46 protein-coding genes and 1 tRNA gene are annotated in these 56179 nt (G+C 37.2%); 18 read left to right on the forward strand and 29 right to left on the reverse strand.

Annotation, left to right across the window (positions count from 1 at the left end):
* A partial coding sequence (locus DD829_RS18760) for an alpha-L-fucosidase (protein WP_185140325.1) occupies positions 1–955 on the forward strand: 955 nt, incomplete at its 5' end.
* Positions 956–1009: 54 nt separating this feature from the next.
* On the opposite strand, the gene DD829_RS18765 is transcribed toward DD829_RS18760, so the two are convergent.
* The 8 genes from DD829_RS18765 to DD829_RS23815 form a co-directional block, all read right to left on the reverse strand.
* On the reverse strand, positions 1010–1426 hold the full coding sequence (locus DD829_RS18765; RefSeq protein ID WP_108411109.1) for a nucleoside-diphosphate kinase: 417 nt from the start codon (positions 1424–1426) through the stop codon (positions 1010–1012).
* A gap of 811 nt (positions 1427–2237) precedes the next feature.
* Positions 2238–3164 carry a ribosome small subunit-dependent GTPase A gene (rsgA, locus tag DD829_RS18770; RefSeq protein WP_076390426.1) on the reverse strand — a complete coding sequence of 309 codons (927 nt, stop codon included), beginning with the start codon at positions 3162–3164 and terminating at the stop codon, positions 2238–2240.
* Between the two features lie 149 nt (positions 3165–3313).
* Positions 3314–4393 (reverse strand): chorismate mutase, encoded by a 1080-nt coding sequence (locus tag DD829_RS18775; RefSeq protein WP_076390562.1) that lies wholly within the window; start codon positions 4391–4393, stop codon positions 3314–3316.
* 489 nt (positions 4394–4882) lie between these two features.
* Positions 4883–5470: a hypothetical protein gene (locus tag DD829_RS18780; RefSeq protein ID WP_116548047.1), complete on the reverse strand. Its 588-nt coding sequence runs from the start codon at positions 5468–5470 to the stop codon at positions 4883–4885.
* A gap of 32 nt (positions 5471–5502) precedes the next feature.
* Positions 5503–6588, reverse strand: coding sequence for a DNA polymerase III subunit gamma/tau (gene dnaX / locus DD829_RS18785; RefSeq protein WP_108410702.1), 1086 nt, complete (start codon positions 6586–6588; stop codon positions 5503–5505).
* Positions 6589–6686: 98 nt separating this feature from the next.
* Positions 6687–7316, reverse strand: a complete 630-nt coding sequence (locus tag DD829_RS18790) for a TetR/AcrR family transcriptional regulator (protein WP_076390429.1) — start codon at positions 7314–7316, stop codon at positions 6687–6689.
* A 7-nt stretch (positions 7317–7323) separates the two neighbouring features.
* The gene (locus tag DD829_RS18795; protein WP_108410703.1) at positions 7324–8583 is read right to left on the reverse strand and encodes an aminotransferase class I/II-fold pyridoxal phosphate-dependent enzyme; all 1260 of its coding nucleotides are present in this window, start codon (positions 8581–8583) and stop codon (positions 7324–7326) included.
* A 689-nt stretch (positions 8584–9272) separates the two neighbouring features.
* Positions 9273–9431: a hypothetical protein gene (locus DD829_RS23815; protein WP_165796612.1), complete on the reverse strand. Its 159-nt coding sequence runs from the start codon at positions 9429–9431 to the stop codon at positions 9273–9275.
* On the opposite strand from DD829_RS23815, the gene DD829_RS18800 reads away from it, so the two are divergent.
* Entirely contained in the window at positions 9430–9762 is a 333-nt protein-coding gene (locus DD829_RS18800) for a hypothetical protein (RefSeq protein ID WP_076390431.1), read from the forward strand. The genes DD829_RS23815 and DD829_RS18800 overlap by 2 nt on opposite strands.
* On the opposite strand, the gene DD829_RS18805 is transcribed toward DD829_RS18800, so the two are convergent.
* Positions 9748–11331 (reverse strand): Na+/H+ antiporter, encoded by a 1584-nt coding sequence (locus tag DD829_RS18805; RefSeq protein WP_108409735.1) that lies wholly within the window; start codon positions 11329–11331, stop codon positions 9748–9750. The genes DD829_RS18800 and DD829_RS18805 overlap by 15 nt on opposite strands.
* Positions 11332–11674: 343 nt before the next feature.
* Between DD829_RS18805 and DD829_RS18810 the strand changes: the two genes are divergently transcribed.
* Together DD829_RS18810 and DD829_RS18815 are read left to right on the forward strand one after the other, a co-directional pair.
* Positions 11675–12868 carry an MFS transporter gene (locus DD829_RS18810; protein ID WP_108409366.1) on the forward strand — a complete coding sequence of 398 codons (1194 nt, stop codon included), beginning with the start codon at positions 11675–11677 and terminating at the stop codon, positions 12866–12868.
* 242 nt (positions 12869–13110) lie between these two features.
* Entirely contained in the window at positions 13111–13527 is a 417-nt protein-coding gene (locus DD829_RS18815) for a hypothetical protein (RefSeq protein WP_076390434.1), read from the forward strand.
* Positions 13528–13579: 52 nt separating this feature from the next.
* Here DD829_RS18815 and DD829_RS18820 read toward each other — a convergent pair whose 3' ends face one another.
* The 6 genes from DD829_RS18820 to DD829_RS18845 form a co-directional block, all read right to left on the reverse strand.
* Entirely contained in the window at positions 13580–15304 is a 1725-nt protein-coding gene (locus DD829_RS18820) for a DUF4041 domain-containing protein (RefSeq protein WP_108411564.1), read from the reverse strand.
* A gap of 142 nt (positions 15305–15446) precedes the next feature.
* Positions 15447–15863, reverse strand: coding sequence for a hypothetical protein (locus tag DD829_RS18825; protein ID WP_108410156.1), 417 nt, complete (start codon positions 15861–15863; stop codon positions 15447–15449).
* Positions 15864–15875: 12 nt separating this feature from the next.
* Entirely contained in the window at positions 15876–16586 is a 711-nt protein-coding gene (locus tag DD829_RS18830; protein ID WP_108410157.1) for a glycohydrolase toxin TNT-related protein, read from the reverse strand.
* 103 nt (positions 16587–16689) lie between these two features.
* A complete protein-coding gene (gene lodB / locus DD829_RS18835; RefSeq protein ID WP_108410158.1) occupies positions 16690–17793 on the reverse strand; it encodes a lysine-epsilon-oxidase maturase LodB in 1104 nt (367 codons plus the stop codon).
* 1 nt (position 17794) lies between these two features.
* Positions 17795–19837, reverse strand: a complete 2043-nt coding sequence (gene lodA, locus DD829_RS18840; RefSeq protein WP_108410159.1) for a CTQ-dependent lysine 6-oxidase LodA — start codon at positions 19835–19837, stop codon at positions 17795–17797.
* Between the two features lie 285 nt (positions 19838–20122).
* Positions 20123–20923, reverse strand: a complete 801-nt coding sequence (locus tag DD829_RS18845; RefSeq protein ID WP_116548048.1) for a Cof-type HAD-IIB family hydrolase — start codon at positions 20921–20923, stop codon at positions 20123–20125.
* 299 nt (positions 20924–21222) lie between these two features.
* Between DD829_RS18845 and DD829_RS18850 the strand changes: the two genes are divergently transcribed.
* The 5 genes from DD829_RS18850 (at position 21223) to DD829_RS18870 (ending at position 27172) form a co-directional block, all read left to right on the forward strand.
* Positions 21223–21666, forward strand: a complete 444-nt coding sequence (locus DD829_RS18850) for a hypothetical protein (protein ID WP_059137296.1) — start codon at positions 21223–21225, stop codon at positions 21664–21666.
* Entirely contained in the window at positions 21663–23726 is a 2064-nt protein-coding gene (locus tag DD829_RS18855; RefSeq protein WP_108410503.1) for a GMC oxidoreductase, read from the forward strand. The genes DD829_RS18850 and DD829_RS18855 overlap by 4 nt, the downstream gene beginning before the upstream one ends.
* Positions 23727–23731: 5 nt before the next feature.
* The gene (locus tag DD829_RS18860) at positions 23732–25222 is read left to right on the forward strand and encodes a ferritin-like domain-containing protein (protein WP_108410502.1); all 1491 of its coding nucleotides are present in this window, start codon (positions 23732–23734) and stop codon (positions 25220–25222) included.
* A 68-nt stretch (positions 25223–25290) separates the two neighbouring features.
* Positions 25291–26097: a hypothetical protein gene (locus tag DD829_RS18865; RefSeq protein WP_108410501.1), complete on the forward strand. Its 807-nt coding sequence runs from the start codon at positions 25291–25293 to the stop codon at positions 26095–26097.
* 37 nt (positions 26098–26134) lie between these two features.
* Positions 26135–27172, forward strand: coding sequence for a heme-binding protein (locus tag DD829_RS18870; protein ID WP_108410500.1), 1038 nt, complete (start codon positions 26135–26137; stop codon positions 27170–27172).
* A 71-nt stretch (positions 27173–27243) separates the two neighbouring features.
* On the opposite strand, the gene DD829_RS18875 is transcribed toward DD829_RS18870, so the two are convergent.
* Positions 27244–27705, reverse strand: coding sequence for an Lrp/AsnC family transcriptional regulator (locus tag DD829_RS18875; RefSeq protein ID WP_108410499.1), 462 nt, complete (start codon positions 27703–27705; stop codon positions 27244–27246).
* A 785-nt stretch (positions 27706–28490) separates the two neighbouring features.
* Between DD829_RS18875 and DD829_RS18880 the strand changes: the two genes are divergently transcribed.
* Positions 28491–30476 carry a lectin-like domain-containing protein gene (locus tag DD829_RS18880; protein ID WP_108411669.1) on the forward strand — a complete coding sequence of 662 codons (1986 nt, stop codon included), beginning with the start codon at positions 28491–28493 and terminating at the stop codon, positions 30474–30476.
* Positions 30477–30514: 38 nt separating this feature from the next.
* Positions 30515–33100 carry a fibronectin type III domain-containing protein gene (locus DD829_RS18885; protein ID WP_116548049.1) on the forward strand — a complete coding sequence of 862 codons (2586 nt, stop codon included), beginning with the start codon at positions 30515–30517 and terminating at the stop codon, positions 33098–33100.
* A 383-nt stretch (positions 33101–33483) separates the two neighbouring features.
* Here DD829_RS18885 and DD829_RS18890 read toward each other — a convergent pair whose 3' ends face one another.
* Both DD829_RS18890 and DD829_RS18895 read right to left on the reverse strand, forming a co-directional pair.
* Positions 33484–33705, reverse strand: a complete 222-nt coding sequence (locus DD829_RS18890; RefSeq protein WP_116548050.1) for a hypothetical protein — start codon at positions 33703–33705, stop codon at positions 33484–33486.
* A gap of 212 nt (positions 33706–33917) precedes the next feature.
* Positions 33918–35084, reverse strand: coding sequence for a cytochrome-c peroxidase (locus DD829_RS18895; RefSeq protein ID WP_228408245.1), 1167 nt, complete (start codon positions 35082–35084; stop codon positions 33918–33920).
* A gap of 528 nt (positions 35085–35612) precedes the next feature.
* Between DD829_RS18895 and DD829_RS18900 the strand changes: the two genes are divergently transcribed.
* From DD829_RS18900 to DD829_RS18910, 3 genes are all read left to right on the forward strand, one after another.
* Positions 35613–37955: a TonB-dependent receptor gene (locus DD829_RS18900; RefSeq protein WP_108410553.1), complete on the forward strand. Its 2343-nt coding sequence runs from the start codon at positions 35613–35615 to the stop codon at positions 37953–37955.
* A gap of 3 nt (positions 37956–37958) precedes the next feature.
* Positions 37959–38765 (forward strand): DUF4249 domain-containing protein, encoded by an 807-nt coding sequence (locus DD829_RS18905; RefSeq protein ID WP_108410554.1) that lies wholly within the window; start codon positions 37959–37961, stop codon positions 38763–38765.
* A gap of 160 nt (positions 38766–38925) precedes the next feature.
* Positions 38926–41109, forward strand: a complete 2184-nt coding sequence (locus tag DD829_RS18910; RefSeq protein WP_108410555.1) for an outer membrane beta-barrel protein — start codon at positions 38926–38928, stop codon at positions 41107–41109.
* A 325-nt stretch (positions 41110–41434) separates the two neighbouring features.
* On the opposite strand, the gene DD829_RS23395 is transcribed toward DD829_RS18910, so the two are convergent.
* Positions 41435–41737 (reverse strand): hypothetical protein, encoded by a 303-nt coding sequence (locus tag DD829_RS23395; RefSeq protein ID WP_123906932.1) that lies wholly within the window; start codon positions 41735–41737, stop codon positions 41435–41437.
* Positions 41738–42213: 476 nt separating this feature from the next.
* Complete coding sequence (locus DD829_RS18915; RefSeq protein WP_116548051.1) at positions 42214–43443, reverse strand: PQQ-dependent sugar dehydrogenase; 1230 nt, start codon at positions 43441–43443, stop codon at positions 42214–42216.
* 212 nt (positions 43444–43655) lie between these two features.
* Here DD829_RS18915 and DD829_RS18920 point away from each other — a divergent pair, with 212 nt between their 5' ends.
* Entirely contained in the window at positions 43656–43958 is a 303-nt protein-coding gene (locus DD829_RS18920) for a hypothetical protein (protein WP_123906934.1), read from the forward strand.
* Positions 43959–44029: 71 nt separating this feature from the next.
* Here DD829_RS18920 and DD829_RS18925 read toward each other — a convergent pair whose 3' ends face one another.
* The 6 genes from DD829_RS18925 to DD829_RS18950 are packed head-to-tail and all read right to left on the reverse strand — an operon-like array spanning position 44030 to position 51310.
* The gene (locus DD829_RS18925) at positions 44030–44392 is read right to left on the reverse strand and encodes a response regulator (RefSeq protein ID WP_108409457.1); all 363 of its coding nucleotides are present in this window, start codon (positions 44390–44392) and stop codon (positions 44030–44032) included.
* Between the two features lie 31 nt (positions 44393–44423).
* The gene (locus DD829_RS18930) at positions 44424–44996 is read right to left on the reverse strand and encodes a chemotaxis protein CheB (protein ID WP_108409458.1); all 573 of its coding nucleotides are present in this window, start codon (positions 44994–44996) and stop codon (positions 44424–44426) included.
* Between the two features lie 11 nt (positions 44997–45007).
* Positions 45008–45838: a CheR family methyltransferase gene (locus DD829_RS18935; RefSeq protein WP_108409459.1), complete on the reverse strand. Its 831-nt coding sequence runs from the start codon at positions 45836–45838 to the stop codon at positions 45008–45010.
* A complete protein-coding gene (locus DD829_RS18940) occupies positions 45839–46204 on the reverse strand; it encodes a response regulator (protein WP_076390456.1) in 366 nt (121 codons plus the stop codon).
* A gap of 15 nt (positions 46205–46219) precedes the next feature.
* Positions 46220–49831, reverse strand: coding sequence for a response regulator (locus DD829_RS18945; protein WP_108409460.1), 3612 nt, complete (start codon positions 49829–49831; stop codon positions 46220–46222).
* A 6-nt stretch (positions 49832–49837) separates the two neighbouring features.
* The gene (locus tag DD829_RS18950; protein ID WP_108409461.1) at positions 49838–51310 is read right to left on the reverse strand and encodes an ATP-binding protein; all 1473 of its coding nucleotides are present in this window, start codon (positions 51308–51310) and stop codon (positions 49838–49840) included.
* A 573-nt stretch (positions 51311–51883) separates the two neighbouring features.
* Here DD829_RS18950 and DD829_RS18955 point away from each other — a divergent pair.
* Positions 51884–52315, forward strand: coding sequence for a hypothetical protein (locus DD829_RS18955; protein WP_123906936.1), 432 nt, complete (start codon positions 51884–51886; stop codon positions 52313–52315).
* 111 nt (positions 52316–52426) lie between these two features.
* Here DD829_RS18955 and DD829_RS18960 read toward each other — a convergent pair whose 3' ends face one another.
* Complete coding sequence (locus tag DD829_RS18960; RefSeq protein WP_108408608.1) at positions 52427–53299, reverse strand: AraC family transcriptional regulator; 873 nt, start codon at positions 53297–53299, stop codon at positions 52427–52429.
* A 161-nt stretch (positions 53300–53460) separates the two neighbouring features.
* On the opposite strand from DD829_RS18960, the gene DD829_RS18965 reads away from it, so the two are divergent.
* A complete protein-coding gene (locus DD829_RS18965) occupies positions 53461–54057 on the forward strand; it encodes a hypothetical protein (protein WP_108408607.1) in 597 nt (198 codons plus the stop codon).
* Positions 54058–54296: 239 nt separating this feature from the next.
* A tRNA-Ser gene (locus DD829_RS18970) sits at positions 54297–54381 on the forward strand.
* 40 nt (positions 54382–54421) lie between these two features.
* Here the strand turns inward: DD829_RS18970 and DD829_RS18975 are convergent.
* Together DD829_RS18975 and DD829_RS23400 are read right to left on the reverse strand one after the other, a co-directional pair.
* The gene (locus DD829_RS18975) at positions 54422–55420 is read right to left on the reverse strand and encodes an SDR family oxidoreductase (protein WP_108408606.1); all 999 of its coding nucleotides are present in this window, start codon (positions 55418–55420) and stop codon (positions 54422–54424) included.
* A gap of 385 nt (positions 55421–55805) precedes the next feature.
* On the reverse strand, positions 55806–56021 hold the full coding sequence (locus DD829_RS23400; RefSeq protein ID WP_076390494.1) for a hypothetical protein: 216 nt from the start codon (positions 56019–56021) through the stop codon (positions 55806–55808).
* Between the last annotated feature and the right edge of the window lie 158 nt (positions 56022–56179).

The raw sequence follows: 56179 nt of genomic DNA on the forward strand, positions 1-56179 counted from the left end.
GGGCGGAAATCTACTGTTGGATATCGCTCCGAAAGAAGACGGAACCATTCCGGAACAGCAGGTTGAAATTTTAAAGAACTTAGCAAGATGGACAACAAAAAATCCCGAAGCCATTTATGGAACAACACGAGGTTTGCCATTCGACAATTATAAAGGAAAATCTGCATTTTCAAAAGACCGGAAAAAATTATTTCTCTATCTTGAAGAAGCCAAAGACTTTGTAAAAATATACGGTTTAATGACCAATACTATTTCTGCCAGAATTCTTGGAGACGATAAAGCGAAGATTGATATTAAAAGTAAAGGTAATGGAGATTTCACTTTCAATTTTTCCCATGTAAAATTTGATCAGGACGTAACTGTTGTTGAAATATCGATTGACGAACCTATGATTAGAGTACAAAATGATAAGCCCAATTTATCTCTTCCTGAAGCTTTAGAAAATAAAAATACGAAACCGGCAGTCTATGAAATTGCAGAACAGCTTCATTCGGGAAACAACATCTTCAAAAATTCGGGTTTAACAGAGGACGGAATGGAAATGAAACTTCCCAAAACCGATAAAACCAATCCCGAAATTCTAAACTGGATCAGCAAACACGCAGAAGCACTCTATAAAACCGAAAAAGGGCTTCCAGAAGGTCATTTTTCAGGAAACTCTGTACTTTCCAAAGACAAACAAACCCTTTATCTTTTTGTGGAAGGAATTCCGACCGGACCAATTTCTCTGAAAGGTATTAAAAACGAAATTGCACGAATCCGGATTGTGGGTGAAGGAACTTTATTAAGCCATGAAATATACAATAAGCTTTACTGGAGTGAGGTTCCGGGAATTATTTATATTGATGTACCCAAAGAAAAACTGGATAAAAACCTAACAGTTATTACGGTTCTGCTAGATAAACCGCTCGAATTATACCGTGAAAAAGTTGGCGCAATTGAAAGCAATCTGTAAAAAACAAAATCCGAAGAAAGCTTCTCCGGATTTTTTATTTTGAAATGATTTTTCTTAGAAAATTTCTCTTCCTGAAAAATGGAATTTTGCTTCGATAAGAGCGTTTTCGTCAGAGTCAGAACCGTGAACAGCGTTTTCTCCGATGCTTCTTGCAAACATTTTTCTGATTGTTCCTTCTGCAGCTTCAGCAGGATTAGTAGAACCGATTAAAGTTCTGAAATCTTCTACCGCATTGTCTTTTTCAAGAATAGCAGCAACGATAGGTCCAGAGCTCATGAAATCTACCAATTCTCCGTAGAATGGTCTTTCAGCGTGAACTTCATAGAATTTTTTTGCATCAGCAACAGTAAGTTGAGTCAATTTCATTGCTTTAATTTTGAAACCACCTTCTGCGATCTTTCCTAATATAGCACCGATATGTCCGTCTGCAACTGCATCAGGCTTAATCATAGTGAATGTAATGTTAGACATAAATGTATATTTTTTTAATGGCGCAAAAATACAAAAAATTCTTTTGATTTTAATTTTAAAATATTTTTAACATAAAAATAACATTTGTTAAGGTTTTATGAACGAAACTTTGGCACAGTAATTGTTGATTTTATTGTGATTCTCATGTTTAATTTGAGTTTTCATGGTTATTAGTTTTTACCCAGCTTCGGCTGGGTTTTTTATTGCCCGTAATTCCCCAAAAACTAAGCCTAACTTCGCCATTGTATAAGAATTAAACGGCAATTTAAATTTTTTCATTCCAAATATTAAACTTTGTTCATCCGGAATTTGGAATTTAATGCAGGGTTAAAATAGTTGGATACTTATTCTGTGAGCAAAAAATTTTCGCATACGAGAAATTCAAATTCATTATTAAAACTCCTGCTCATCCTTCATTAATCATAATGCTTAATTTTACGTATAGGTTCGCAAAGGTTCAGTAAAGATGACATGGCTGCTTTTTCATTCTGACACAGCCTGAAGGGATTCAAACGAAGTTCAAAGAATCTAATTTTTTTTAATGATGATAAGCCGCGGACAACCATTTTAAAACTAAGTTTGTTTAAAGTAGTTTTAAATTTAACCGCAAAAGAGACAAAGGACTTTATTGGATTTATTTAAAGTATTTCAAAAGTCTGCAAAGAGAAAAAATCTTTGATTTTTTTAACTTATGTGCCCTTTCTTTCCATTTAAATAGTAAGCATAAACAACTTAAGTGTTAAAATCTTTGTGGTAAAAAAGTTTAGACAAGTTTACTTTAATAACGAAGAAATTTCCAGAAAAATAGAAATTATTTTTGAGAAGCTTCTTCCGCCTCTTCCATTAATTTAATATAGGTAGAATATCTTGAATGCTGAATTTCTCCGGTTTCCAGACCATCAATTACCGCGCATTTCGGTTCATTGATATGAAGACAGTTGTGGTATTTGCATTCTTCTCTTTTTTTGAAAATCTCCGGAAAATAATGCTGAACTTCTTCTTTTTCGATGTCGATCATGGCAAATTCACGAACTCCGGGTGTATCGATTACGTTACCGCCAAAATCCCAGAAATGCATCTGTGCAAAAGTTGTGGTATGTTTACCTTTTAAATGCGTATCGGAAATTTCAGAAGTTTTTAAATTAAGTCCCGGCTGCAAAGCATTCACCAAAGTAGACTTTCCACAACCTGAATGTCCGAAAAAAACTGACGTTTTATCTTTCAGCAATTCCTGAAGCTGTTCCAGATTTAATTTTGAATAGGACGAAATTTCCAAAGCATCATAGCCGATTTCATTGTAAAGAAACTCAATATCTTTTACGATCTCAATTTCTTCTTCATGAAGAACATCAATTTTATTGAATAAAATTAAGGGAGTAATATTGTATGCTTCGCAACATGCCAGAAAACGGTCTAGAAATCCAAGGGAAGTTTCAGGATGCTTTAATGTGAAAATAAAGCAGGCTAGATCGATATTTGAAGCGATGATGTGTGCTTCTTTCGAAAGGTTTACAGATTTTCGGATGAGATAATTCCTGCGGGATTCGATCTTTGTAATCCATGCTATATCATCCTGTTCCAGTTGAAATTCTACAAAATCTCCAACAGCAAGCGGATTGGTAAGCCTTGTTTTAATCAATTTAAATTTTCCGCGAATTCTTGCTTCGAAGATTTTCCCGGTTTCCATTTCCAAAACCTGATACCAGCTTCCTGTAGATTTAATGATTTTTCCTTTCATACTGTAAGATGCTGCAAATATAGGAAATTTAGTTTGAGTGTTTTTAAAGTTTTAGAGCAGGAGAGCTTTTATAAAAGTCATCCAATTACTTTTTCACTCTCCAACTCTAATACTCTCCCACTCTAAAACTCTCTGACTCTAAAACCAGATTACCTGTTAATCATAATGCTGTTCTGAACCTCGATAGACTCTTCGTGGATCGCTTTGAATACTTTTTCTATGAATTCTTTCGTCATTCCGGTCTCAACAGCTTTTTGAGTTGCGTATTCCGTAATTTCTTTCCAACGTTCCGGCTGGAAGATGGCAATATCATTTTCTTTTTTAAGCTTTCCGATTTTTTCAGAAATTTTCATTCTCTGCGCAAGCATTTCAATCAGTTGAAAATCTATATCAGAAATTAACGTTCTGTGTCTTCCCATTTCTCCTTCAAATCCTGCCAATCCGGAATTTCTCACCTTTAAGTTCCCGATTAATTCTGCCAGAACTTCCGGTGTAATCTGCTGTGCAGCATCACTCCAAGCTTCATCCGGATTGCTGTGTGTTTCTATAATGGCTCCTTGGTAACCTACGTTTAAAGCTTCCTGCGTAATGTCCGCCAAACCTGTTCTGTTTCCGCAGATGTGTGAAGGATCGATCAGCATCGGGATATTCGGGAACTGACTTTTAAAATCTAAGGCAATTTGCCAGTTCGGATTGTTTCTGTACTTTGTTTTCTGGTATGTAGAAAACCCTCTGTGAATAACTCCCAAGTTGGTAATTCCCTGACCTAAAAGTCTTTCCAAAGCTCCGATCCACAAAGCAAGATCCGGATTTACCGGATTTTTTACCAACACGGTTTTGTCTGTTCCTCTCAATGCCTGTGCAATTTCCTGAACGGTAAAAGGATTTACCGTAGAACGCGCCCCGATCCAAAGAATGTCTACATCTGCTTCCAAAGCTGCAAAAACGTGGTGTGCATTGGCAACTTCTGTCGCTGTTTTGAAACCGTATTCTTCCTTCACTTTTTTCAGCCAGTTCAGACCGATTACTCCTACTCCTTCAAATCCGTTCGGTTTTGTACGCGGCTTCCAGATTCCTGCACGGAAAACCGGAACATTGGCATTGGTTTCCCTGATTCTTTTTGCAATTTCCAGCATCTGTGCTTCACTTTCTGCACTGCATGGTCCCGCAATCATCATGGGCTGCTGGAATTCATTAATCCATTCGTTTTTTAAGTCTTTTAAATTCATATTTTTAATTTTACTATTATCGTTATTGTTCATATTCAAACACAAAAAAGCATTATAAAATTACTTTATAATTCTTTCTAAAAAATGCCGTTAAAATTTTTTAAAGGAATCAGGAAATAAGAAGAAATCTATAATTCCTGTAGATTTTTTTGAAAGAAATTTATACTAGCAGTACCAATAATAAAATCGATAATACGTTCTGAAATTTCTAAAATACGGAAAAGAAAAGCCAAATTGCCCGCTAAAGAATTCAGCAGGAGCAAATACAGATTGATATGACTTTATTAATTTTTCCAAAATAGATGGTCTATTTCTAGATTTTCTGTTTACATTTTAACTGAAAAAGCTGCGTTTTGTTTTTCAATTATCTGACAAATATATAAATTTTATTTAAAAAAGAGTTTCATGTACCCTATTTTTTTTAAATAAAAATTGTGGAACTTTTTCTTAAAGATTTTTCTGCAGGAAAAAATTATTAAGGAACAATAATTATGTTAAATCGAATTTCATCAGATCATCAAGATCTTTCAGCAAAGGATTTAATTTAACAAACTTTTCAAACTTCTTTCTTGGAGTCATTACTTCTACTTTCAGATTTTCAGCATCTCTTTTATATGCAACCTGAATGGAATGATTGTGAACTTTCGTTTTAAAATGATTAAAAAACTCGCGGCTTACTTTATCAAACTCAGCTTTTGCAGAATCCGAAGGAAACAAAACGGTAATTTCATTTTCTCCCGATTTTATCATTTTGAAAGATTTAATGGCATTGAAAATAATGGCATCTTTTCTCTGAAGCTGCTTGAGAAGTAAATTCCACTCTGCCTGAAGATCTGTTTCGGTAAAGTGATTTTGGGGAAGCTGTTCTGTTTTGGGTACAACTTTTTCTTCTACAACAGTTGTTTCTTCTTTGTTTAAAAAAGAACTGATGCTGAAACCTGAAGAAATTCCGGGTCTCGACAAAGGTTTCGAGGTTTTTTTGATCTCTGTGACAACGGGAAGTTCCGGACTTTCAGAGGGTTGCTCCTGTTTAGGCTTCTGTTCCTGAGTTTCCGTAGGTTTTACGGGGATTTTCACTTCCTGCTTCTCACTGAGAAACGGAGCCAGAATTATAAACTTTTTTTTTTAGCAACGTCTGAATTAGCCGTCAAAGAAGCCAATTGCATTAAAGCAATTTCTACCGTAAGTCTTGGATTTTTGGAATTTTTATAATTGATGTCTGCATGATTGCAAATCTCAATAGCATCGATGAGCTGTTGAGGATTCCATTTCTGGGCCTGTTCAACAAACTTTGTCTTGGTCTGTTCTCCTACTTCTATCAGATCAATGGTTGAAGTATTCTGCGCCATCATAAGATCTCTGAAATGACTTCCCAATCCTGCAATAAAAATATGAGGATCAAATCCTTTTTTCACAATTTCATTGAAAGCAGAAAGAACTTCGGGAATTTTATTTTCTTTGGCTAAATCTACAATTTTTAAGTACTGGTCGTAATCCAGAATATTTAAGACTTCTGCGGCTTTTGCGAGTGTAATATTCTTTTGGGAAAACGTGGAAAGCCTGTCGAAGATGGAAAGTGCATCTCTTAAAGCGCCGTCTGCTTTTTGGGCAATAAGGTATAAAGCATCATCTTCATACTGAATATTCTCTTTCTGAGCGATATTTCTAAGATGTCCCTGAATGTCTTCAATTACGATTCTTTTGAAATCATAGATCTGACAGCGGGATAAAATGGTAGGAATAATTTTATGCTTTTCGGTAGTCGCTAAGATAAAAATCGCATGAGCAGGCGGTTCCTCAAGTGTTTTAAGGAAAGCATTGAAGGCTGCAGAAGACAACATATGAACCTCGTCGATAATATACACTTTATATTTACCAACCTGAGGCGCAAAACGTACCTGATCGATCAATTCTCTGATATCGTCCACAGAATTATTCGATGCAGCATCCAGCTCATAAATATTGTAGGCAAAACCGTCTTCCGACACAGATCCGTCATTTTCATTGATCTTCCTCGCCAGAATTCTGGCACAGGTAGTTTTCCCTACTCCTCGAGGACCACAGAACAACAGAGCCTGAGCCAATTGATTTTCTTCAATAGCGTGTTCTAAAGTATCCGTAATATGAGACTGCCCAACAACAGTATCAAACTGCTGCGGGCGATATTTTCGTGCAGATACGATAAAATTTTCCATTGGTCAAAAATAAGAAATATTGTTGTAATTTAAAAATGAAATCCTTTTAAATTACTTTTAAAATAACTCTATTCTGGCAACAGTAAATTTTTCCCATATTACCTTTCTTCGTAAGCAAAATCGATGATTTCGGTAATCGCCTTTTCTATTTCCTTTCTTCCTTCATCACTTTTCAGGTCTATTCCGCAGAATACACTTGCATTGTGTGCTGTATAAAGGTTAAGGTAATAAGCTCCGGAAACCAGAAGTGCTGCGATGGCACGATATCTTGTAGCTTTATCTTTAAAATGCGGATCTACAATATTCGTGAAAAGCATTTCTCCCATTTCTTCTCTCTCATCGGCTACTTTTTTCAGGATCGGTTTGCTTTCAGATAATCCCCAAAGAATAATCTTCTGAAGTTCTTTGTTTTTCTTGATGTGCTCAAACTGGTTAAGAATGGCAACTTTAGAAAGTTCTTTACCTCCGTCTGAAAAATCCACATGGATATTATCCTGGTTCATTTTGCTCCAGTAATCCTGAGATCTGATGTATTCGTCGATAAGCTTTTCGGTGCTTCCGAAGTATTCGTAAATTAATTTTTTATCAAAGCCTGCCACTGCTGCTATTTTACTCACTTTCAATCCTGAATACCCTTTGGTTCTCAGAATTTTTCCAACAGCAGCAAGCAATTTTTGTTTTGTTTTTTCTTTGTCCCGTATAGGGCCCTGTACAACTTTTCTTGGCATTTGTTATTTATTTTTTTGCAATATGCAACTTTTTATTGATATCCTCAAAGGCATTGAGGGTTTTATCAAGATGTTCTTTATCATGTGTTGCCGTTACACTCATCCTGATACGGGCATCTTTTCTGGCTACAGCCGGATAAATAATAGGATTTGTATATACTCCGTGTTCGAGAAGCATTCGTCCTACGTCGCCCGTGACATGCGGATCTCCGATTTTCACCGGAACAACTGCAGAACACGTAGTCCCGGTATCCAGTCCCAGATCATTAAGTCCTTTTTTAAAGTAATTGATGTTTTCCCAGAGTTTTTCTCTCCAGTGTGGCTCTTCATCAATCAGCTCAATGGCTTTTATAATTCCTGTAGCCGTGGAAGGAGGTGTGGTAGCTGAAAATATCTGCTGTCTGGACTGGAATCTTATAAAATTGGTAAGACTTTTATTCGCGATAACATATCCTCCAAGATTACCGAATGTTTTGCTGAATGTTCCGGTAATAATATCTACTTTGTCCAGAAGTCCCGTATCTTCAATGGTTCCTCTTCCTGTTTTTCCTAAAATGCCTACCCCGTGAACATCATCAATCATCAGGTAGGCGTTATATTTTTTTACTAATTTATAAATTTCTTCAATTGGAGCCGTATCACCATCCTGAGAATAGACACCGTCTATTACAACGAGCTTTGTACGAAACTGCTTTTCCGATGTTTTCAAAATCTGTTCCAAAGCCTCCAGATTGTTATGCGGGAATGTTTTTCTGTTGGTAAGAATACATCCTTCATATACACTTGCATGAACTGCCATGTCTACAATCGCAATATCTTCTTTCTGCAGCAGGATTTGTAAAGTCGCACTATTTGTAGTGTATCCTGTTGTAAAAATTACGGCTTCGTCCTGAGAACGTCCAAAAAAAGACGCAATTTTAGCCTCCAAATCGTTGTGGTAAGAATAATACCCTCCGATAAGTGGTGTTGCCGCCGTTCCGGTTCCGTATTTTTCCACTCCTTCAATAGCTGCCTGCTTTACTTTCGGGTGCTGTGTAAACCCTAAATAATCACTTGTAACGAAGCTTACAAATTCTCTGGTTACATTGTGAGTCCCTACATTCATCACAGAACTGCATCCTGTGTTATTCTGCAATCTGTAGTGATGCCGTCCGTTTGATTTCATGTATTCCAGAAAGTCGTAGTAAATGTCTGCTCGCTCCATCATATCGAAGCCCGGAATATTTTCGAAATCCTTGAAAGTTGCTGTTGAAAAGTTAATGTCCATCCTTAATTTTGTTAGCTGTTTAATGTTAAAACAAATATAGTATTATTTTAAAAAAGTATAAATTTATTTTCTATTAAAATTTATTATGCATAAAATATTTGTATTAAATAATCTTAAAAAACATTCATATCTATAAAATAATTGAAATATTAACAAAAAAAGAATAAAACAAAAAATTCCACAATCACTTAAAAACTAAGCAATTAATAATTATGTGTGTTTGGTAATGATTTGGTAAAGAAAATTTACAACTTTTACAGCAAATTGTCATTGAAAATCAGAAATAAAAAAAGGCTGAGATCTATTTTTTTGGGAACATTAGAGTCAGCCTTTCTTAACATTTGTCCTTTTAGAATGTACCGTCCACTTATTTTAAAGCTAAATCATTTAATTTAATCTTTAAAAAATTCCATTAAAAGAAAAATTTCAATCTTTCAGTCGAATTCACCCTTAATGGAATTATAACAAATATAAATATTTTTTTAACATAAATTAAGATTTTTAAATATTATTTTAAGAAAAATAATTTGAACATACCACAATATTATCAACGATAAACAATAAACTCAACAAAATATTACACATATTCAGTGTTTTATTACAAATTTTCAATACATTTAACAAAGCGATAAAAATTGGTTAGATATTTGAATGGTAAAAATTAACAGCCAACGCTATTCTTCACCTATTCACTTAAAGTAATTATTATGATTATTCAGTACTCTTTTCTTACAGACTACATCATCGGTATGATGAGAAAGTCTTTTACCATACCCGTCAATTGATCTGCAATTATCATCATCAGGTGTTCCGAAACTCTTTTCAATTAAAAAAACTTCCACTATCATGATTTTTGAAGAAAACCATTCTGTATTGCAGGATAACCACAATCTTTCCTATGTAAAAAATGTGATCAATTTTCACGGAGATAAATCTTTTATTCTTAATTCTTTGCAGAAGATTAAAAACAATACGATCTGTAAAATAAAAAGAAAAACCATCAATAAACTGATTAAAGAATACACTCATCACCTTAATCAATATATTGAAAATGAAGATATTAATTCAAAACCGGAGAATTATGAGCTTTCGCCTGTGTACGCAAGACAGTCGTATGAAAAAGTGTTAAAAGAGGATGAATATTTGCAGAAAGTTTTAACTTTTTTAGTGAATCAGTGAGAGTCTTTCTTCCTCCAGATCAATTTTCACGAGATGTCTCCGGATAAGATCTTCATCAAAATGCTGCTTTTTGTCGTAGTTTTGCTCAATCAGCCATGCTCTTTGCGCATTGAGAATATCCAGATAAGCGTCTTTGATTTCGGAGGATAGTTTAATATCGGACTCTTTTTCCACTTTTCCTCTCCATTTTTCATGAATCTGCTGCAAAAACATACTCTTTTCCAGTAATTCGCTATGATTTTTTCTGAGATGCTCTAAAGTCATTTTCGCCATTTCACGACGGATCAGCTCTTCCGCTTCGTCTTCAGGAAGGTGATCGTTGTAGGAAGGTATTTCCATTTTTCTGATGAGATAAGGAAGCGTAAGTCCCTGAACCAGCAATGTCGTTAAAATAACAATAAAAGTAATGAACAAAATTAAATTCCGCTGAGGAAAATCCGGACCATCGGGATAGAGTTTTACGGGAATTGAAAGTGCTGCTGCCAAAGACACTACTCCCCTCATTCCGGTCCAGCCCAACAGAATCGGAGCTTTAAATCCGGGACTTCTGTTGTCTGCAACGGTAATGAAGTTTCTGGCAATTAAAGTGACCACTACTGCTCCGTAAGCCGACAGAATTCTTACCACGATCAAAACCGCAGTTACAAGCAATCCGTATCCTACCGCAGCGTAAATACTTACTTCTCCCAAACCTGAAGTAATTTCCGGAAGATCCAGACCAATAAGAATAAAAACCAGACCGTTGAGTACGAAAGACAGACTTTCCCAGACATTCAGCCCCCGTAAACGCGACGATGTACTGAGAAAGCTATGACGGTTATTGGAAAGCAGCAAACCTCCGCTTACAACTGCTAAAACGCCTGAGCTGTGCGCTTCTTCCGCTGCAATATACATTAAATAAGGTGCAACAATGGTAAGAATTGTATCCATATTGGCATCTGTAGGAAGCAGTTTATGTCCTTTCATGAACAGCCAGCCGATGATTAACCCGATTCCTATTCCGCCAATCAGCATCCATGAAAAGCTGAAAACCGCATCCTGCCAAATGAACTGTCCGGTTGCAACCGCAATCATCGCAAAACGGAAAATGATTAAGGAAGAGGCATCATTCAGAAGACTTTCTCCTTCCAGAATAGAGGACAGCCTTTTCTGGACTTTTACAAATTTCAGAATCGCTCCTGCGCTTACCGCATCGGGCGGGGACACAATTCCTCCGAGTAAAAATCCTAAAGCCAGTGAAAATCCGGGAATAAAATGATTGGCTACAAAAGCAACCGTCGTTGCGGTAAGAAATACAACAACAAAGGCAAAACTTCCTATAATCCGCCTCCATTTCCAGAGCTCTTTCCATGAAATTGCCCACGCTGCTTCATACAGCAAGGGTGGAAGAAAGATAATAAAGATAAGTTCGGGATCTATTCTGATGACCGGAACGTTGGGAATAAAACTGATTAACAATCCTGCCACAACCAGCAATACAGGATAGGCTACCCTGATTTTGTTGGCAATCATAATGATAAAAACAATGGCAATGATTAAGGAGAGATAATAAGGAAAGTTTTCAAGCATTCTAAATTTTTTCAATACTAAAGGTACGTATTAAAGTGAAAATTTTAAATGAAAAAATGGTAATTTAATTTAAAATTCAAACAAAATCAATTAAAAATTGAATATCCTTTATCAGTCATCATGCTTGATTTTAATGTAAAGCAGCACGTTTTTTTTTTAATGCTAAAAGCTTTTTAAGTTCGCAAATGCGTTTGACTCAGTAAAGAAACCTATTTTTTTACATTTCTGATAATTTGCGCTCAATCTCATTAAAAAACGAACGTTTTAAAGATTTAAAAAATTTCATCAAATTAGCAGATGAAAATAACTTCATAATTTTTTTGCTTGATTTTTTAAGCCCATCATGAATATTTCAGGAAAAGCAGACAGGAAAAGCAGACGGTTTTACTACATCAAACTGTGTATATTTTTATCGGGACTTTCGGTATTTGCACAGCTTTATCTTTTTCAGCCGTTATTACCAATGGTTGCGGAACATTTCCATACGACGGTTGGAGACAGCTCTCTGTTGGTTTCTTCTTCAACGATCGGAATGGCTTTGGGGCTTTTCTTTTTTGCATTCCGCGCAGACAGTTTTTCGCGAAAGAAACTGATGGTTTTTTCTCTGATTGTATCGGCAATTTTAACCATCATTTCAACATGGATTCCGAGTCTACCACTCCTTATCATTATTGGAATGGTAAAAGGTTTTGTAATTTCCGGTGTTTCTTCGGTGGCTCTGGCTTATCTTACGGAGGAAGTTGAAATCTCTGTGGTGGCTTTGGCAATCAGTATGTACCTCAGCGGAAACACCATCGGAGGCATGAGCGGAAGGATTTTGGCAACTCTTCTCGCCGGAGAATTCGGATGGAGAAATGCTGTTTTAATGATCGGGATTCAAAGTCTGATTTTGGGACTGGTGTTTTGGAAGCTTTTTCCGGATTCAATTTTTTTTAAGCCTCAGAAAACAGATTATCACCTGAAAATGAAGCAGATGAAAAGACTGATCCGTGATTCTTATATGTTGCGTTTGTATTTCATTGCCGCTTTATTAATGGGAACTTTTGTGAGTGTCTATAATTATATGACGTTCCGTTTAGAATCTGAACCGTTTTCTTTAAGTCATGTTTTTATTGCTTTTATTTTCCTGATGTATACTTTCGGAGTTTTGGGAACCATGATAACCAGCAGACTGTCTGCAAGATTTGAAAAGAAATACATTCTGAAGGGTTCGATTTTCTTTTTATTAGCCGGACTTGTTCTTCTTCTTTCTGAAAACATTTATATCGTTGTTTTCGGACTGGGATTGTTTACTTTATGCTTTTTTGCTGCCCATACCATGGCAAGCCAGATGACGGCGCTGCACGCGAAAGAAGGTAAATCTTCCGCAACTTCCATCTACTGGCTTTTCTATTATTTCGGGTCGAGTTTTCTGGGAAGCGGAACAGGATATCTGCTCCACTCTACCTCATGGAATGTTTTTATTGGTGTATTAATTTCAGTCATAATGATTGCTTTCGCATTAACTATTGAACATAAATCTCTGAAAACTGAATAATTAAATTTTTCGATTTAACATAATATACCACACAAATACCACAAATTTAACTTTCTGAAATATTGTTTAAAATTTTTAATTTAATTTAAAAAATTGATTATCAATTATTTACAATAAAAATGAAAATTATTCTTAACAATAGTTTAATTATTACTCCAAACATAAGGCATAGTATTTGCAAAACTTCTTACACAAGGCATTCACTAACCTTAGAATAATAACATAAACACCCACAAAATATTATGAACGTTGCAGATTTAAAAATTAAAAATCTAGTGGAATATAAAAATCAGATCTATACGATTACTGAAATATTCCAGAATGATGAAAAAGATTATTTTGTACAGATTGAAAATGATTTTCACAGTTTTTCTGTTCCGGCAAAATCAATCAAACCCATTCAGATTACTGAAGAATGGCTGGAAAAATTCGGATTTTCAAGAACTTACAGCTCTGAGCAGCGTATTCGTTACGAAAGACCGGAAACCTTCATTAAATATGATTTTGATCTGAGTTCCAGAAAAATTGTAGAAGGACTAAAAATCTACGGAAATTCTATCAAATGTAAGTACATCCATGAATTTCAGAATATTTTCTCTTGTCTTTTCGGCAAAGAACCCACTTCCATAAGTTATGGACTGATGCACACCGAATCTTAATAATATATACTTTCATTAAAAACCACAACTTTCGGGTTGTGGTTTTGTCTTTTTATTCCTCTTCCAGTACTTCTTCCAAAGCTACAGGATCTGCTTCTTCCTGATATTGCTCCCACTCTTTTTCGAGCTGCTTATTGGTTTTCATTTCCTCTTCAAGCTTCAGTGTTTCGCGATATTGTCTGGCTTCTGCGGTAAGAGTCCATTTGCAGATAATTCCGGTATCTTCCAGATAATTTTTAATGTCGTTAATTCCAAGTCTGAAAAATTCTTTCCGCGGATTGATTTTATTAAGCTGATTCTTTAAAAACTTTTTGTGAAGCTGTCTTTCCAAAGCCGGAGCATCATCGGAATAAATCATCGCATGAACATCAAATTCAAATGGCACACTTGCATCGCCAAGCTCACGAACACGATCCAGCGGTTCCAGACGTCTTGTCATCCCGATTTTATAAAGATCTTCTCCAAATGATCCTACATTTGAAATAATATAAACATTTCCGGAACGCGTTTGCTGTGCCATCGAAATTGCTCTTTGATTTTTTTCTTCCGCAACTATTAATTTACCCTGAAGTTCTTCGAGTTTCTGCTGGAAGATCAGTCTTTGCTCTTCATTAGCTTTTGCAACCTGAGATTCGGCTTTTTCAATCAGTCTTTTCAACGTTAATTCTTCTTTTTCGGCATCTTTTATGGCTTTTTCGTACTCTCTTCTTGCTTTTTCTTCCTCCCTCATCTGTTCCCTGATCTGTCTTTGCTCTTCCTGTTCCTGCCATTTCAGCTCCTGAGCAATAACTGCCCATTTCAGTTCTTCAAGACGGGCTTCGTGGTATTCTACCGAAATTCTGGCTTTTCTGAACGCTTCTCCGTTAAAATTAACCAACTGAAAAGCATCATCTATTTTCTGTTTAAGAATTCCGTAATTGTCTTTTTTTACTGAATTTAAAATGGTTTCAACTTTTCCGTTGTAAGCATCGATTACAAAGTCTATGGCGATATTTCTTCTGAATTCATCCATATATTCGCAGATTCCGGCTTGTCGGCTTGTAATCATCAGTCGATTATTCTGTCGAAGTTTTTTAAGATTTTCTCCGGCTTCTTTGTGGCTGAATTCTTCGGCAAGATTATCCAGCAAAGTGTAAGAAGGTACGATATATTCGTTTCCGTAGCCTTTTATTACATTTTTCATTGCTTTTATTCTGTCGGCAATTTCATTCGCTTCGCGCAAACTTCTGTAAGCATCTCCTCCGATGGCAAGTGCTTTGTCTTCAGCAGTATCAATAATTCTTTTGGATTCTCTTACTGCATTTTCATACAGCAGTTCAACTTCTCTGGTTCTTTTTTCTACAAGTTCCTTTGCCATTCTTTTCGACTCTTTCGCCTGAAGCTGCGCGTTATCCAGTTCCGCCTGTGCTCTTTCTTTTAATTTTAAACTGTCCCTTTCTGCTCTTTTCAGAAGATATTCACATTCTACCTGAACGTTAATAATATCCTGATATTTGCTTAAAGCATCGTTTTGATTCTTTAATTGAATATTCTTTTCATCCACCGAACGTTTTTCAATCTGCAGATTAGAAAAATCGGCTCTTATTCTCTGGATTTTGTCCTGCAAAGATTTTTTGTCTGAATTGAGGTTTGAAATCTCATTTCTGAGCTGATTGATTTCTTTCTTAAGATTTACAATTTGAGCTTCTTTCTCGGAAGCCTGTTTTTTATTTTTAACCGATTTACTGAATGCAACAATCAGCAGAAGCGCTAAAATAATGATGATTAAAATTTCCATATAATTAAATCAATTTTTGATTATCAGATGGAGCAATAATACATCTTTAGAATGGCTGTTGCTTACGGTTTTCCATAAGTTCATAAAAGTTCGGCTTCAAATCTTCGATTTGAAGCCGAAACACACCATCTAAAAAAAAATATTATGCCTCCGCATATTCCCATATTCCGGAAACAGAAAGTATTTCCAGTCCCGGTTGTTTTTCGCCATAACTGAAAATTACGATATATTTTATACCGCAGGAGCCGCAGTCTGTCCCGAAGTACAACGTCGGTAAATCATTAAATGTAAATTCTCCGGCATGAAGCATATTCTTTTGTGTCTCTTTTATCATTGAATTCTTAAGTAAATCATTGATAGATAGAATTTTATTTTCATGATAGAGTTGAAAAACCGGAAACCCTGATTCGTAAGGAGTAATGTTCACCAGATTTTCATGAGTACAGTTGCAGCAGATGAATTTCAGCTCCGCAGACGGACTAATTTCATCATTGATAAACGTATCTTTCGAAACAGTTGCTTTCTTTACGATCTGTATTTTCTTCGTTATTGCGTACATTTTCAGTTAAATTTATTGAATCACCATTCCAACCGCTGAAGGATAATTTCCGCTCGGACTTTTCTTTATCGTTATCTTAATATAACCTTCCTGAGCAAGCTTATTCCATGTTTTTGTATATCCGGTTGAAGGATCCAGAGGGATTTTCCACATCGTCTGTTTCCCTTTTCCAACCTGCCCGAACCACGGAATAATGTCTGCCGATTGTCCCTTGAAAGGTAGCAAATTATTCAAAACTTCTATTTCGTAATAAAAATCGTAGGTATTTTCCGGTTTATTAAGTGCGCGTTGAGAGAATGTGTAAACGTAGCCATTGATGATCGGGCTTGTAAAATTTCCTCCCAAAGTCGGCGCTCCGGTTCCGCTGTATGTACCGATTGCCCCGCTATAACGGTCGTATTTTTGTCCGGCTGTAAAATCTGTATTATCTACAATATTATAGCCTCCGTTTGCAGGCGGCCAACCTCCGTTCAGATTATTAACTTTAAAAACAGATTCCAGTTCACTCCATTTTCCCTGCCTGTATAAATCGTAAATCTGATTTCTTAAGATCTGGTTTACCGTATTCGAAGGATCGTAAGTGGCGGCGAGTTCATCTGCATTTTTATAAAACACCGTGGTTACTTCACTGGGTGCATTTTCATCTTCAATAGTTGAAGAACTGCACGCTACGGAAAACAGGACAACCGACAGAAACGAAATGTAATTGAGTAGTTTTTTCATATATTTCAATAATTATTAATTTTAAAAATGTAAAAGCAAAAAACAGCCTCACAGATCTTTATGAGGCTATCCATTACTAATTTAATTTCATATCCCGACCTCTTTAAATTCTTTTTTTCCAAAACACAGAATCGCTCCAGCGCTGTTCTTTCTGATAAAAAAATGTCTTTGTTTTGAGATAGTTATGATAAATGCTATTAATGTTTTCCTGATAACTTAAAAAAGTATTGTCGTGTCCGGAATCTGCATCAATAATCGCTTTTGCGGCATGACAGGCAGAACTTATGGCAAACCCGATCCCCATTGATGAAATAGGATCAAATGAAGCCACTGCATCTCCCACCGCCAGAAAATTTTTGCTTGAACTGATGTCTGCAATCTGCGAAAATGCATTTTTCACCCAGGGTTTTCCTTCGGAAGCAGCCTTCGAGATTTTATGCTGAATATGTTTTGTCTTTGATAATAACCGGCTCCAGTTTTCGGTATTTTCGAGCTTTTTCTCTTTAATAATCTGTGCGTCGGAAAAGAAAGTAAGCGTCATTTTATGATTCGGCAGAGAAGCACAGTACCACCAACCATCTTCAATAGATTCTATAATGATATTCTGTTCAATCGTCTGAGATTCTTCAAAATAAAAAAATCTTCCGATCGCAGCAAGTTCGTCATACCGTTGTGACTGAACTCCTATTTTCCGGCATACACTTCCCATTCTTCCGGTTGCATCAATCAGATAATCTGCTTTTATGGTGAAATTTCCTTTGGTTTCATGTTTTACATCCACCGTCCAGTGATGGTTTTCATCCTGATCAAAAGACAGACATTTCGTTCTCGGAAAAATAATTCCTCCTTTTTCAGAAACATTTTTCAGAAGCAGATAATCGAATTCCTCCCGGTTCAGCTGAAAACTTTCGGTTTCGGTATTAAAGATAGAATCACGAACCATCAGTCTTTCGCTTCCCCAAGCTGCCGTACTGCTGTGTCCCTGAATAAAATTATTCTGATCGAAAGCTGTTTTTTCGATTCCCATATAGCTGAGAAGATCAAAAATGCTTGAGTTCACCTGTTCCCCGATTTTTACAGATTCCAGATTGGTTTCTTCTACAATAACTATTTTCAGGTCAGAATATTTAAGCAGACTTAAAGCGGCGGAAGTCCCAGCTGGACCTCCACCGACAATTAATACATTAGTTTCTAACAAGTTTTGCATTTTATCTTCTGTTTCGCGTTCCTGAGCGAGGCAACGGCATACGGTCTGCTGCAACAGCAATTTCTTTAAATCCAACTTCTTCCAGATGCTCCATCATCAGTCTGCCTTTCTCGCTTCTTTCGGTAACCACCTGCGGTTTCTTTTCGATGTAGAAAACAGGAATTGTAGTCTCATCATCTTCTTCATTTCCGCTGATCTGGCTTACAGGAACATTTTCGTATGTAAATATTTCGTTATTTCTTTCAGTTTCCACAAAGAATGGGAACCCTGCGCTGTGAGAATTTTTATCTCTGATAAATCCTAGCGCATACCAGTACTGAACCATCTGTGTAAAACTGTTGATTCCACGCGCGTAGTTCATCTGTTGTCCTGCAGGAACATTGGTCGCCGACTGACCTTCAGCCGTAAATTCGCCAACCAGAACATCCCACGGACTTTGAGGCGGCCACCAGTAAGAATAATACGTCGGAGGAAGCGGCGCTGCCGGAGAACCCGCTTTATTCACAGACGGATCTGTAAAGTTGATTAGCTGAATCGTACACTGGAAGAAATCTGCCTGCCAAGGACAAGCCATTCTTTTCGTTAGATCTCCCGGTTCGCAGCCTCCACCTTCACACTCATCACGAGAAGGCGTTAAACCCTGCGCTGCATATTGCTGTTCGTTTCCGTACTGTAAAATTCTATAAGGATTTGAATAAATAATAGGATTCTGCAAATTCCATGTTACTTCAATTCCCGGACACATCGGAAGTCCTACACAATTTCCTACACTTGCTGCATCCATAGCATTTACAGGATATTGTTCGTAATTCGGATCACTTACAAAATTTCCGTCTGCCCACTGCTGCATCAGGAAAAGCTGTGTTTCATCCAGTGCCATGAATTTCATAATATTGATATTGCTCACCGAGTTGCTCCCCGAATTTAAAGGCATCATCGGGAAAATATCGGTTCCGTTTTCTTTCAGAAGCTGTTCCTGAGGTAAATTAGGAGGAACCGGCGGCTGAGCATCATTTTGTCTGAAATATGAAAAATAATTCTGCCTGTTTTGGCGGTTTGCCTCAGAATTGTCTGTAAAATCAAAAATATTACTGGTAAAAGCCATCATCGACTGTACATTGGCAACCCATTGATATTTGCTGATTCTGTTGATAATTGGTAAAATATCTCTCTGGAAATTTGCCTGAAAGTTTGGATTATAATTTCCGTTGCTGTACATATCAGGAACCAGATTGAAATTTCTTACCCCGACATCGAACATAGTGTCGCTTAAATTTGAAATATTCACAATTTCCGGTGCGAAATCCGGTGATCCGATCACAACCCATGCTGTAAGTGAAACCGAAGGCGTTCCGTCATTAAAGTTTACCGTACAGTAAACAGGTCCGTCCGAAATATCGTCGTGCCAAGTACTGGAACCACCATAACTTGTTAGGGGTAAATTTCCACCCGCATGACCAAAACCACCCAAAACAACCAGTCTTCCCGAATTATCCGTGAGAAGATCTCCCAACGTAACCACCGGAACTCCGTATAAAACTTTCTGTGGAGGATATTGCGCAGGATAACCTGCAGGAACATTGTTCTGATCGAATCCTATCGAACTTTGTTTACCGGAAATGGTTCTGGGTCCCGGATCTACGATTAAAGTTTGTCTGTCATTCTGCGGCACATCAGGATTTCTGAAAGGAATTTTCTGATTTTCGTAGCTGTTTTCCTGACCGTACAACAGATTTCCCTGAAGCTCGCTGTACTGATACCACGCTGCTTTTTTGTTTGCCAAATGCACCGTCCATTCGATAGAAGCTACATTCGGAGTGTCTAAAGTGATTTCTTCTCCTGTGTCTGAAAGGATTTTAAAAGGCTGTCCCTGTCTTTTGATAAGACCTGCAGCGTCTTTAAAGGAAGTAATCGGACCTAAGGAATTCCCGTTGTTATCGGCATCAAACGGCAGACCACCGATGGTGTCCGGAGACAGGCAGATTTCAGTTGTGCTATTCCCTAATCGGGCAACACCTACTGATGGGTGAATTGATAGATTCATGGTTTAATTATTTAGTTTTCCCTACTCTGTTATTGGCTTTTCGGTTCCGCCTTTTATAAATGGTTGTTCAGTTTTATTTAAAATATCACTCCTAAAACGAGCAATTATTTCGATGATAAATTTAAAATATTTTTCTCATATATTGGTGAAATTATTATAAATAAATTGAAAACTTTAAATTAACTACAACCATAAACGGTTTAATATTATTAATTAAACGTTTAATAAGCAAAAAAACCTTCGAATATAAAATCTGAAGGTTTAAATTATTATAAATGAAAGTTTTTAATTGATATTTAAATAGTCTTTAATTACTTTCAGGACTCCAAAATGATCATTAGATCCGGCTTCAAAACTTGCCGCTTTTTTTACCAGAGGATGCGCATTCTGCATCGCATAAGAATATTTTGAATTTTCAAGCATCTGAATATCATTCATATAATCTCCAAAAGCCATGGTTTCCTGTGGAGTAATATTCAAAGCTTTCTGCAGTTTTTCCAGTGCCATTCCTTTGTTGATATTCTTGTTCATGATATCCAGCCAATACTGACCGGAAACCACCACTTCCAAATCATATTTTTCAAAATCTTTTAATACAGGATAAACGTTTAATTCCGAGCCGCCGGAATGATACACCGCAACTTTAAAAATACTGTCATCAATTTCCTGCGTAAGATCTTCTCTCCGTTCGTTATCTGTATAAAACTGGGAAACATAATCAATAAAATCCTGATTCTCGGTTTCAAAATATGCTTTTTTCTTCCCCGACAAAACTGCCGTTGCTCCGGGAATTGTTCTGATCTCCGCGATGATTTCCGTAATGTATTTTGGATCAAGTTTATCTGCAAAAAGCTCCTCGTTCTTATAAATGACGTACCCTCCATTTTCTGCTATGAAAGCCATTTCATTTTCGATTTCCCCAAAATATTTGGTAATTCCCAACATCTGTCTTCCACTCGCAGGAACAAATAAAATATTTCTTTTCTTCAGCTCTTCATATATTTTCGGAAATTCCGGACTTACTTCATGGGAAGAATTCAGGAACGTTCCGTCCATATCTGTCACAATCATTCTAATATCATTCATAAAAATATTTTACTGTAATTCTAAATTATAATACAAAGATATTGCTATTGTTTTAAATTACAGGTTCTCAATTTTACGAAATGGTTAACAGAAAATCATATTGATAAATTTCGATTGATAAAATCGTTTATTTTAAAATAATCATCAAAACAAAACATTTACTTTTGAAAGATTCTAAATAAATATCATTTATTCTAACTAATGTGAAAAATATATAACTTTATCATCAGAAATTAGATAAACCAATTTACCGGAAAAAAATTATCTAAAACTAAAACTTTAACCATAAATTCAACGAGATGATTATCAACAAAATCTTCAACGTCGACGATTACTATTACGACGTGTTCATGGCGATTTCAGAATCCCTCACCGGATTTTCCGTGAACGAGCTCCAATCTACAGGCTTAGCCGAGATTTATTACAAGTACATTCTCAACCAGATTGAAACTGCCACTTTTATTGAATTTCTGAATATTTCTAAAAATGTTCTGGAAAATTCGGCAAGTCAGGATCAACTAAAAATTGCGATCACCGCAGAAATTATTGCCAATCCCGCAACTCAGGAAATTGCCCAGAGTGTAATTACCCTTTGGTACATGGGAACCTGGGAAGGCGCTTACGTAAACGACAGATCTTACAAAGAAGGTCTTGTATGGACGGTAATGCATGCGCATCCGCCGGGAGCAAAACAGCCGGGCTTTAAATCTTGGGAAACAAAACCTGTAAACAGCAACTCATGAATCAGACAGAAAAACCTCAGCAAAAGAAAGATGTAATCATCGTAGGAACAGGAATCGCCGGATCTTTGATTGCCAAACTTTTAACAGATCACGTTTTTGATACCGATGTAAAAAAAATGATCCACCGTTCCGAAACGGACGACTCAAAAACGTATAAAGAACTATCGATTCTAATGTATGAAGCGGGGCTTGAAGCCGGAATAGAACTCGATTCCGCCACTTCAATGGTTACTTACAACGATTACATCCGTAAGTTTTACATAGAAGAAGCCAAAGTTCCGAATTCACCCTATCCGAATCTGAAACAGGCTCCCTCTCCGAATGTTCTGGATATAGAACCGATTGTTCCGCCGTTTCCGGATAAAAAAGGTTATCTGGTACAGTTCGGTCCGATGCCTTTTGCAAGTGATGCCATTCGTGTAGGAGGCGGAACTACACTTCACTGGCTCGGAACTACCCCAAGAATGCTTCCGAACGATTTCAGACTGAAGGAACAATATGGCAGAGCGATGGACTGGCCAATTGATTATGAGATATTAAAGCCTTATTATGAAATGGCGGAATTTGAGATCGGTGTTTCCGGAAACGTTGCAGCGCAGGAATATCCTATTAAGGAAAGCATGGAAGAATATTACGGTAAAAATTATGTTTTTCCGATGGAAGAAATTCCGCAGAGTTATATGGATCATCAGATTATTAACGGATTGGCAGGAACTTCGGTTCAGCTTAACTTTGAAGAATATCCGATAATGCTTGTTCCGTCTCCGCAGGGAAGAAATTCTACCCCGAATATTGCTTATGGAACATCCAAAATAGTGAAAGCTGAAGCATCAGAATCCGGATATACTTTAACTTTAAAAAATATTGAAAGCGAAGAATACAAAGCTTTAGGAGCAGTATGGAATCCTTATATGGGAGAACGTTGTGAAGGAAATGCATCCTGTGTTCCGATCTGTCCGGTTCAGGCAAAATACAACGCTCTGAAAACGCTGAAAAAAGCTTTATATAAAGTTAATAAAAACCAGAATCTTCAGAGAAATCATAATATTCAGGTTCAGGCACAAAGCGTGGTGTACAAACTGAGTGTAGATGTGGCAGATCAAGAAAAAATCTCTAAAGTTCACATCAGAAGATATATTTCAAGAGAGAAAACAGAGTTTGTAGAAGAGGTTATTGATACAAACGAAACGATCGTTATTCTTGCTGCCAATGCTTTCGAAAATCCGAAAATTCTTTTAAATTCAAAATACACTGTTTTTGAAAACGGACAAAATGTTGAAAAAACCGTTGCCAACAGAAGCGATCAGGTAGGAAGAAACCTGATGGATCACATGGTAATGCTTACTTGGGGATTATTCCCGGATCCTGTTTATTCTTACAGAGGTCCCGGTTCCACAACCAATATTTCGTCTTTCCGTGACGGAAATTTCAGAAGCGAATTTTCTGCCTGGATCTCTCCTCTTGACAACTGGGGATGGAGCTGGCCGGCTTCTTCTCCTGGATCAGACCTTTCAGAGTTTTTAAATGACGGTCTTTTTGGAGAAGAACTGAAAGATGCCTTAACACACAGACTTTCCAGACAGGTGCTTTTCCATTTTGAGATCGAGCAGCTTCCGAATCCGGATAACAGAGTAACTATTAACGACCAGTATCTGGATGTATTGGGAATTCCGCGTCCTGTTATCAATTACGGGCTTACAGAATACGAAATGAGAGCAATGGAGCAGGCAAAATTAGCTTCAGATCAAATGTTTGCAAGACTGGGTATTGAAGATTTTACCAAATACAATGCGACAGACAATAATACTTTTGTATATAATAATGTAAGATATTCTTATAACGGAGCCGGACATATTGTAGGAACCCACAGAATGGGCGACAATCCGGACGATTCTGTAACAAACAGCTATTGCAAATCGTGGGATCATCCGAATTTATACATTGTAGGAGCCGGAAATATGACAACTTTGGGAACTTCCAACCCTACTCTTACCTTATCCGCATTTACCATCCGTTCCGTAGAATCTATTCTGAAAGATCTGGAAAACATATTAAAATAGAAAACATGAGACAAAGACTAATCAATAAAACAGAACCTCAGGAAAACAGCAGCTTTCAAAGAAGTTCTTTAGATAAAAATACCATCGTAGACGAAGCCATTTCTTTACAGTCGTTATTATTCGACAACACAAACAGCAAAGAAAACTGGATTGAAGGAATAAAATACCACAGTAAAAACGTAACCAATCTTTTGCTTAACAACCAGATTGATGCGTTTAACGAATATCTTAGATCACAATTTGGCGGTGAAGTTCCGGAAATTAATCCGACCGCAGATTTCTCCGGAGAAAAGGCGTTTCAGGTAAAAAAAGGATTAGAGAATCTGGATTATCGCCCGATTTTACAGGATTTGCTTCAGACTGCGATTTTAATCGAGCATTCCACAATTCCTCCGTATTTAACGGCTTTATATTCTATTAAAGATGGAACGAATATTCTTCCTTCACAGATCATCCGAAGTGTAGCGGTTGAAGAAATGCTTCACATGATCATGGTTTGCAACGTGATGAATGCAGTAAGCATTCAGCCTTCAGTCAACAGACCGCAGAATTACCCTAATTACCCGATGAAACTGCCATTGAATGTGGATTTCTACGTAGGTCTGGAAACGTTCTCATCCAACAGTATTGCAACCTTTATTGCCATCGAAAGTCCGAGTAATCCTTTGGTAAAAGCACCGAAATACGATTATGACGCACAACCGGAAGCCATGCTTTCAAGAGGTGCCGTTCAGGAAAATAATTTATGGACCTTGGAAAACATGAAGGATTTCATCATGAAAAATGTTCATACGATTGGAGAATATTATGATGTGGTGTTCTTTTACATTGTTGTATTCCAGATTATTGCCTATTATAAAGCAAACGGAAAACTACCGCAGACTTTTGAAGAATTAAATAAAGGCGGAATTTTTACAGGAGATCCCGCGAAACAGATCCGTCCGGAACAATACTACGGAAGCGGCGGAAAACTGTATCCTGTTGATGCATTAGAAGGTGTTATTCTTGTTTTTCAGGAAATTAAAGGACAAGGAGAAGGCGCGGATGATTCTATTTTCGATGTAGATCCTTCACAGTTTGAGGAAGGTGCGGAACTGGCTCATTATTTCAGATTTAAGGAAATTTTCCATGAACATTTTTATTTAGGGGGAGATTACAGACCGTTCACCGACGAAAACGGAATGATGCCTGTAACCACTCCACCGGTTGGAAAACCGCTTCCTGTTGACTGGAACGCAGCGTATCCGATGAAACCGAATCCTAAAATGTCAGATTACCAGTCGAATCCGCAGTTATTTGAACAGGGAAAACAATTTAATGTTACATATAAAAAGTTATTGGATGCGATTCAGGCTGCCGTAGAAGGACATTCTGAAGAACTGGCAAAATCCATCATGTATATGTATGCATTGAAAGAGCAGGCAATCGGATTGATGAGTCAGCCATTGACTTCCCAATACAATGCAGGACCAACTTTTGAGTATCCTGCGAACTAAAAAATGAAAACAAAAAGCCCGTTTTTTATAAATGGGCTTTTCAATAAAATTTTAATAACCAATTTACCATGAGCAATCAATTACCTCCAATTCCGAAAGGATTCGGACTTCCCTTCTATTACGCAACACTTTATAATTTCGAAGTTGCCTTTCTTGTAGATCGCGAAAAAGTTTTAAAATACCTTGAAAACACAGGGCTTACCGCTTCGAATTTTGACGGAAAAGCTATCGTGAGTTTTAATTTTCAAAACTATACAGGACAATTTCCTAACGGAGCAAGCACAACTCAGGAAATAGAATTGAATATTGTCTGCTATCCTGAATCTCAAAAAGATACCGTTGCTTTTGTTACCGCAGAAGAATATCTTAGAGGGGAAGAACAAACGAAATTAATGGGACATAAACGCGTTCATGTTCCCTGCGATGCAGATATGGCGATACAGGCCGGAATAGAACTGTTCGGAGAGCCGAAATTCAAAACAACCTTTACCATTAATATTCCTTCCCTTAACGTTCCGGGACAAAATACATGGACAGTAACCTGCAACGATCCTGAAAACAGTAAAGAAACCATTTTCACCTGTAAAGCAGATGTCGCAGATCTTATTCCTGAAATGTCAGCTTTTTCGCCCATCACAGAATACGGACAGAATGAAGGAAAACTGATTGGCTGCCGTTGGAATATTCTGCAGCCTACCAATTTATATTTCTTAAATGCCGAAGAAAGCAGCAAACGTGTAAGCATGGAATACGGAAACTCCGAACATCCGATGAAAAAAGATATGGAAATCCTTATCGGAAAAGCTCCCGCTTTTGCAGTAAGAACAAGCATGTCTGCTCCGGCAGCCATTCAGACAAGAGCATATTATATTTAATGAAAACAAAAAACTTTAACCATAAAAACCCATCATTATGAATTTAGAAAGTAAAGTAAGAGGCTTAACTTTGGGAGCACAGGTTCTTCCGTTACACAAAGTCGCATCATCAGATTTGGGAGCTTTGGCTCCTCTTGTCGGTGTCTGGGAAAACATTCAGATTCCGGGAAGTGAGGCTCCTTCGGGCTGGAACACCATTTCCGTACCGGGACAGGACACGGGTTTTGTTTTCGAGGTCATCCCATATACAGAAACCTTAACCTTTAATCCGGTTGTGGTACAGGCAGGAAACAGAGGTCCTGTTGTAAAAGGACAGCAGGTTGAGCAGTTAATTTTCGGATTATTGTACGAACAGCAGATCGTAAGTGCGTGCGAAACAAGCTTCTGTAACGACAGAGGCTTTCCGAAAGGTTCAACCATACACGTAGAAACAGGTTTGTTTTTAAACATTGGGCAACCGAACGGAGGTTATACGATTGCAAGAATGTCGACAATTCCTCACGGAAATTCTTTATTGGCTCTGGGAAGTTCTTTCGATACAGAAAACCCGGGAACAAGTTTTTTTGATCCCGCTTCATCCATTCCTACGATGCTGAACGGAGGACCAATTACTCAACTGGGATATTCGGATCCCATCATCGGAAATCCTCAGTTTGCGGAATTTAATCAGGTAAATCCAAACGCTTTTCTTCAGTCTACTCTGGAAAGTCTGGTAGGCTCTACAGGAGGAGTCAACAACATGACGGTAATCGAGATGTCCACAAGCACTCCGGACGCGAATGGCGGAATTTTAAACATCCCTTTCATCCAGACGAATGTAAATGCGACCAAAATGGATGCTACCTTCTGGATTGAAGATATTACGGACAGTAATGGAAATGCAGATCAGATTCTTCAGTATTCCCAGACCATCAATCTTGTATTTCCGGCGACAGGTTCTGCACAGCCTATTAACTGGCCTCACGTAACGGTTAATACGATGAGAAAAAGACCGGAAACAGAGATGCAGTTCAGAAGCATGGACGAGAATGAAGCATTTGATCCTACAGCAGGACTTACCCCAAGCGAAATTTAAATTTTGTCATTTCATAAAAAAACCTCCGGAGAAATCTGGAGGTTTTATTTTACGGTGAAACAGCTTAAGAATTAAATGGTTAATCCATGTGTATTTTTTACCTGAGCCATCACAAAAGTACTGTGCGTACTTCCGATGGACGGAACGGCTCCGAGAATATTAAAAACAAAGTTCTGGTATTGTTTCATATCTTTTACATAGACTTTTAGCAGAAAATCAAAATCTCCGGAAATACTGTAACATTCTGCCACTTCTTCGATTTCCATAATTTCTCTTTCAAATTCTACCGCCAGATAAATGTCGTTGCTTTTTAATTTTAACTGGCAGTATACGGTAAATCCTAAATTAAGCTTTTCAGCATCCAGAATGGCGGCATATTTCTTTACATATCCTTCCTGTTCCAATCGTTTTACCCGTTCAAAAACAGGAGAAGGAGAAAGGTTAACTTCTTTTGCCAGTTCTTTCACGGTTAATTTTGCATCACTTTGGAGTAATCTGAGTAACTGTAAGTCTTTACTATCGAGATGTTCCATAGAATATTATTCTTTTAGAGGTTATTATTTCTCCAAATATAAAGAATTATATTCTACACAATTGCAATTTTAAAGTTTATTTTACTTAATTATACGATTTTGATTGTTATTTTATTCTTAATATCTATTTTTACTCAAACCAAACACCAAGAATGAAGATACTGTTACAAAATATAATGACAACGACATACAAGTAAAAGGGAATATTTTATAGCGAGATCACTCTGATTAGGGAGTGGTCTCGTTTTGTAACCCTCGCTTTTTACTCTTTCAATCAATAAATATACATTTATCTGCTAATATTATAAAAAATATTTCAATTAAAAATATACGTTTTTAGTTAAAATAATCTTAGGGACTACAGTTGTACAAATCGTGCAACTGTTTTTTATTTCGCTAATTCTAATAAAATTTCCGACTTATAAAGCTTCTCAGTAGAGCTTTAAGGGAATTATCAAAATCATTAAGATACTTCACATACACTGAACGTTCGGCATTAAAAAGAATATTATTCTATGAATAATTAAATTTCATTAACATGAAAGAAATTTTCACTTTTTATAATTAAAAATTAAGATTAATTTACTTATTTATCACAAAATCACCACAAACACATCTATTGTCCATAAATTTATAAGAAAAATATAATATATATTTCTTTTTTATATTTTAAATATTCCATTTCCTGTTTAGAATTAAAAAAATGATATCCGGGAACTGTACACAAAATGAAAGTAAAGTTATCTCTGTAATTATTATTCACAGATTATATAAACTTTTAGCGCATGAAAAAAAGCTACTCATTTTTGTTATTTACTATTTTATCTTCATTTTCCAATCTCCTTTTTTCACAGACCTATCAGCTTACAGGAAATCCTGTTAATACCACCGGATGGACAATGGTAGCGCCTACTTCTGTGAATACAGATTTTATCCAGTTAACTCCGGATACCAATAACCAGTCAGGTTCCATCCGTCTGAATCAGCCCATTAACCTGAAATACTGCGATAAATGGAGGATAGAATTCGATTTCAGAATGGATTCTAACCAGACCGCAAATGGAGATGGCATTGCTTTCTGGTATCTTGCCAATCCTCCGGTAGCAAGTGTACTGGGTTCCGGTCTTGGCGTTTCTCAGAATGCAGTAGGATTTGTGGTAGGATTTGATACCTATAACAATACCACCACTGCCGTAATGAGCAAAGTTCACGTCGGTTACGGACAGATCGTCAACACAACAGATACCAACAATGTTGAATTTTTTAATGTTCCGGGAAGCTCTTTTCATTCTCCGGATATGAATACCACCCTTCCGTTTCAGGGAACGTCTTACAAACACGTAGAAGTGACCGCACAGGTAGATCCGGCAGCTCCGGCAAACTGGATTGTGAAAATTACCATCAACGGAAACCTCATCTGTAATCAGTCTTTTGCTCCTTCCGGAACTGCTGCTGCAATGACGGTCGGATATTTTGGTTTTTCGGCTTCCACAGGAGGAAACAGATCCAGACATTCCATTAAAAATGTAAAGGTTTATGTAGACAAAATCCCTTTATTACAGGGAGCCATTACAAAAAATATATGTCCGGATGTTACCGGAATGGCAACCGTGGATTTAACTTCTTTAAATTCTCAGCTTACTACCAATCCGAATAACTATACTTTTGCCTATTATACAGGTGGCTCTCCTATCACCAATCCTACCAATTTTCAATACAGTGCAGATACCAATGTATCGGTGGTAATTAAAGATCCTTCACAGGTTCTTTGCGATAACAACGATGCTACGATTGCTTTAAAAGTTGCTCCTACCGTTACCACCAACGATGCATCTTTAAGAACCTGTTTTCTGGAAAACAATCCGGCAACAGGGTTATTCAATTTAACAACTGCTTCAGTCATCAACACATCAGGTGTTATTAAAAATTACTATCCGTCTTTAACCGACGCTGAAAATCAGACCAATGAAATTTCAGATCCTGTAAATTATATTGCGCCAAACGGAGTTGTATTCATCAGAGTAAGCAATTCTTTCGGCTGTTATGACATCGCAAAGGTGACTCTTGAAGTCATTCCGCCTGTATTTTCCAATGTTCTGGAAGATAAAATTATTTGTATGGAAGATAAAACAAACTTGGATGCAGGTCCCGGATTCACAGGCTATTTATGGAGTACAGGAGCAACCACCCAGTCCATCAGTAATGTGGGCGTAGGAACATATTGGGTAAAACTTAAAACAGGACAGTGCGTGGCATTGCAGGAAGTAAAAGTATATGCATCGGAACAGCCCGTGATTTCCAGTATTGATATTAATAATAATGAAGTTACGGTTCATGCAATCGGCGGTACGGTTCCTTATCAGTATTCATTGGACGGGGTCAAATGGCAGGATTCTAACGAGTTTAAAAATATACCGAGAGGCGACATTAAAATTTTTGTAAAAGATGCTTATGACTGCGATCCTGTTACCGTAAGTGTATTGGTTCCTAATCTGATTAATGTTATTACACCTAACGGAGACGGAATAAATGATTTTATTGATTATTCTGCACTCGCCGGAAAACAAAATCTTGTTTTCAATATTTTCGACAGATACGGTGCGCAGATTCATAAAGTCGACAAATCCAATAAATACAAATGGGACGGAACCGCAAACGGAAGAAAAATATCTACCGGAAACTACTGGTACTCCGTATCATGGAATGAAAATGACAAGAAAAACACTCGTGTTAAATATTCGGGCTGGATTCTTGTAAAAAACCGTGACTAAATAATTTAAAACAAACATTACCTTATAATTTTTTTAGCATGAATTTAAAATTACTTTCAAGAGCAATGTATGCGGGTGCTGTCTTGGCAGCTTCTACGGCAGCAGCTCAAAATTTCCAGCCAATGCTCATTTCATCCGGACTTAATTCCGATGTTATTGCAAACGGAGTCGGATCTTCCGCAGTAACTACCTCCACCGATGTAGACGGCGTTTCATTCGCTTTTGTATCGAGAGATTTTCAACTGACTTCTTCCGGTACTCCCCTTACTTACGGTTTACCGAATGACGGCATCGTAAACAGTGTGGTTTCCACAACTCCGGGATTATCTTATAAATTAGCCAGTTACAGTGCAAACAATTCCCTGAAGCTGGCTAACCAGAATGACTCCGGCACAATAACTTTCTCAACGCCGATGGCAGCATTTAAATTATATATGCTTGCAACCAGCGGAAGCGGTGCTTCTACTGTTACGGTAACCGTTAATTTTACAGATAATACTTCACAAACCTTTACAGGAGTTGCGGTTTCAGACTGGTATAACGGAACAGGATTTGCAATACAGGGATTCGGAAGAATCAACAGAACAAACGACACTTTGGAATCAGGGAGCGGAACCAATCCGAGATTATACCAAACATTGCTGACGTTAGATGCTGCCAATCAGACAAAGCCCATCCAAAGCATTACAATTACCAAAACATCAACCGCACAGGGTTATACCAATATTTTTGCATTTTCAGCAGATGCTTATTCCACTTGTGCACCTCCTACATTGAATGCGGTAGGAACTCTTACGGCAAATTCCGCAGCGGTTTCATGGACACCTGCAACGGGAACGACGGCTACCACGTATGATATTTATTACAGCACAACCAATACACCTCCGGCTGCGGCAGCAACGCCTAATCTTCCGGGAGTTTCGGGAACCTCAACTACAATTCCGGGTTTAAATCCTAATACCACCTATTATTATTGGGTAAGAGCAAACTGCAGCGGTGCAACAAGTCAGAGCGCGTGGTCTTTTTCAGGTACATTCAAGACTTTATGCGGAGCCATGACTTCTATGTTTGAGGATTTTGAATCTTATGCCACAGGAAACATTGTACCGGATTGCTGGGCAAGAATTATTGACACCAACGGAACCCAGACCATTACAACCACAACGCCGGCTTCAGGTGTAAGAAACATTTATCAGTACAGTACAACAACGCAAAATCCAACAACGGTTGTTCTGCCTCAGTTCAGCAATATTAATGCAGGAACACATTGGTTAAGATTAAAAGCAAGAGTAAGTACAGCGACAGGAACGCTGAATGTAGGATACGTTACGGATCCGGCAAACAGCTCAACATTTGTATTGTTACAGGCTTTAAGCATCAGCAACACCACCTACGGTTCAACAAGCGAATATTCAGTGATCGTTCCTTCTTCTGTTCCTTCCAATGCAAGACTGGCGATCAGAAATACAGCAGACGGAAAATCTTACTATTACGATGATGTCTACTGGGAACCTCTTCCGTCATGTTTTGCTCCTTCTGCATTAACTTCGTCTAATGTTTTGGCAAACAGCGCAGGAATTTCATGGACGGCTCCGGCTTCGGCTCCGGCGGGCGGATATGAATATTATTACTCTACAAACAGCACTGCACCAACGGCAGCAACCTCTGCATCTGGAACCAGTATAGCTACTTCAACAACCATCAACGGGCTTGCTCCGGCTACAACTTACAACATCTGGATAAGATCTGCATGCAGCAGCTCAAATAAAAGCACCTGGTGGGGACCTATCTCTGTTACAACGGCATGTGCCACATTATCTGCGCCATTTACACAGACTTTTGACAATGCAACCGTACCGAACTGCTGGACGAATACCAATCCGGGAAGTACCACAGCGAATCTTTTATGGAAATTTTCAGGAAGTGCCGATTATGGAGCCAATCTTGCCAATAACGGAAGAGCAGCAGGAACTTACGCATGGGTAGATGCAAGTTCTCCGTACAGCGGAGCGGGAGCCAATACAGTACAACTGGTTACTCCTTCTATAAATTTAGCAGGATTAACGTCTCCTTATATTTCATTTGAATGGTTTAAAAATCATTCTACCTCTACAAGTACTACAGTGAGTCCTTCAACCTATGATAACAACAAACTTACAGTAGAAGTAAACAGCGGAAGCGGATGGGTTTCTCTATGGAGCGATACCTCCAATTCCAACCAATGGAGACCTGTAGGAATTCCTTTGCCTTCATCTTACATCGGGACAACCATTCAGGTGAGATTTACGGTAGATAAAAATGTAAATGGCAACGGTTATTTTTATGACGATGTATTGCTGGACAATGTTGAGGTAAAACAGAACCCTGTTTTGGCTACAGGCGAAGTTTCAGCGGCTAAAAATACAGTTAAAGTATATCCGAATCCTTTCAAAGATACCGTAAGCATTTCAGATATTGAAAAAGTAAAATCCGTGAGCATCAGCGATGTTTCGGGAAGAATTATTAAAACTGTTGAAAATCCTTCAAAAGAAATTAATGTAAGCACATTAAATTCAGGATTATACTTGTTGATTATCCGAATGAAAGACGGTTCTCAATATACCGTAAAAGCAATAAAAAATTAGGCAACTATACGCTACCTTACACAAACCTAAAAATAAGTTGTTTAAACTCATTTTAAATTTAACCGCAAAAGAGACAAAAGACTTTATAGGATTTATTTAAATTATTTCAAAAGTCTGCAAAGAGAAAAAATCTTTGATTTTTTTAACTTATGTGCTCTTTTTTCCATTTAAGTATTAAAAGCTTAACAACTAAAGTATTAAAATCTTATGCATCTTTTGCGGTAAAAAAGTTTAGACAAGTTTAATATAAATACCAACGATGACAGTTGGTATTTATATTAATTTAAAATTTTACAAAATGAAAAATCAAAACAGAACTATTTTTAAAGAGAAGTTCGATAAAGATGTTGAACAAATTATAAATATTTTAAAAGGAAGAGGATTTAAAACTTCAGAGATCCTACTTGAGGTTCAGAAGTCTCATCATCGGTTAACAATTTATGAAAGTCTTCAATTTTCATTTCAACGGATATTGTAGAACCATCTGTAAGTTTTACAGTAATATAGTTTGTTCTGCCACGAGATTCTTCGTGTACTGATGAAACACTGGCTGTATTAATGATAGCTTTTCCATTAAAGCCATCAAGCTCGATAAATTTAGTCATAATTTTATGTTTTTTTAGTTATCAAATATACAAATAAACCATTTACATTTTGTATATCTAGAGAAATATTTATCGACCAAAAGGAAGCGTTAGTTTTAAATATGTTCATATAAAGTAACTTATAATTACCAAAAATTAATTATTAATATTTACTTTCGCAGAGGTATGTAAAAATGCATCTGCTTCCAGAACCTTCGGAATTTCCAGAGGTTTTATTTTGGTAATTCAGGCAGATCTAAATTTTCCGTTTTGGAGGATAACGTTCTTAAAAATGCTTCCAACTGTGAAATTTCTTCATCCGATAGTTCAAGAATTCTTACCATACCCGATTTTTGAGAATGCAAAGTAATTCCTTCATAAATGGTAGATCTTTTCTGGGAATATTCGGGATTTCCTTTGCTGTAAAATTCAATCACTTCTTTTAAACTTGTCATAGAACCGTTGTGCAAATAAGGTGCAGTTTTGGAAACCTCTCTTAAGCCCGGAACCCTGAATTTTCCTGCATCATCCGCAACTTTTGTCACTGCATACCTTCCAAGATCCTCTCCTTTTTCGCCCAGTAAAGAAGTTCCCACATTTTCAAACCTGTTATTCGAAAAATATCCCGAATTGTGGCAGTTGATACACTGCGCTTTTGTTCTGAAAAGATGAAGCCCCATTAATTCGTCATTAGTATAGACTTCCGATTTTCCGTCGATAAACGCATCAAACTTACTTGGAGAACTTTTTACCGTTCTTTCAAACGTGGCAATGGCTTTGGAAATGCGGTCTTTGGTAACAGTTTTATCGCCAAAAGCTTTTTCAAATAAAATCTCATAGCCTTTTATTTTTGCAATTTTTCCTGCCGCAATATCAATATGTTCACTCATTTCTCTCTGATCCTGAATCGGCATCTGCGACTGTTCTTCCAGAGATTTTGCTCTTCCGTCCCAAAATAGAGATCTTGCAAAGGCGGCATTCAGAATGGTCATTGCATTTCGGGTTCCGAGCTGTCTGTCGTGCCCGAAAGAAACCGTTCTGCTGTCTCCCCATCCCAATTCCGGATCATGACAGGAAGCACACGCAATCTGATTGGATTTTGAAAGTCTGGGATCAAAAAAAAGCGTTTTTCCCAAGAGTTCTTTTTCGGAAGAATAGGGATTATCTTTCGGAAACTCCACCTCCGGTAAATGTCCGATTTCCACAAAAGTCGGGGCAGATTCGGGATCAAGAACAGGTTTTGGCCATTGCGAAGAATCGCCTGAAGAATACAGTTTTCTCAGGCTATCCAAGAACGTATTTTTCTGATTGATTTCTTTTTGAACCTTACTGTTTAAGCAGTTGTTTAAAAGCGAAACCACAAGAAATAAGATCAAAATCCAACTTAAACTATTCTTCACGATTATCCGGAGTTTTAGCAAAAATAGGATATTTAATTGTTTTTTAGAATACTTTAAATTCATCTACAAAACAAACTTGTTTACCTTAATAGAAATAATCATAGCAACGACGAAAAATATTCATTAAATACAGTATTGTCTTAAGGTACAAAGATTTTATCTTAAGCATCAATTCTTATTGAAAATCTTTGATTTTCTTGCGCCTTAAAGATTGAGACTAATAAAAATCCTGCGCGTTTGCGTTTTCCAATAAGACTATTTTTATTTTAAAAAGTTTAAACAAACTCAACATTTAAAATTTTTACTTTAAACAACTTAAAAGTCTAAACCATTTTATTTAAATTTCAAAAAAATCATGTTTTCTTAAAAATTTTAAGCCAATAAAAATCTTTAAAATCCGTTTTTCATATGAAGTTTTCCCGAACGTTGCCAAAGTTCAGATTAAAGCATTAATTTTATACTCTCTTCACATACAGGAGATGTAATAATTTATATTTAACGAATTATTCAAATAATAAACAAACTTACATGCAGACATTATCATTTAAAATTGCCACTACCGCAGCAGCAATTTGTTTCAGTACGGCAGTTTTTGCCCAGCAGAAATATTCTGTGAGCGGTACTGTGAAAGATAAGAAAAACGGAGAGCTTCTGATTGGCGTTACGGTGAAAGTTGCTGAAGATCCTGCGATTGCTGTGGTAGCCAATGATTATGGTTTCTACTCGCTTTCTCTTCCCAAAGGAAATTATACTTTGATGATCTCTAATCCCGGTTTTAAAGATTTTACGAAAAGTATTACCGTAGAAGATAATATCAAACAGGATCTGGAACTGAGTTCCGGAGAAAACGAAGCGGAAGAAAGAACCGGAAAAATAGATGAGGTGGTAATTTCAGGGGTAAAAAAAGATAAAAATCTTACTTCTGCACAGATGGGAACCGAAACCTTAAGCATTAAAAATATTGAAAAACTTCCCGTTTTGTTTGGAGAAAAAGATGTTCTGAAAACCATACAGCTTCTTCCCGGAATCAAAAGCAACGGCGAAGGAAACAGCGGGTTTAGTGTAAGAGGCGGTGCAACGGATCAGAATCTGATCTTACTGGATGAAGCAGCCGTTTATAATGCATCCCATTTGCTCGGCTTTTTCAGTACGTTCAACAGCGATGCGCTGAAAGATGCAAGCATCATCAAAGGAAACAGTCCTGCCCAATACGGAGGAAGACTTTCTTCGGTTCTGGATGTGAAAATGAAGGACGGAAACAACAAAGAATACAATGTAAACGGAGGATTGGGATTAATCAGCAGCCGACTGAGCGTGGAAGGTCCTATTCAGAAGGAAAGATCTTCTTTCATTGTTTCGGGAAGAAGAACGTATGCCGATGTTTTTCTAAAAGCAACAGACGATTTCAAAGACAGCAAATTATATTTTTATGATCTTAACTTAAAAGCCAACTATCAGATCAATGAAAACAACCGTTTGTATTTATCCGGCTATTTTGGGCGTGATGTTTTGGGATTAGGCGATACTTTTTCAAGCGACTGGGGAAATACGACGGCTACCCTGCGATGGAACAGCATCATCAGCAGCAAATTATTCTCCAATACTTCATTAATTTACAGCAACTACAATTATAACGTAAGCTTAAGCAGCAATAACAATACCTTCGGACTGAGTTCCAAGATTGAGGACTGGAACCTGAAACAGGATTTTTCATGGTTTGCGGGAAATAAACATTCGGTAAAGTTTGGGTTGCAGTCTATTTATCATACCATTACGCCAAGCAGCGCTTCCGGAACGAGTGTGAGCAGTTATCCGAGAAACCCGAGATATTCCTGGGAAAATGCTTTCTATATTAATGATGATTATAAAGCTACCGAAAAACTGACGATCAACTACGGAGCCAGACTTTCCCTGTTCAGCGTTTTGGGAGGAGATGTGTTTAACACCTATGAAAACGGAGTTCTTACAGATTCTGAATTTGTTGAAAAAGGAAAATTCGGGAAAACATACGTTAATGTAGAACCTAGAATTACGGCAAACTATAGGATTAACGAAGTAAGCAGCATTAAAGGAGGCTATTCCAGAAATACTCAGAATTTACACCTTTTAAGCAACAGCGGAAGCGGAAATCCTACGGATCAGTGGATTGGAAGCAGCTTTACGGTAAAGCCTGAAATTGCAGATCAGGTAAGTTTGGGCTACAGCCGAAATTTCAGCAACAACAATTATGAAATCAATACCGAAATCTATTATAAGTCTCTTCAGAACCAGATCGATTATAAAAACGGAGCCCAGATTACTTTTGATACAGCAGCAGATGTGGAAAGCGAACTGCTGTTTGGAAAAGGAAGAGCCTACGGATTTGAAATCATCGCCAAAAAGAAAAGCGGAAGATTAACCGGATGGATTTCCTATACCTTATCCAAAACGGAGAGAAAAATCGACGGAATTAATAATAATGAATGGTACAACGCGAGACAAGACAAAACGCACGATCTTTCAGTTGTTGCCACTTATCAGCTGAATCCGAAATGGACTTTTTCGGGACTTTTTGTATACAGCACCGGAAATGCAGTTACGTTCCCGACCGGAAAGTATGAACTGAACGGACAGACGGTTTTCCAGTACAGCAGTAGAAATGCAGACAGAATGCCTGCTTACCACAGACTGGATTTTAATGCAACATACGAACCTGTAAACAACAAACGCTTTAAAGGATCATGGTCTTTCGGAATTTATAATATTTACGGCAGAGAAAATGCTTACACCATCACTTTTGAAGACAATCCGGATAAGCCGGGAACAACGCGCGCAATGCAGACTGCCCTGTTCAGATGGATTCCAAACATTACGTATAATTTCAAATTTTAATGCATGAAAAATATATTTTTAATCATACTGTCTTTATTTTTATTCACTTCCTGCGAAAAAGAAATAGATCTTGATCTCGAAGATCAGAGCGGACAGATTGTTATTGAGGGAAACATCACCGATCAGGCGGGACCTTATTTTGTGAAGATTACAAAATCCGTAGCCTTTACACAGGCGAACCAATATCCCGCAGTAACGAATGCGCAGGTGGTTTTGAGTGACAATACCGGACAGACGGAAACGCTTCAGTATGCCGGAAACGGAAATTACAAAACGTCCACCTTTGTGGGACAGCCCGGAAGACTTTATACGTTAACCATTAACGCAGAAGGAAAACAGTACACCGCGCAAAGTACAATGCCACAAGCTGTTTCTTTCGACGGTCTGGAGCAGGATTCTTTCCTTGTGGCAGGACAGACGAGCTATACGCTTCTGCCGCTTTTCACAGATCCGGCAACTCTAGGAAACCGTTATCTGTTTGTGTATACCGTAAACAGCAATCCGAAAAAATTCTTCTCCGAATTTTCAGATAATGTGAACAACGGATTACCGAACCAAAGACCTCTTCTGCTTCCCAACGACGACAGCAATGCGAATGATATTAAAGTAGTTGCAGGAGATGTGATCCATGTAGAAATGCAGTGTATTGATGATAAAGTGTATACCTATTATTCTGCCCTTCTACAGCTTTCAGGAAGCGGTCCCGGCGGAGGAATTACTCCCGCCAATCCTCCAAGCAACATCAGCAACGGAGCTTTGGGCTATTTTTCAGCACATACTGTAAGAATAAGAACCGCTGTTATTCAGTAAAAAATTAAATAAAAGCTATCTGTACTTTCCGGATAGCTTTTTTTGGCTTCTGTAAACAACTGACCTTTCAGTTCTTAAAAATTTATTATAGAATTAATACGATGTGATGTAACAAATATTCTCTTTTCGGTGTCTTATGTAAGAAACATAGTTTTTTTACATGAAAAATATTTTGATACCGATTGCCTTTTTAGCAGGCATATTTACATTTGCACAGGCTGAAAAGGATACTCTAAAATCTAAGGAGAAGGCTATTGAAGGAGTTACCGTAACGGTAAGAAAACCAACCATTGAATCCAAAGTAGACAGAACCGTTTTTAATGTTTCCAACAGCTCTATTCTCGCAGGAAACACGACTTGGGACGTCTTGAGAATGACTCCGCTGGTAAGTATTGATAACAATGATGCCATAAAAGCTGAAGGAGAAACCGTAACCGTTTACATCAACGACAGGAAGTCTGTTTTTACAGGAAAGGAACTGAAAGAATACCTGAAAACGATTCCTGCAGACAATCTGATGAAAATTGAGGTGATTACAAGTCCGTCTTCCCGCTATGAAGCAACAGGATCTGTCATCAATATTGTATTGAAAAAGCGTGATGATGAAGGAATTAAAGGGAGCGTTACCTTAAACAACAGGCAGAACACCAAAAACTCTCAGTATACCAACCTGAATTTAAATTATCACCGTAAAAGCTTTACACAGACCTTCATCGGAAGCTACAGCGACAATACCAACGTACAGAGCAATTCCAGTCTTTATAAAGTGGATGCTGAAAATTCTGAAACTTACAGAAATTCTAAAACCATAGGAAGATACAAAAGTCCTTCCCTTTCCTCCACTTCAGAATTTGAACTGAACAATAAAAATACAGTAGGTGTAATTCTTGAATATTACCAAAGCAACTCTTCTTCCAATACCGATGCAGACGGATTGAGAAATGTTAACGGACTCTTCGAAAATTCTTATCTTCAGAACCAAAATTCTACGGGACTTAACAGAAACTTCGGCTCCAATATTTTTTATAAATGGTATGATAAGGAAAAGAATAAAATCCTTGACATTAATTTAGGTTCCAATTATTACGGACAGTCGAGCGACGATTATTTTGTAAAAAATATGGTGTACAAATCCAAACCGGATGAAAAACAGGAAATAGGAGTTCTTACGGATACCGAAAACAGAAATTATTACCTGAAAGTAGATTACACGCAGCCTATCGGAAAAGAAGGCGGAAATTTTGAAGTCGGCGGAAAGATCGATTTCAATAATAATGTGATCCCAAACAGCTTATACGGCAATATGCTTACGGGGCTCAGTTCCGGAGATATTTTCCACTATGAGGACAACATCAGTTCCCTGTACGCCAACTACAGCAAAACATTCTTTAAAAAACTGGAAACCAGAATCGGACTCCGTTATGAATACATCGACTATAAAATACGTCAGGATAATGCAGGAACTTCGAGAAGAGATTCTTACGGAAAACTGCTGCCCAATATTTTATTGAAATATTCTTTTTCAGACAATTATGATTTAAGCTTAACGTATAATAAAAATATATGGCGACCGTGGTATGCGGAATTCAATCCGTTCATGATCCCGAACAGCGACGGATTCTACAGCCGTGGAAGCATCGATCTGGAACCCAACCCAAGCGACAGGGTTTATATGAAGTTAGGCATTCATAAAAAATACTTTATCTCTGCGAGATATATGTTTACCGATCAGGATTACTGGACCAATTATGTAACGGGAACGATTAATGATATCAACGGAAATCCTCAAAACATCACCATTACGCAGCCCTCCAACTTTTTCGGGAAAGTGCATAAGTATTACGTTTTTGCCAATACGAACCAGACTTTCTTCAAAAATAAATTTACGGTGAATCTTGGTCTAGGATGGTATTATATTGACAACAGCGATTTTAACAGGAAAAACGGTTTGGAAAATGCCAATAACTACATCAGCTATCTGAGTGCTTCCACCAACCTTACCTATACGAATCTGTTTAATAAAAATATCAATCTGAGCGCATGGGTAGAAGTGTCTAACCAGAATAACGGAAATTCCACGACGAACAAAGCAAACGTCTTTCATAATATTTCTGCCACGAAGATATTCCCGAAAACCCAGATGGAAGTCAGCCTTCAGCTCATGAATATTTTCCAGAGACCGAATTATGATGCCACCACTTTTGTGCAGGGAGGAACTTTCCGAAATGCTTCAAAATGGGACTGGTACGGAGCATCTATTTCATTTGTAAAACGTTTCGGAAACCAGAAAGTAAAAGAAAATACCAAAACCGATGTTGAGAAAAACGGCGGCGGCGGAAAATAATTTTAATGTTAAATTTTAGTACGGACGATGGATTAATTTTCATTGTCCGTTTTTTTTATTGAGTTTATTTCAACTTTTTTTAAATAAAATATTCTTTTTGGAAAACGCAAAGACGCAGGATTTTTATTCGTCTCAAATCTTTAAGGCGCAAGAAAATCGAAGATTTTCAATAAGAATTGATGCTTAATTTTATCGCAGATAAAATCTTTGTACCTTAAGCCAAGACCATATTTAATGAATATTTTACGTCATTGCGATGGTTGCTATTAAACTTCTAATTTACTCTAATTTTCACGTTCCCAACGTCAAATTGTATGTTCTGAACCTATCGGGATACGTTTTGTATGGTTTCGGATACGTTCTGTACTCTTTCGAAGACGTTAAATAATGGTTTGGATACGTTATTCAAACTGTCCGTTGAGGTTTTTGATGCGTCCGTTGAGGTCTTGAAGATCTCGTGATACGTCATGTAAATCTCGCGACACGTTTTACATCGATACGAAGAGGTGAAAGACCATTCCGGAATAATAAAACACATCTCCGAACCTGTCCGGAACCTATACAGATAATTGAATAACGTATCGGGATCGATGGATAACCTCATTGGAATATTAAAAGACGTGTTCATTGAGGTTTAATAGATGTTGAGCAGAGATTGTTATGGTGTCTTTTTTAAACGCTAAGCTCGCTGAGGTTGCTTTGAAATTTATGAGAATATTTTTCGAGCGCAACGGCGTGAAACTCAGCTAATGATAATCATGGTTTATAAATTCCTAAAATTTTTCTTTCACTTTAAGCTTTGGCTAAAGCCATTATGTTTCGCAAAACTATTTAAATGGGCTAAAGCCCATTCCTACTGATAATTTGTATTGTTCTTGAATTGAACTCACGTTAATTTTAGTCATCATATTTAAAAAGTTTTGAAAAAGACAAGTCTGTTAAAGTCTTTTATATTATCATTTTTTTCGATTTAAGTATTAAACTTAAAGTTAAAATCTTTTGCTTCTTTTGCGGTAAAAAAGTTTAGACAAGTTTTATAATAAAAAAGCCGGAAAAAGATGAAATATCTTTTTCCGGCGTTGATTCTTAAAAAATCTTTTGAAATTATTGTTTACGGATACGGTAGAGTTTGCCTCCGTCCGTTACTGCATATAAATTGCTATCTGTTCCCTGTGTAATATCTCTGAAACGCTGGTTTTCGGATGAAAGAAGCCTTTCTTCGCCTATTACTTTGTTGTTTTCCAGAACCAGTCTCGCGATGTGCATTCCGCTTAGGGAAGCTACGAAAAGATTATTCTGCCACTCCGGAATGGTGTTTCCTTTATAAAAAGTGATTCCGCTTGGCGAAATAACAGGATCCCAATAGTAAACCGGCTGTTCCATTCCTGCCTGCTGCTGAATTCCGGCGCCGATGGTGGCTCCGCTGTATTCAATTCCGTAAGTGATGGTAGGCCAGCCATAATTTTTGCCGCCTAAAACCCTATTGATCTCATCCCCTCCTCTCGGTCCGTGCTCACTCTGCCATAATTCTCCCGTTACAGGATGGATGGCAATTCCCTGCGGATTTCTGTGTCCGATGCTGTATAATTCCGGCAATGCCCCCGATTGTGAAAACGAAGGATTCCCGGGTGCGGGCAGACCACTGGTTGTAATTCTCAGGATTTTGCCTAAAGCTGCCGTTGCAGACTGTGCAAGAGGTCTTGTAGAAAGATCTGAACGTTCACCTGTACTTACCAATAAATTGCCTGTATTATCAAAAACAATTCTTCCTCCGTAATGAAGATTTCCGACATTGGCAGAAGGATTTGCCCTGTAAATTACGGTCGGATTTTCTATTGTTGTCTCTGAATTGGAGAGTCTTCCTTTTGCTACAGAAGTTATATTTCCGCCTGAAACATTTTCAGAGAATACCCAGTAAACCATTCTGTTGGAAGTAAACTGCGGATCTACACAAAGTCCAAGCAATCCTCCCTGTCCTTCTGAATTTACGGAAGGAAGCCCGGTAATGGCATTGCTTAAGGTTCCGGTACTGCTTACGATTCTCATGGTTCCCGCTTTTTCGGTGATAAGCAGTCTGCCATCCGGCAAAGCTGTAATTCCCCAAGGGGAAGCCAGAACTGAAGTTACCACTTCACTTACATACGGCGTGGAAGTTTTTGCACCATTCGCTCTCGTCTGTCCTGCAAAAGCCGGCTGATAATTCGTATTGGCAGCATTGGATTCTACCGGAGGAAGCGAGGGACCGTTATTTCCTCCATTTTCATCGATGGTATCCGAACAGCTTGCCATTACCAGCGAAGCAGCAACCAGTACATGATAGGTTCTTATTTTCATATTTCAAAATATTGGTGTTTCTGTGTGAGTTTTGTTTTGTGCAACAAATTACTTGCCGTAAATCCCGAATTGGTGGCAATTTATCAATACGATTCAATCGGTTGCACTGTTTCAGGGGATTTCTTACATTTTAATTAATGATTAAGAAAATTTTAAGTTTAAAAAATAAAGTATGGCATGAATATTATTGCATTATAGTAAACACGTTGAAGATGGAAAACCTGTTAGCCAATAAAGATTTAATAAACAAGTATTTAAAATTAGTCATTAAACAGCAATTCAATACAGAAATTGATTTGAGAGGAGAATATACATTTACCGAAAATCTGGTTTCTAAAAAACCGATTATTGCCACTACTTTCTCGGAAAAAATTCTTTCGCAGCCCGATATAAAAATGGTTTTGACATCTGTAATCACAGAAATAAATATCGGAGTCTGTACAACAGAACAGATGCAGAAAGCAGTTGAAATTTATCCTGAAACCGATTCGAGGGAAATGCAGGAAATTGTTTAAATAAAACTCCCTGTACAGCTTTGTACAGGGAGTTTTATTTTTTGAGAGAATTACTTTAAATTTTTCGAATATTACTGCAGATACTGTGCAACTTTATCTTCTAAATCTTCAAGATTGAAAGGTTTGGCAACATAATCATCCGCCTGAGCTTCCTGCGCAAGAGCTACAATGTCGTTATTTGCCGTTACATAAATCACGGGAATGCTTTTAAATTCCTGATGATTTTTCAGAAGCCTTGTTGCTTCCACTCCACCAATTTTGGGAATCCAGTTGTCCATAAGGATGACATCCGGCTGAAACTGTTCTACTTTCTCCAAAATATCATGTGAAGTTTCCGAAATTTCGACCTGATAACCATTTTCTTCAAAAATGATGGTGATGACTTCCAAAATAGTTTTATCATCATCAAAAATCAAAATTTTCTTCTTGCTCATATCTATTTAACTTTAGTTAGGGGTTATATTTTTATAACTGATTGATGTACTCTGCCAGATTATCGGGCTTTATAATCAGATCAAAATTAATTTCTTCCACAGCGTGTTTCGGCATATAATCTACTTCTGCGGTTTCGGGATCCTGAATCCAGACTTTTCCGTTGTTTTTTTTGATGTATGCCAAACCTTCCACACCATCTGCATTGGCTCCGGAAAGCAGCACACCGATCATCCGGTCGCCGTAAATCTCCGCCGCAGATTTAAAGGTTACATCTATGGAAGGACGGGAATAGTTCATCTTTTCCGAGCTGTCCAGAGACATGATGTTTTTATTTTCAAATAATAAATGGTAATCTGCCGGAGCAATATAGATTGTATTATTCTGAATTTCTGTTTTATCTTCGATATCAATAACCGGCATAGGCGAAAACTGCTGCAGCAAAGTCTGCAGGATATTGTTGGAATGTGCTTTTCTGTGAACCACCAGCAGAATGGCAAAATCCAGCTTTTCGTTTATTTTTTTAATCATTTCCAGAATGACCTGCAAACTTCCTGCGGATCCTCCGATAACGATCAGGTCGATATTTGTATTATTCGTTCTCATGATAAAACAGCTTACTGATGATCTACTTTTTTCCAGATCTTCTGATCATCCACCTGATTATAATTTTTGTCTAATTTAGAAAATCTAAGGGTTTCTTTTGCGCCCAACGCCAAAAAACCTAAATTTTCCAGACTGTTATCAAAAAGACGGAAGACTCTTTCCTGAAGACCGCGATCGAAATAGATAAGAACATTTCGGCAGATAATAAGCTGAAAACTGTTGAAAGAGCTGTCGGAAACGAGATTATGGGTAGAAAGAATTAGCTTTTCCTGAAGGCTTTTATCAAATTTCACACTGTCGTAATTGGCTGTATAATAATCTGAAAAATTCTTTTTCCCGCCCGATAAAATATAGTTTTCAGAATACAGCTTCATCTGCTGCAAAGGAAAAACTCCGGCTCTTGCTGTTTCCAGAACGGAAGGATTAAGATCTGTCCCGTAAATTAAAGATTTATGGTAAAGATTTGCCTCTTTAAGCAAAATAGCCATTGAGTAGGCTTCTTCTCCGGTAGAACATCCCGCCACCCAGATTCTGATGAGCGGATAGGTTCCCAACTGCGGAAGAATTTTCTCCCGTAATGCTTTAAAAAACTGAGGATCGCGGAACATTTCCGTTACGTTTACGGTAATTTCTTCGATGAATCTTTTCAGGTATTCAGGATCATTAAGTATTGTATATCTTAACTCTGCAAAGCTTGTAAATCTGTCGATCAGGCATATACGGTTCACCCTGCGCTTGAAGGAAGCGCGGCTGTACTCGGAGAAATCGTAGCCGTACATATCGTAGACATCTTTAATAAGATATTCTACTTCTTCATCTTTTACAATACTTGGTTCCAGCATTTACGATAATTTTTCTATAGCATTCATTAAAAGGTCTACATCTATCGGCTTTGAAACATAGTCTGCAGCTCCTGCATCCAGACATTTCTGGCGGTCTTCAGGCATTGCCTGCGCGGTAACTGCAATTACGGGAATATTGCTGATAGAAGGTGTATTTTTTATCATCTTTATGGCTTCATACCCATCCATTTCCGGCATCATCATGTCCATTAAAACTACATCAAAATGGTTGTCTTTATTTAAAACTTCAATGGCTTCCTGAGCCATTGTACTGCTTTCAATGTGATATCCTCTGGCTTTCAGGGTGAGCTTTAAAGCAAATATATTGCGCGGATCATCGTCCACGATAAGAATTTTTTTATTCATCAGAATTTTAGCTGTTTAACTTTCATATAACCAAACACGAAGTAAGGATAGTAACTGATCGATATCCACCGGTTTGGAGATATAATCTGACGCTCCTGCCGTGATGCATTTTTCACGCTCTCCGATCATGGATTTTGCGGTAATGGCAATAATCGGCAGTCTTTTGAACTTAGGCATTTTTCTGATTTCCTTGATCGCCTCGTAACCGTCGAGTTCGGGCATCATCATATCCATCAGGATAACGTCTATATCAGGATTTTCTTTAATCTGCTGGATCGCATGGTTCCCGTCCATAGCAACCACAACTTCTACTTTGTATTTTTCAAGCGCTTTGGTAAGGGAGAAAATATTTCGGACATCATCATCGGTAATCAGTATTTTTTTACCGCTTAAAACTTCCGTAAGCGATCCCATTGTTTTGCTTCTTACATTTTCAATGGAATTATTTTTCTCTTCCACCAGATGCAGGAACAATCCCACTTCATCCAGAATTCTCTGGTAAGAATGTGCTGTTTTTACAACGATGGAGTCTGCATACTGCTTTATTTTCAGTTCTTCGGATTTGGATAGATTTCTTTCGGTAAAGATGATGATCGGAAGATTCTCCAGTCCTTCATAACTTTTTATGGATTCTATAATTTCATATTCGTTTCCTCTTGAAGCTCCAATGTCCAGAATGACGCAGTCTACATGATTTGCCGTTAAGGCTTTTACGCTGTCCTGCACGTTATTTTCTACCGACAACGAAATATTGAAATTGCTGAGGAAATAAGACAGTGCACTTGCGTGTTTTGCGTTTTCTTCTACAATTAATACTTTCTGCGGACCTTTTTTAAGGGCTTCTTCAATCTTTCTGAAAACATCGGTCATCTGATCGAGCGCAACAGGTTTGCTGATGAAATCAATTGCACCTTTCATGAGGCTTTCATTCTTTACATGAAGCGCAGACATCATGTGTACCGGAATGTGTTTTGTTTCGGGATTGGATTTTAAATCATCCATTACCTGCCATCCGTCTTTTACAGGGAGCTGAACATCCAGCAGAATTGCCTGCGGACGATATTCGAGTGCTGCGGCAAGACCGCGGTCTCCTCTTACTTCAATCACAGCTTTGTAGTTCTGTAAATGAGCATATTTCAGCAATGCTTTGGCGAAATTGGTATCATCTTCGATAATGAGAATGGTTTTATCGCCTACCTGAATGGTATTTCTGTCGTCGTCCACATTTTCAGGGATTTGAAGGGTATTTACGACTTCCTTTTCTTGTGTTTGTTTTTCATCAAGAATATTCTGAATTTCTTCAACATCTTCACGGATGATTTCCACAAGATTCTGATCGTTCTCAACCTGAGGAACTTCCGGAACTGCTTTTACAGGAATACTTAAGCTGAATTCGCTTCCTTCATCCACTTTACTTTTTAAGGTAAGCTCTCCGCCTAATAATCTCGCAATTTCACGGCTGATCGATAGTCCAAGACCTGTTCCCCCGAATTTTCTTCTTGTGGAACCGTCTGCCTGCTGAAATGCTTCAAAAATGATTTTCTGTTTGTCTTCAGCGATCCCGATTCCCGTATCTTTTACGGAAAAGATGATAAAATCTGCTTTTTTAGGATCTTTTTTAATGTTTAAATCGATGCTTCCTTTTGTGGTAAATTTCAATGCATTCGATAATAGGTTTCTCAGAACCTGATCTACTCTTAAACGGTCGGTTTCAATATTTTTCTCAAGAGATTCATCGATATTGATGTTAAACTGAAGATTTTTCTCCTGAAATACAGGATTGAAAAGGTCTTTTAAGTCTTTTACCACATCATTGATAACAACATCCTGATATTCCAGAGTCATCTTTCCGGATTCAATTTTAGCGAGATCCAGAATTTCATCAATTAGGGTTAATAAACTGCTTCCTGAGCTTTGAATTACTTTAGCGGATTCGATCTGATCTTCATTAAGATTTTCATCCGGATTTTCCGTCATCAGTCTTGAAAGAAGAAGGATTGAATTTAACGGTGTACGCAATTCGTGGGACATATTTGCGAGGAATTCCGACTTGTATTTTGTACTCAAAGCCAGTTCTTCTACTTTTTTCTGAATTTCATTGTTGCGCTCTGCAATCAAATGATTTTTTTCTTCCAACAGTCTTGAACGTTCTTCCAGCTCTGCATTTGCCTGCATCAGTTCTTCCTGCTGAACTTTCAGTTCTTCTTCTGAAGCCTGAAGTTTCTGGGTTTGCGCTTCGAGTTCGGTATTCAGATTTTCAAGCTCGGAATGCTGTACCTGCAGTTCTTCCGACTGCGCCTGTGTTTCTTCCAGCAACTGCTGTTCTTTTTCACGGCCTTTTGCCGCACTTAAGGCAATTCCTATGTTTCTGCTACATTCCAGGAAATAATCGACTCTGTCTTTTTCAAAATTGGTTGTTGAACCTAATTCTAAAACTCCAATGATGAAACCGTCGGCAAAGATCGGGATCAGCATAATTCCGTAAATCTGGATCGTGCTGCTTGCAAAGGTTACCACAAAATCATCTTCATGAAGATTATTGTATACCTGAGGTTTTTCGCTGACGAAAGTCTGTCCTACCATTCCTTCTCCGGGTTCGAAAACTTTTTTCATGTTGTTTTCCAGACCAAAAGCTACGTTCAGCTTAAGTAATCCTTCATCATAAAGGTAGATTGAACCATTGATGCAGTTTCCATATTCAATAAGCTGATGAAGAGATGCTTTGGCAACGTCCTTTACCGATTTGTTTCCTACCAAAGATTCGTTAAGTATGGCAAGACCTTTCTGTCTCCAGTCGCTTTTATTAATGGTATCGAAAGATAATTTCAGAGATTCCGTCATATTATTTAAAGACTCCACCAAGTCGCCGAGATCATCTTCAGCCGTATCTACGACTCTCTGGTTATAATCTCCGTTGGCAATTCTGTTGGCAATCTGTTTGATTGCGATTACTCTTCTGGACATTTCCTCGTCTTTTGCTTTCAGCATTTTTTCAAGTTTATCTCTTCGGATAAGATCTGCTCTCAGTTTTACATAGAAAAATGCAGTAACCACGACCGCTGCAATTGAAGAAAATATAATGAAGAAAACGGTAGTTCGGGAAGATTTATTAAGATCTCTGGTTTTTACAGCAAGCTGATTTTCTTCATATTGAGAGAAATCTTTTACAATCTGTCTGCACCGGTCCATATACAGCTTACTTTCTTCAATCTGCTCCTGCGTCATCATGATGCCTCTTCTGCGGTTTTCTACAAAGAGCTTCATATTGGCAAGATTGGTCTCTACATTTTTTTCCAGAAGGTCCAAAAGTCTTTTTTGGTGCGGATCTGTAATTTCCAGACTTCTTGCATATTCAAAGGTTTTAGAATATTCAGAAATACTTCTTTTAAAGGGTTCCAGAAAAACTTCCTGACCGGTAAGCTGATATCCTCTGTTTCCGGTTTCCGCATCAAGAACCGCAACCAGAATATCTTTTACCGCCGTTACAACGCGTCTGCTTTTTCCAACGCTTTCACGATGGTTCATCTGGTTCTGAATGCTGAAGTAGGAAGCCAGTGAACTTGCAATCAGGATCAGGATAGAAAATCCTATCCCAAACTGAAGATTTCTTATAATTTTTTTCGGCATGGAAAATTAATTTAAAGGTAGAGTGAAATAAAATGTAGACCCTTCATCTATTTTGCTGGAAACGCCTATATTTCCGTGGTGCTGTTTGATGATCTCGGAACAGATAAAAAGACCGATTCCCATTCCCTGAAACTGGAGTGAAGATTCTTCCACACGGTAAAATTTATTGAAAACAGCTTCCTGCTTAAAATCCGGAATTCCTATTCCGAAGTCTGTAACGCTTACTCTTACTTCCTGCTCTTCTTCGTCTACAAAAGTGGTTACAATCACCTGATTGTTTTGAGGTGAATATTTTATGGCATTGGTTAAAAAGTTAATGAGAACCTGCTCGATACGAATTTCATCCAGCGGAATAAGAATGTCGGGTTTAATTCCATCGCGCTTGATTTTTACTCTGCTTTCGTGCGTCTGCACAATTGTATCGATTGCGTTGCTGATCACGCTTTCAAGATTTACAGGTTTTTTAGTGATTTTCAGTTTTCCGTTTTCAATTTTGGAAACGTCAAGAAGGTCTGTAATTAAAGTGTTCAGTTTTTCGATCTGATCCTGTACTTTGGTAAGGAAGCCGGCTTCTGCGCTTTCTTTATCGAGTTTTAATTTTCTTTCCAATAACTGTACATAAGCTTTAATGCTCGTTAAAGGAGTTTTGAGTTCATGGCTTGCAATACTCAGGAATTCATCCTTTTCTTTCTCCACTTTTTTCTGATCATCGATATCTGTAAAGGTTCCTACCCAGTTTTTAATCGCGTTTTCTTCGTAGACGGGAGTTACGCGTAAAAGATGGTAGCGGAAATCGCCCGTTTCTCTATTTTTTATTCTGATTTCAAGATCCAGGGATTTTCCTTTCTTTCGGCATCGTTCAAATTCTTCCTGAATATTGTCATCATCGGGATGGGTCTCGGGAAAATTTTTCTCAGAATCTGAGTAATCATACCATTTACCATTTACAAAATCTACAATTCCGTTTTCATTAAGGGTAAAAGCAATCTGAGGAAGAGATTCAAGCATTAAGTGAAAATGATCAATCTGCGACTTCATGGTCACCTGAGATTCTCTTCTTCCTTTTACTTCGAGTTCCAGGCTCTGCTGCGTTTTTTTCATCGCAATATTCTGTTCCTGCAGGTTGTAGAACGTTTTTACTTTCAGCATCAGAATTTCCGGATCTACCGGTTTTGTTACATAATCTTTCCCTCCGGAAGCGTAGCCGCGTGTGATAAATCTTTTCTCGGTATTTACTGCAGAAAGAAAAATAATAGGAACTTCTTTTGTTTTGCTGTATCCTGCTAAAGTTTCCGCCACTTCAAAGCCATCCATATCCGGCATTTGAACATCCAAAATAATCAGTGCGTAATCATTTTTTAAGGCCTTCATTAGCGCTTCTTCACCGGAATCTGCAGTATCTACCTGAAAATCTTTGGATTCGAGTAGTTTTTTGAGTGAATAGAGATTACTTTGGTTGTCATCAACAATTAAGATCATATAAACTTTAAATCAATAATTAATTATATTTACTTCAGCTTCAAAAATACTCACAATATTTCGAAAAACAGGAATTTTTTACCTATTATCAAAACACATACCACAATAGTGGAAAAAAATTTTGTGATGCTCATTTTTTTACAAAAAATTTTTAAAATTTCTTTTTTCTTCAATTCAGTGATTTAAGAGTAAAATTTTAACCACATACCACATTTTTAGTTAAAATTTTAATCTAAAAAAATTATTCACGGCACAGTGTTTGAATACAGGATAGTAACACTTTTTCACTTAAATATATTTTTCAAAATTAACCCACGTTTTATTGCGTGGGTTTGTTTTATTGTTCTTATATTTGCATCGAATTTCTCATGTTTAATTTGAGTTTTCATGGTTATTAGTTTTTATCCCCGCCGAAAGTCGGGGATTTTTTTATGAATTTTATTCAGCCTGTTTCACATTTTTTAAGTGGCTTATTTTCTGAATATTATTCTTAAAATTAACTATTATGTTGAAAAAAATAAAGATGATGGCACAACTTGTGATATAGATAAGACACACTTAAAATCATTAGATATGTCGATACAAATACAAGTTGCCCGATGCACGCAATGCAAAGGTTATACTTCCGCTGCCCCGCTTGAACAGAAACATAATAATCATCCTGATATCATTGATCATTTTTTCTATCACGGAGAACCCGCGTTTACACTGGACCAGAAAACTTTTGAAAAATTCAGAAATTTAGAAAATACAGAAGTAACAGTAATGGATCTTCATGAGCATGAAAAAAATGACCATCAACATTGCAACTGTATAAAAAAGCCTGCTCAAAAGACAGCGCATTCTCAAAAGGAAATTTTCAGCCTGCCTAAAAATCCTTTTGCAGCTGAAAAACATGAAATGGATAACGAGATTTATTTTAAAGATCTGTATTACACGTATAATAATTTTCACGGCATAAGTTCTTCCAATCATTATGGGAATTCCGGTAGAAAATTCCGTTAATGCGATTATAATATTACAACCTAAATTTCTTAATATTAAAGGAGTATTTAAGAGGGTAAGTTACAGACTCATGCTTTTAAATACTTCTTTTGCTATTATGATGACTTAAAATCATTCGATTAAAAAATTAAATTCCTTTCTGTATTGCGAAGGACTTTTCTGAATGTATTCCTTAAAAGTTTTGTTGAAGTAACTGAAGTTGTTGAAACCCGATTCAAAACACACTTCTGTAATGCTCAAAGGCTGTTCTGCAAGAAGCTTTAACGAATGGGTAATTCTGTATTCGTTGACAAACTGTGTGAAGGTTTTATTGGTGATTTTTTTAAAGTAGCGGCAAAAAGAAGGTACTCTCATATTGGCAAGATCTGCAACCTGCTCTAAAGTGATCTGTTCTTTAAAATGATCTTTCACATAATTAAAAATAAGATTGATTCTTTCATTATCCTCCACCTGAGTCTGAAGGTAATATTTTCCGGCATTCAGAATTCTGTAATCCGGTGTTGAAGCCAAAGCATCCAGAATCTCCAGAAATTTCACCAGTTTTTCTAACGATGAAGATTCGTGCATTGCTACAATTTTCTGTCCTATCTGTTTTTTGATATTTTCCGAAAAAACAATTCCTGCTTTTGATTTTTCCAGCAGAGCTGAAATTTTCTGCATTTCAGGAAGTTCAAAGAAATTTCCTCCCAAAAAATCAGGCTTGAACTGAATTACCATCTCATAATCGTTATTGGTATTTTCATTCGTCATTCCGCAGTGCGGCAGATTACTTCCCATAAGCACAAGATCTCCGTCGGAAAAGTAAGAAATATTACTTCCGATCTGTCTTTTTCCGGAACCTCCACAAACGAAAATCAGTTCAATTTCAGGGTGATAATGCCATACATGAGACTTTATATTTTCGTTGCGAAGAAATTTAAGACTTGTAAAACTGCTTCCGATATTGGGTTTTACGGCTTCAAAAGCCGGATGGGAATGCTTCATAGCCAATAATTAAAATTCATATACAAAATTAACAAATATTAATCTATAAATAAAATTTAGAGTTAAAATAATACATAAATATGAAAATTATATGGTAGCATACTGTTTACCAAGCATCTAAATTTGCAATATAAATAACTGATAATAAAAATCTTATCATTATGAAAAAATTATTTCAATCCGTTTTTATAGCAGCTTTTTTATTTGTTTCTGCAGATGCAATGGCTAAAGACAAAGATTTTTCCCTTTCTTTCGGAACATCTACATCCAAAACGGTACGTTTTGAAGTGAGCAACGCCAAAAATATATCGTTGGTTATTTACAATGATTCTTATGGCGAACTTTATTCCGAAAGGCTTGAAAATGAAGATTCAGTGATAAAGACTTACAATCTGGAGGATTTGGCAGAGGGAACTTATTACCTTATTGCAGAATCTGAGCAAAAGATTGAAAAATATAAGATAAAGATTAGTGATGACAATAAGGCTGAAATTGAAAAAACGCCTTTTGCCATTATCAGCAAACCGGAATTTAGTATTTCTGATCATGTTGTTAAGCTGCACATTGCAAATCTGAAGAACAAGGTAAGAATTTCTGTAACTGACTATTCCGGAAACACTTATTATTCTTCAACAAAGGAAGGGGAAAATGGTGAGCTGAACATGACTTTTGATCTCGATCCTAAAACCGCAGATCAATACATCATCAGTATTGAAGAAAATGGCAATACATTTAACAGAACAATCGCTTTGAGATAAGAGATTCTATACATTCCCGTATTTATATCGGAATTAAAATTTTACGTACAATTAGTTTATTAAGGCAGCTTTTCTTTTTTAAATCACGGAGAAATGGCTGCCTTAATTTTTTTAAAATTATCTTACTGATACAAAGCCGTTTTTGAAATTTATACCAAAAACCTTAAAAATTATTTTGCAGAAAATAAAAATAGTTCTATATTTGCACCACTGAAAACGACGATGTAATCGGAGTTTCTGGAGAGTTGGCAGAGTGGTCGATTGCGGCAGTCTTGAAAACTGTTGACTGTAACAGGTCCGGGGGTTCGAATCCCTCACTCTCCGCAAAAAAAATCCTTCAAATTCAATTTGAAGGATTTTTTATTTAACTGTTTTCTGAAGAATTGGATTTCAATTTCAGGAACATATAAGCCAGTCCTAATCCCAAACCTGCTAAAACTGCAATTTTTGTTTTTCTTGATGGAACAGGAAGCATCGTCTCGCCATAAATTCGGTGAGGCTCTGAGGAAGGCTCTAGAATATTTCCGGAATCAGATGGGGCATTTTTCACTTTCATCATCAGTCTCATGACCGCTGAAGCGGTATTAATGCCAGGTTTTGGAAATAACCCGTAAACGTTTTTCAGGAATGCTGAAGTGAAATCCGGAAATAAATCTTTTTTTGGACGTTTTGCCAATTCCACCATTTTAGCTGCTGTATCTCGCGGGTCTGCAGCAAAAGGAGGAACTTTAAAATCCAGCCCTGAATATTTTGCAGAGTGCATATTTCCTGTAGAACGCTGAATCTGCGGATAAAGATTACAGATATGGATCTGCGGAAAATCTGAAATTTCTCCATGAAGACACTCCATCATTCCTCTGATTCCGAATTTTGTGGAAGAGTAAACCGCACTGTAAGGAGCCGGCATAAATCCGCCTATAGAGACGTTATTGATTAAAATTCCTTCGTTCTGTTTTTTAAAGACCGGCAAAACACTGTAAGCTCCATGCATATACCCGAAAAGATTGGTTTTAATCACCTGTTCATTTACATCCATCGGAATTTCTTCAAATTTCCCACTGGACATTACTCCTGCATTGTTTACCCAAATATCTATTCTGCCGTTAAACTGCAATGCTTTATTAGCTAAATTCTGAACGTCACCCGCAATAGAAACATCTGTAGGAACAGCCATGGCGGAAACACCCAAATCTCTGCATAAAGCTACCGTTTCGTCCAAAGCTTCTTTGCCTCTTGCCGCAACTACAATATTACACCCCTCCAAAGCAAATGCTTCCGCAGCAGCTCTTCCTACTCCACTGCTTCCTCCGGTAATTACTACGGTTTTTCCTCTGATAGTTTTTTGTTCATTATTAGAATTCATTTTGTGATGGTTTTGGTTAATTACCTGTAATCAACCTATTATTATGCCATACCGAGTATAAATATCATTTAAATTCTTCTGTATTTATTAATTCCGAGATAAGAAATTAGATGCAGGATGTTATAAAATTTTTATACTATAAATTTTCGTTAATATTCTTAATTAATCTTAAATACAAGTTTTTCAGTATTTTCTTGGCACAATTTTTTAATACTACTAATTACTCATGTTTAATTTGAGTTTTCATGGTTATTAGTTTTTATCCTCAGATTCTCTCTGAGGATTTTTTTTGTTTTAAATCTACGAATTTCCGTATAAAAGCAATAAAAAAAACAGACCTTTACAGATCTGTTCTTTAATAAATAATATGTCTCTTTAAATATGTTTACATAGCATAAGCTCCTTTGTTCTGAAAAACATTAATGACTTCTGTTTTGTTGTTAATGGTATTGTATATAACCTCAACGGTAAAATAAGAAACTTCATAAAGTACATATTTTACTGTATCCATTGTTCTTTCGCTCATGATACGTCCTTCATTCATCACGAAACTGCACTGTGCCTGATTTGGCAAATTTTTAAAATCGTAGTAAGAAATCATAGCTTTGTTTTTTAATAGTTTCAAATAGAGACACACAATTTCTTTGCCAATTTTCTTCAATAAAGTTAAATTCTTAAAATTTAGATAAAAATACACCAATACAGTGATTATATTCACAATAAATACTATTAAATCTTTGATGGTCATAAATATTTATC

This window comes from Chryseobacterium sp. HMWF035 (assembly GCF_003094695.1).
Lineage (GTDB): Bacteria > Bacteroidota > Bacteroidia > Flavobacteriales > Weeksellaceae > Chryseobacterium > Chryseobacterium gambrini.

What these genes read in the sequence shown, in the direction of transcription:
- lodA (WP_108410159.1), bottom strand. Translation starts at nt 19,837, where the DNA reads ATGAATCTATCAATTCACCCATCAGTAGGTGTTGCCCGATTAGGGAAT.
- DD829_RS18925 (WP_108409457.1), bottom strand. Translation starts at nt 44,392, where the DNA reads ATGAGCAAGAAGAAAATTTTGATTTTTGATGATGATAAAACTATTTTG.
- DD829_RS18905 (WP_108410554.1), top strand. Translation starts at nt 37,959, where the DNA reads ATGAAAAATATATTTTTAATCATACTGTCTTTATTTTTATTCACTTCC.
- dnaX (WP_108410702.1), bottom strand. Translation starts at nt 6,588, where the DNA reads ATGGAAAATTTTATCGTATCTGCACGAAAATATCGCCCGCAGCAGTTT.
- DD829_RS18795 (WP_108410703.1), bottom strand. Translation starts at nt 8,583, where the DNA reads ATGGACATTAACTTTTCAACAGCAACTTTCAAGGATTTCGAAAATATT.
- DD829_RS18855 (WP_108410503.1), top strand. Translation starts at nt 21,663, where the DNA reads ATGAATCAGACAGAAAAACCTCAGCAAAAGAAAGATGTAATCATCGTA.
- DD829_RS18955 (WP_123906936.1), top strand. Translation starts at nt 51,884, where the DNA reads ATGTCGATACAAATACAAGTTGCCCGATGCACGCAATGCAAAGGTTAT.
- DD829_RS18935 (WP_108409459.1), bottom strand. Translation starts at nt 45,838, where the DNA reads ATGCTGGAACCAAGTATTGTAAAAGATGAAGAAGTAGAATATCTTATT.
- DD829_RS18845 (WP_116548048.1), bottom strand. Translation starts at nt 20,923, where the DNA reads ATGAATGATATTAGAATGATTGTGACAGATATGGACGGAACGTTCCTG.
- DD829_RS18775 (WP_076390562.1), bottom strand. Translation starts at nt 4,393, where the DNA reads ATGAATTTAAAAGACTTAAAAAACGAATGGATTAATGAATTCCAGCAG.
- DD829_RS23395 (WP_123906932.1), bottom strand. Translation starts at nt 41,737, where the DNA reads ATGAACACGTCTTTTAATATTCCAATGAGGTTATCCATCGATCCCGAT.
- DD829_RS23400 (WP_076390494.1), bottom strand. Translation starts at nt 56,021, where the DNA reads ATGATTTCTTACTACGATTTTAAAAATTTGCCAAATCAGGCACAGTGC.
- DD829_RS18865 (WP_108410501.1), top strand. Translation starts at nt 25,291, where the DNA reads ATGAGCAATCAATTACCTCCAATTCCGAAAGGATTCGGACTTCCCTTC.
- DD829_RS18900 (WP_108410553.1), top strand. Translation starts at nt 35,613, where the DNA reads ATGCAGACATTATCATTTAAAATTGCCACTACCGCAGCAGCAATTTGT.
- DD829_RS18945 (WP_108409460.1), bottom strand. Translation starts at nt 49,831, where the DNA reads ATGCCGAAAAAAATTATAAGAAATCTTCAGTTTGGGATAGGATTTTCT.
- DD829_RS18815 (WP_076390434.1), top strand. Translation starts at nt 13,111, where the DNA reads ATGAACGTTGCAGATTTAAAAATTAAAAATCTAGTGGAATATAAAAAT.
- DD829_RS18825 (WP_108410156.1), bottom strand. Translation starts at nt 15,863, where the DNA reads ATGTACGCAATAACGAAGAAAATACAGATCGTAAAGAAAGCAACTGTT.
- DD829_RS23815 (WP_165796612.1), bottom strand. Translation starts at nt 9,431, where the DNA reads ATGATAGTGGAAGTTTTTTTAATTGAAAAGAGTTTCGGAACACCTGAT.
- DD829_RS18920 (WP_123906934.1), top strand. Translation starts at nt 43,656, where the DNA reads ATGGAAAACCTGTTAGCCAATAAAGATTTAATAAACAAGTATTTAAAA.
- lodB (WP_108410158.1), bottom strand. Translation starts at nt 17,793, where the DNA reads ATGCAAAACTTGTTAGAAACTAATGTATTAATTGTCGGTGGAGGTCCA.
- DD829_RS18930 (WP_108409458.1), bottom strand. Translation starts at nt 44,996, where the DNA reads ATGAGAACGAATAATACAAATATCGACCTGATCGTTATCGGAGGATCC.
- DD829_RS18830 (WP_108410157.1), bottom strand. Translation starts at nt 16,586, where the DNA reads ATGAAAAAACTACTCAATTACATTTCGTTTCTGTCGGTTGTCCTGTTT.
- DD829_RS18965 (WP_108408607.1), top strand. Translation starts at nt 53,461, where the DNA reads ATGAAAAAATTATTTCAATCCGTTTTTATAGCAGCTTTTTTATTTGTT.
- DD829_RS18805 (WP_108409735.1), bottom strand. Translation starts at nt 11,331, where the DNA reads ATGCTTGAAAACTTTCCTTATTATCTCTCCTTAATCATTGCCATTGTT.
- DD829_RS18765 (WP_108411109.1), bottom strand. Translation starts at nt 1,426, where the DNA reads ATGTCTAACATTACATTCACTATGATTAAGCCTGATGCAGTTGCAGAC.
- DD829_RS18870 (WP_108410500.1), top strand. Translation starts at nt 26,135, where the DNA reads ATGAATTTAGAAAGTAAAGTAAGAGGCTTAACTTTGGGAGCACAGGTT.
- DD829_RS18790 (WP_076390429.1), bottom strand. Translation starts at nt 7,316, where the DNA reads ATGCCAAGAAAAGTTGTACAGGGCCCTATACGGGACAAAGAAAAAACA.
- DD829_RS18890 (WP_116548050.1), bottom strand. Translation starts at nt 33,705, where the DNA reads ATGACTAAATTTATCGAGCTTGATGGCTTTAATGGAAAAGCTATCATT.
- DD829_RS18820 (WP_108411564.1), bottom strand. Translation starts at nt 15,304, where the DNA reads ATGGAAATTTTAATCATCATTATTTTAGCGCTTCTGCTGATTGTTGCA.
- DD829_RS18975 (WP_108408606.1), bottom strand. Translation starts at nt 55,420, where the DNA reads ATGAATTCTAATAATGAACAAAAAACTATCAGAGGAAAAACCGTAGTA.
- DD829_RS18885 (WP_116548049.1), top strand. Translation starts at nt 30,515, where the DNA reads ATGAATTTAAAATTACTTTCAAGAGCAATGTATGCGGGTGCTGTCTTG.
- DD829_RS18950 (WP_108409461.1), bottom strand. Translation starts at nt 51,310, where the DNA reads ATGATCTTAATTGTTGATGACAACCAAAGTAATCTCTATTCACTCAAA.
- DD829_RS18810 (WP_108409366.1), top strand. Translation starts at nt 11,675, where the DNA reads ATGAATATTTCAGGAAAAGCAGACAGGAAAAGCAGACGGTTTTACTAC.
- rsgA (WP_076390426.1), bottom strand. Translation starts at nt 3,164, where the DNA reads ATGAAAGGAAAAATCATTAAATCTACAGGAAGCTGGTATCAGGTTTTG.
- DD829_RS18940 (WP_076390456.1), bottom strand. Translation starts at nt 46,204, where the DNA reads ATGAATAAAAAAATTCTTATCGTGGACGATGATCCGCGCAATATATTT.
- DD829_RS18800 (WP_076390431.1), top strand. Translation starts at nt 9,430, where the DNA reads ATGATTTTTGAAGAAAACCATTCTGTATTGCAGGATAACCACAATCTT.
- DD829_RS18850 (WP_059137296.1), top strand. Translation starts at nt 21,223, where the DNA reads ATGATTATCAACAAAATCTTCAACGTCGACGATTACTATTACGACGTG.
- DD829_RS18880 (WP_108411669.1), top strand. Translation starts at nt 28,491, where the DNA reads ATGAAAAAAAGCTACTCATTTTTGTTATTTACTATTTTATCTTCATTT.
- DD829_RS18960 (WP_108408608.1), bottom strand. Translation starts at nt 53,299, where the DNA reads ATGAAGCATTCCCATCCGGCTTTTGAAGCCGTAAAACCCAATATCGGA.
- DD829_RS18915 (WP_116548051.1), bottom strand. Translation starts at nt 43,443, where the DNA reads ATGAAAATAAGAACCTATCATGTACTGGTTGCTGCTTCGCTGGTAATG.
- DD829_RS18910 (WP_108410555.1), top strand. Translation starts at nt 38,926, where the DNA reads ATGAAAAATATTTTGATACCGATTGCCTTTTTAGCAGGCATATTTACA.
- DD829_RS18875 (WP_108410499.1), bottom strand. Translation starts at nt 27,705, where the DNA reads ATGGAACATCTCGATAGTAAAGACTTACAGTTACTCAGATTACTCCAA.
- DD829_RS18860 (WP_108410502.1), top strand. Translation starts at nt 23,732, where the DNA reads ATGAGACAAAGACTAATCAATAAAACAGAACCTCAGGAAAACAGCAGC.